44 protein-coding genes are annotated in these 51,983 nt (G+C 41.7%); 24 read left to right on the top strand and 20 right to left on the bottom strand.

Features of this window, described 5'->3' with window-relative positions; translation table 11 throughout:
• Positions 1–30 precede the first annotated feature (30 nt).
• Together ACKLNX_RS01585 and ACKLNX_RS01580 are read right to left on the bottom strand one after the other, a co-directional pair.
• Positions 31–963: an IS3 family transposase gene (locus tag ACKLNX_RS01585; protein ID WP_412970980.1), complete on the bottom strand. Its 933-nt coding sequence runs from the start codon at positions 961–963 to the stop codon at positions 31–33.
• Positions 873–1,373 (bottom strand): transposase, encoded by a 501-nt coding sequence (locus tag ACKLNX_RS01580; RefSeq protein WP_412970979.1) that lies wholly within the window; start codon positions 1,371–1,373, stop codon positions 873–875. Before ACKLNX_RS01580 ends, ACKLNX_RS01585 begins: the two co-directional genes overlap by 91 nt.
• Positions 1,374–1,610: 237 nt before the next feature.
• Here ACKLNX_RS01580 and ybaK point away from each other — a divergent pair, with 237 nt between their 5' ends.
• Positions 1,611–2,078, top strand: coding sequence for a Cys-tRNA(Pro) deacylase (ybaK, locus tag ACKLNX_RS01575; protein ID WP_412970978.1), 468 nt, complete (start codon positions 1,611–1,613; stop codon positions 2,076–2,078).
• A 29-nt stretch (positions 2,079–2,107) separates the two neighbouring features.
• Positions 2,108–2,590: a GNAT family N-acetyltransferase gene (locus ACKLNX_RS01570; RefSeq protein ID WP_412970977.1), complete on the top strand. Its 483-nt coding sequence runs from the start codon at positions 2,108–2,110 to the stop codon at positions 2,588–2,590.
• A 38-nt stretch (positions 2,591–2,628) separates the two neighbouring features.
• On the opposite strand, the gene ACKLNX_RS01565 is transcribed toward ACKLNX_RS01570, so the two are convergent.
• Entirely contained in the window at positions 2,629–3,105 is a 477-nt protein-coding gene (locus ACKLNX_RS01565; protein WP_412970976.1) for an Lrp/AsnC family transcriptional regulator, read from the bottom strand.
• A 154-nt stretch (positions 3,106–3,259) separates the two neighbouring features.
• Between ACKLNX_RS01565 and ACKLNX_RS01560 the strand changes: the two genes are divergently transcribed.
• Complete coding sequence (locus ACKLNX_RS01560) at positions 3,260–4,489, top strand: methionine gamma-lyase (RefSeq protein ID WP_412970975.1); 1,230 nt, start codon at positions 3,260–3,262, stop codon at positions 4,487–4,489.
• 122 nt (positions 4,490–4,611) lie between these two features.
• On the opposite strand, the gene ACKLNX_RS01555 is transcribed toward ACKLNX_RS01560, so the two are convergent.
• From ACKLNX_RS01555 to ACKLNX_RS01545, 3 genes are all read right to left on the bottom strand, one after another.
• Entirely contained in the window at positions 4,612–5,535 is a 924-nt protein-coding gene (locus tag ACKLNX_RS01555; RefSeq protein ID WP_412970974.1) for a DMT family transporter, read from the bottom strand.
• Between the two features lie 3 nt (positions 5,536–5,538).
• Positions 5,539–7,299 (bottom strand): acyl-CoA dehydrogenase family protein, encoded by a 1,761-nt coding sequence (locus tag ACKLNX_RS01550; RefSeq protein ID WP_412970973.1) that lies wholly within the window; start codon positions 7,297–7,299, stop codon positions 5,539–5,541.
• A gap of 88 nt (positions 7,300–7,387) precedes the next feature.
• A complete protein-coding gene (locus ACKLNX_RS01545) occupies positions 7,388–7,891 on the bottom strand; it encodes a DNA mismatch repair protein MutT (RefSeq protein WP_412970972.1) in 504 nt (167 codons plus the stop codon).
• A 264-nt stretch (positions 7,892–8,155) separates the two neighbouring features.
• Between ACKLNX_RS01545 and ACKLNX_RS01540 the strand changes: the two genes are divergently transcribed.
• Positions 8,156–9,232 (top strand): efflux RND transporter periplasmic adaptor subunit, encoded by a 1,077-nt coding sequence (locus ACKLNX_RS01540; RefSeq protein WP_412970971.1) that lies wholly within the window; start codon positions 8,156–8,158, stop codon positions 9,230–9,232.
• An 8-nt stretch (positions 9,233–9,240) separates the two neighbouring features.
• Complete coding sequence (locus tag ACKLNX_RS01535; RefSeq protein WP_412970970.1) at positions 9,241–12,384, top strand: efflux RND transporter permease subunit; 3,144 nt, start codon at positions 9,241–9,243, stop codon at positions 12,382–12,384.
• A gap of 152 nt (positions 12,385–12,536) precedes the next feature.
• On the opposite strand, the gene rpoD is transcribed toward ACKLNX_RS01535, so the two are convergent.
• The 4 genes from rpoD to rpsU form a co-directional block, all read right to left on the bottom strand.
• Complete coding sequence (rpoD, locus tag ACKLNX_RS01530) at positions 12,537–14,363, bottom strand: RNA polymerase sigma factor RpoD (RefSeq protein ID WP_411693415.1); 1,827 nt, start codon at positions 14,361–14,363, stop codon at positions 12,537–12,539.
• Positions 14,364–14,596: 233 nt separating this feature from the next.
• Positions 14,597–16,372: a DNA primase gene (gene dnaG / locus ACKLNX_RS01525; RefSeq protein WP_412970969.1), complete on the bottom strand. Its 1,776-nt coding sequence runs from the start codon at positions 16,370–16,372 to the stop codon at positions 14,597–14,599.
• A gap of 4 nt (positions 16,373–16,376) precedes the next feature.
• Entirely contained in the window at positions 16,377–16,820 is a 444-nt protein-coding gene (locus ACKLNX_RS01520; protein ID WP_411693263.1) for a GatB/YqeY domain-containing protein, read from the bottom strand.
• A 112-nt stretch (positions 16,821–16,932) separates the two neighbouring features.
• Positions 16,933–17,148 carry a 30S ribosomal protein S21 gene (gene rpsU, locus ACKLNX_RS01515; RefSeq protein WP_014109792.1) on the bottom strand — a complete coding sequence of 72 codons (216 nt, stop codon included), beginning with the start codon at positions 17,146–17,148 and terminating at the stop codon, positions 16,933–16,935.
• Between the two features lie 283 nt (positions 17,149–17,431).
• Here rpsU and tsaD point away from each other — a divergent pair, with 283 nt between their 5' ends.
• Positions 17,432–18,445 carry a tRNA (adenosine(37)-N6)-threonylcarbamoyltransferase complex transferase subunit TsaD gene (gene tsaD / locus ACKLNX_RS01510; RefSeq protein ID WP_412970968.1) on the top strand — a complete coding sequence of 338 codons (1,014 nt, stop codon included), beginning with the start codon at positions 17,432–17,434 and terminating at the stop codon, positions 18,443–18,445.
• 172 nt (positions 18,446–18,617) lie between these two features.
• Here tsaD and plsY read toward each other — a convergent pair whose 3' ends face one another.
• On the bottom strand, positions 18,618–19,220 hold the full coding sequence (gene plsY / locus ACKLNX_RS01505; RefSeq protein WP_412970967.1) for a glycerol-3-phosphate 1-O-acyltransferase PlsY: 603 nt from the start codon (positions 19,218–19,220) through the stop codon (positions 18,618–18,620).
• Positions 19,221–19,303: 83 nt separating this feature from the next.
• Between plsY and folB the strand changes: the two genes are divergently transcribed.
• The 5 genes from folB to ACKLNX_RS01480 all read left to right on the top strand — a co-directional run bounded on the left by folB (position 19,304) and on the right by ACKLNX_RS01480 (position 22,339).
• Positions 19,304–19,657, top strand: coding sequence for a dihydroneopterin aldolase (folB, locus tag ACKLNX_RS01500; protein WP_412970966.1), 354 nt, complete (start codon positions 19,304–19,306; stop codon positions 19,655–19,657).
• Complete coding sequence (gene folK, locus ACKLNX_RS01495) at positions 19,657–20,160, top strand: 2-amino-4-hydroxy-6-hydroxymethyldihydropteridine diphosphokinase (RefSeq protein WP_412970965.1); 504 nt, start codon at positions 19,657–19,659, stop codon at positions 20,158–20,160. Before folB ends, folK begins: the two co-directional genes overlap by 1 nt.
• Positions 20,157–20,957, top strand: a complete 801-nt coding sequence (locus tag ACKLNX_RS01490; RefSeq protein ID WP_412970964.1) for an undecaprenyl-diphosphate phosphatase — start codon at positions 20,157–20,159, stop codon at positions 20,955–20,957. Before folK ends, ACKLNX_RS01490 begins: the two co-directional genes overlap by 4 nt.
• 46 nt (positions 20,958–21,003) lie before the next feature.
• Positions 21,004–21,381 (top strand): histidine triad nucleotide-binding protein, encoded by a 378-nt coding sequence (locus ACKLNX_RS01485; RefSeq protein ID WP_412970963.1) that lies wholly within the window; start codon positions 21,004–21,006, stop codon positions 21,379–21,381.
• A 124-nt stretch (positions 21,382–21,505) separates the two neighbouring features.
• Entirely contained in the window at positions 21,506–22,339 is an 834-nt protein-coding gene (locus ACKLNX_RS01480) for an HDOD domain-containing protein (RefSeq protein ID WP_412970962.1), read from the top strand.
• Between the two features lie 290 nt (positions 22,340–22,629).
• Here the strand turns inward: ACKLNX_RS01480 and rdgC are convergent, their stop codons facing one another.
• Complete coding sequence (rdgC, locus tag ACKLNX_RS01475) at positions 22,630–23,526, bottom strand: recombination-associated protein RdgC (RefSeq protein WP_411693255.1); 897 nt, start codon at positions 23,524–23,526, stop codon at positions 22,630–22,632.
• Between the two features lie 255 nt (positions 23,527–23,781).
• On the opposite strand from rdgC, the gene phoB reads away from it, so the two are divergent.
• From phoB to ACKLNX_RS01460, 3 genes are all read left to right on the top strand, one after another.
• Positions 23,782–24,471 (top strand): phosphate regulon transcriptional regulator PhoB, encoded by a 690-nt coding sequence (gene phoB, locus ACKLNX_RS01470; protein WP_412970961.1) that lies wholly within the window; start codon positions 23,782–23,784, stop codon positions 24,469–24,471.
• Positions 24,472–25,785, top strand: a complete 1,314-nt coding sequence (phoR, locus tag ACKLNX_RS01465) for a phosphate regulon sensor histidine kinase PhoR (protein ID WP_412970960.1) — start codon at positions 24,472–24,474, stop codon at positions 25,783–25,785. It begins immediately after the preceding gene.
• Between the two features lie 349 nt (positions 25,786–26,134).
• Positions 26,135–29,863, top strand: coding sequence for an EAL domain-containing protein (locus ACKLNX_RS01460; RefSeq protein WP_412970959.1), 3,729 nt, complete (start codon positions 26,135–26,137; stop codon positions 29,861–29,863).
• Positions 29,864–29,983: 120 nt separating this feature from the next.
• On the opposite strand, the gene ACKLNX_RS01455 is transcribed toward ACKLNX_RS01460, so the two are convergent.
• The 4 genes from ACKLNX_RS01455 to ACKLNX_RS01440 all read right to left on the bottom strand — a co-directional run bounded on the left by ACKLNX_RS01455 (position 29,984) and on the right by ACKLNX_RS01440 (position 33,619).
• Positions 29,984–30,535 (bottom strand): VOC family protein, encoded by a 552-nt coding sequence (locus ACKLNX_RS01455; RefSeq protein WP_412970958.1) that lies wholly within the window; start codon positions 30,533–30,535, stop codon positions 29,984–29,986.
• On the bottom strand, positions 30,532–31,632 hold the full coding sequence (gene hppD, locus ACKLNX_RS01450) for a 4-hydroxyphenylpyruvate dioxygenase (protein WP_412970957.1): 1,101 nt from the start codon (positions 31,630–31,632) through the stop codon (positions 30,532–30,534). The genes ACKLNX_RS01455 and hppD overlap by 4 nt, the downstream gene beginning before the upstream one ends.
• Positions 31,633–31,931: 299 nt before the next feature.
• Complete coding sequence (locus ACKLNX_RS01445) at positions 31,932–32,309, bottom strand: DUF3224 domain-containing protein (RefSeq protein WP_412970956.1); 378 nt, start codon at positions 32,307–32,309, stop codon at positions 31,932–31,934.
• A gap of 59 nt (positions 32,310–32,368) precedes the next feature.
• On the bottom strand, positions 32,369–33,619 hold the full coding sequence (locus ACKLNX_RS01440; RefSeq protein WP_412970955.1) for a diguanylate cyclase: 1,251 nt from the start codon (positions 33,617–33,619) through the stop codon (positions 32,369–32,371).
• Positions 33,620–33,816: 197 nt separating this feature from the next.
• Here ACKLNX_RS01440 and ACKLNX_RS01435 point away from each other — a divergent pair, with 197 nt between their 5' ends.
• From ACKLNX_RS01435 to ACKLNX_RS01420, 4 genes are all read left to right on the top strand, one after another.
• Complete coding sequence (locus ACKLNX_RS01435) at positions 33,817–34,302, top strand: GNAT family N-acetyltransferase (protein ID WP_412970954.1); 486 nt, start codon at positions 33,817–33,819, stop codon at positions 34,300–34,302.
• 146 nt (positions 34,303–34,448) lie between these two features.
• Positions 34,449–36,293 (top strand): GNAT family N-acetyltransferase, encoded by a 1,845-nt coding sequence (locus ACKLNX_RS01430; protein ID WP_412970953.1) that lies wholly within the window; start codon positions 34,449–34,451, stop codon positions 36,291–36,293.
• A complete protein-coding gene (locus tag ACKLNX_RS01425) occupies positions 36,294–37,211 on the top strand; it encodes a histone deacetylase family protein (protein ID WP_412970952.1) in 918 nt (305 codons plus the stop codon). It abuts the gene before it with no gap.
• Positions 37,212–37,418: 207 nt separating this feature from the next.
• Positions 37,419–38,471: an aldo/keto reductase gene (locus ACKLNX_RS01420; protein ID WP_412970951.1), complete on the top strand. Its 1,053-nt coding sequence runs from the start codon at positions 37,419–37,421 to the stop codon at positions 38,469–38,471.
• A gap of 33 nt (positions 38,472–38,504) precedes the next feature.
• Here the strand turns inward: ACKLNX_RS01420 and ACKLNX_RS01415 are convergent, their stop codons facing one another.
• Both ACKLNX_RS01415 and ACKLNX_RS01410 read right to left on the bottom strand, forming a co-directional pair.
• The gene (locus ACKLNX_RS01415) at positions 38,505–39,650 is read right to left on the bottom strand and encodes an HDOD domain-containing protein (protein ID WP_412970950.1); all 1,146 of its coding nucleotides are present in this window, start codon (positions 39,648–39,650) and stop codon (positions 38,505–38,507) included.
• Between the two features lie 237 nt (positions 39,651–39,887).
• Positions 39,888–41,057, bottom strand: coding sequence for a DcaP family trimeric outer membrane transporter (locus ACKLNX_RS01410; protein ID WP_412970949.1), 1,170 nt, complete (start codon positions 41,055–41,057; stop codon positions 39,888–39,890).
• Between the two features lie 242 nt (positions 41,058–41,299).
• Here ACKLNX_RS01410 and acs point away from each other — a divergent pair, with 242 nt between their 5' ends.
• The 5 genes from acs to ACKLNX_RS01385 all read left to right on the top strand — a co-directional run bounded on the left by acs (position 41,300) and on the right by ACKLNX_RS01385 (position 48,524).
• On the top strand, positions 41,300–43,243 hold the full coding sequence (acs, locus tag ACKLNX_RS01405) for an acetate--CoA ligase (RefSeq protein WP_412970948.1): 1,944 nt from the start codon (positions 41,300–41,302) through the stop codon (positions 43,241–43,243).
• Positions 43,244–43,254: 11 nt separating this feature from the next.
• The gene (locus ACKLNX_RS01400) at positions 43,255–43,899 is read left to right on the top strand and encodes a response regulator transcription factor (protein ID WP_411693240.1); all 645 of its coding nucleotides are present in this window, start codon (positions 43,255–43,257) and stop codon (positions 43,897–43,899) included.
• 114 nt (positions 43,900–44,013) lie between these two features.
• On the top strand, positions 44,014–45,918 hold the full coding sequence (locus tag ACKLNX_RS01395; RefSeq protein WP_412970947.1) for a YfbK domain-containing protein: 1,905 nt from the start codon (positions 44,014–44,016) through the stop codon (positions 45,916–45,918).
• Complete coding sequence (locus tag ACKLNX_RS01390) at positions 45,911–47,842, top strand: sensor histidine kinase (protein ID WP_412970946.1); 1,932 nt, start codon at positions 45,911–45,913, stop codon at positions 47,840–47,842. Before ACKLNX_RS01395 ends, ACKLNX_RS01390 begins: the two co-directional genes overlap by 8 nt.
• Positions 47,832–48,524, top strand: coding sequence for a response regulator transcription factor (locus ACKLNX_RS01385; RefSeq protein ID WP_411693237.1), 693 nt, complete (start codon positions 47,832–47,834; stop codon positions 48,522–48,524). The genes ACKLNX_RS01390 and ACKLNX_RS01385 overlap by 11 nt, the downstream gene beginning before the upstream one ends.
• Before the next feature lie 140 nt (positions 48,525–48,664).
• Here the strand turns inward: ACKLNX_RS01385 and ACKLNX_RS01380 are convergent, their stop codons facing one another.
• Together ACKLNX_RS01380 and ACKLNX_RS01375 are read right to left on the bottom strand one after the other, a co-directional pair.
• Positions 48,665–49,822 carry an iron-containing alcohol dehydrogenase gene (locus ACKLNX_RS01380; RefSeq protein WP_412970945.1) on the bottom strand — a complete coding sequence of 386 codons (1,158 nt, stop codon included), beginning with the start codon at positions 49,820–49,822 and terminating at the stop codon, positions 48,665–48,667.
• A gap of 69 nt (positions 49,823–49,891) precedes the next feature.
• On the bottom strand, positions 49,892–50,590 hold the full coding sequence (locus tag ACKLNX_RS01375) for a type 1 glutamine amidotransferase domain-containing protein (RefSeq protein ID WP_412970944.1): 699 nt from the start codon (positions 50,588–50,590) through the stop codon (positions 49,892–49,894).
• A 120-nt stretch (positions 50,591–50,710) separates the two neighbouring features.
• On the opposite strand from ACKLNX_RS01375, the gene ACKLNX_RS01370 reads away from it, so the two are divergent.
• Complete coding sequence (locus tag ACKLNX_RS01370) at positions 50,711–51,643, top strand: LysR family transcriptional regulator (RefSeq protein WP_412970943.1); 933 nt, start codon at positions 50,711–50,713, stop codon at positions 51,641–51,643.
• Positions 51,644–51,983 lie beyond the last annotated feature (340 nt).

Here is a 51,983-nt window from a genome sequence, read left to right as displayed (position 1 = left end):
TGAAGTGACCCCATTAAGTTGGACTCATTTCTAAGCGGCGACCAAGGCCTGATTTCGATATTGTGTCGGACTCAGGCCTTTTAGTTTTAGCTTAATGCGTTCGTTGTTGTAATAATCAATGTATTGTTTGATGTTTTCAATAAGTTCATTTGCGTCTTTGAACGTTTCATTGTGATACATCTCAGTTTTTAATATGCCGAAGAAGTTCTCTGCAACGGCGTTGTCTAAGCAATTTCCTTTCCTAGACATACTCTGAAGTAATCCATGCTCTTTCAGATGTTGTTGGTATTGTTTATTTTGATATTGCCAACCTTGGTCTGAGTGTATGAGTGGCTTCTCATGCTTCAGCAGCTTTGCTGTTGCGGTCTTGAGCATATCAGTAACCAAGGGTAACGTAACAGAGGTTCGTACCTCGTAGCTGACTACCTCTTGGTTAAACAGGTCTATTATCGGTGACAAATATACTTTTTGGTCATTAACCTTAAATTCTGTTACATCGGTCACCCATTTTTGATTTGGCTTGTTCGCCGTAAATTCACGTTTAAGGACATTTTCAGCAATTCTGCCGACTTCACCTTTGTAAGATTTATAGCGCTTGGGTCTAACTTTGGACTTTAAACCAAGCTCGTTCATTAGGCGTTGTACCCGCTTATGGTTAACCACCAACCCCATAGCTCTTAGCGCATAAGTAATTCTACGATAGCCATATCGTCCTTTATGTTTGTGATAGATATCACGTATTTTTACGCGTAAGTCAGTATTGGGACAGGACCTATTTAGTGCATTACGATGGTAGTAATACACGCTTTTAGGAAGCCCTGTAGCCTTTAATAAATGTTGTAATCTGTATATTGCCTTGAGCTCTTCGACAACTATCGTCTTGTCTTTGCTTTCTTCTTTTTGGCTTGAGCCAAGGCTTCTAACTTTTTTAAGATAGCGTTCTCTGCGCGTAGATAATCCAATTCTTCCCTGAGCTCTTTTTCAGACATTTCTGCTGATGGTTTAGGAGTTGAAGAGTCATAAGTCACGCGGGGCCTACCTTTTTTCTTTGGTTTCAGACGGGTTATACCATCATGAGCATAAAGCTTTTGCCATTGAAATAAAATACCAGGGGATGATAAGTCGAAATAGGCACTAGTGAAACCGAGAGACCACTCATTACGTCTCATTGTTTTAAGCACATTAAGTTTAAATTTGCATGTATAGGGAAGTTGCTTGTGAGTAAAGCTATCAAGGCCGTTGATGCGATATACTAACGCCCAGTAACGAATGAGGTTAGCGCGTACCCCAAACTTCCGCTCTAAGACTACTGAACTCTCTTCTTGGGCTAATTTCGCTAGCTTTAACTTAAATACTTTGTGATGTTTGGACATAAAAAGACCCCCAGTAATTGGATTGTCCAACTATTGGGGGTCACTTCAAAAGCTGGCTTTTTGTTTAAAGGACACACCTATATCCCTAAACAAGGACACACCTATTTTGCGATTATCGCAAAATAGGTGTGTCCTTGTTTAGCGGTTTCGATGGTTTACGAGTTTAGGGGTTGGACTTCAGATCGTTCTGCATTTACATTAGCTATTATCAATTAATTAATGTGTACTGATACAAATATGACGCCTGCCATCCTATTCTTGGAAAAACAGAAAGTAGAGTTTGAATTACTTGAATATGAGCATGATGCCTCGAATCAAAATTTTGCAAACGAAGCTGCTGAGAAATTGGGTCTAAAAGCAGAAAGCGTATTTAAAACGCTCGTTGTTGAGGTTGATAGTGATAAATTCGTTGTTGCAATAGTGCCTTCGAATAAACAATTAAGTATGAAAAAACTCGCAAAAGCGGTTTCTGGAAAAAAAGCCATACTAGCTCAGGCAAAGAAAGTGCAGAACATGACAGGTTATGTACTAGGTGGTGTCAGCCCTTTTGGACAAAAGAAGCGTTTAGTTACAATTCTGGATGTTAGCGCCAATAACTTTGAGAGTATTTTCGTGAGCGGTGGGCGTCGTGGTTTAGAATTGTCAATTAACCCCGCGGTTTTTCCAGAATATTTGAACGCGAGAATAAGCGATATAGCCACATAAAAAACTTCTTACACAATTACGGGAAAACAATGAACATCACAACAGAAATAGTAGATTATGGTGATAAACGTCAAGCTGATGAATTGCTTTCGCTTTTGAATGCTTACGCTAAAGATCCTATGGGTGGTGGCAGTGAGCTTGCGAGTTTCTCAAAGCAGAACCTCATTGGCGAACTAAAGAAGCGACCGTTTATCTTCTCTATCATTTGTTATGTCGACGGTAAACCGGCCGGATTTTCGAATTGCATTGAAGGTTTTTCTACCTTTAAATGCAAACCACTCATTAACATTCATGATTTCGCCGTTAATCCTGAGTTTAGAGGTTTGCAACTGAGTCAAAAAATGATGAGCAAGATTGAAGAGATAGCAATCGCCAAAGGTTGCTGCAAAATAACCTTAGAAGTACTTGAAGGCAACCTTGTTGCTAAAAACGCTTATATCAAATCTGGCTTCAAAGGCTATGAATTAGATCCAGAAATGGGCAAGGCGGTATTTTGGGAAAAGCCATTATGAAATGTAACTGCACTTACATGAATAAGACACTAATCTCACTAAATCCTCGGAAATACACCTGTCTTCTTAACGGTACTATAAGCAAAACTCGTATCAATTGACGCAATACTACCTATGGGATGCAAAACCTTGCGCACGAAAACTTCGTAGGCGTGTAAGTCGGCAACAACCACTTTTAACAGGTAATCAGAAACCCCCGTCATGACATAGCACTCTAAGACTTGCTCGGCAAACTCGATGTGTTGCTCAAAGTTAGAAACCACGTCTGCAGTATGTTTTTCTAATTGGACACGGGCGAACACGGTAATGGGCAAACCATATGCCTCATTGTCCACTTCAACACCATAGCCTTTAATGATACCGGAGTTTTCCAAATTTCTTAATCTGCGAAGACAGGGGGAAGGACTTAGGTTCACTTTAGCTGCGAGCTCTTGATTACTCATTCTGCCGTCAACCTGCAATTCACGAATGATTTCGCGATCTTTATTATCCATATTTAATTTTGAGTGACTCATTTTGGCATAATCTGCTAATTAATATCGAATTTAGGGCTAAACTAGCACGAATTCACCTTCCGATGAAGCATATAATTTGCGAAATATAAAATGCCAAATCCTTATATTGTTGGCTGTAATCATTGCTTGATATTCAGGTTTTTCGGGAGGTACTATGCAAGATACTAGTAAGAATTTTTCAACTTTAGCCATTCACCACGGTTATGACGCTCAGCAAAACCAAGGTGCTTTGACGCCTCCCATTCATCTTACCTCTACCTTCGCGTTTGAAACCGCTGAGGCTGGTGGTGAAATGTTTGCAGGTGAACGCGATGGACATTTTTATTCTCGTATCTCAAACCCAACCTTAGATATTCTGGAACAACGCATTGCCGCTTTAGAAGGCACGGAAGCTGGTTTAGCTCTAGCTTCAGGTATTGGTGCTATCTCTTCAGTCATGTGGACATTACTCTCACCTGGTGATGAAATTATTGCGGATAAAACGCTTTATGGTTGTACCTTTTCGTTTTTGAATCATGGCTTAGCTAAGTTTGGTATTAAAGTGACTCAGGTTGATCTTTCAAACCATGAGCTGCTTGCAGAAGCAATTTCAAGCAAAACGAAAGTTGTTTATTTTGAAACGCCTGCTAACCCAAATATGCGTTTAGTTGATATTGAAGCCGTTTCTAAAATTGCACATAAGCATGATGTAAAGGTCGTCGTCGACAACACCTATGCAACGCCTTATTTGACTCAGCCCATTAAATTAGGTGCAGATTTGGTGGTGCACTCTGCTACTAAATACCTAGGCGGTCACGGCGATTTAGTGGCTGGATTAATTGCTGGACCAAAGGAAATCATTAGCGAAATTCGTTTGTACGGTATGAAAGATATGACCGGCGCTTGCATGGCGCCATTTAACGCAATGTTAGTTATGCGTGGAATGAAAACACTCGAATTAAGAATGGATAGACATTGTCAAAGCGCAATGCGCGTAGCAAAAATGTTGGAAGCTAATCCAATTGTAGAGTCGGTTTGTTATCCTGGGCTTGAAAGCTTTGAGCAGTTTGAACTCGCCAAAAAACAAATGTCGGATTTTGGTGGAATGATCACTTTCGAAGTGAAAGGTGGTATCCAAACCGGTATTAAAATGATGAATAAGTTGAAAATGATTCAGCGTGCTGTTTCACTGGGCGACGCAGAAACATTGATTCAACACCCTGCCAGTATGACACACTCAACCTATACGCCAGAGGAACGATTAGAGCATGGTATTAGTGATGGCTTAATAAGGCTGTCCGTTGGGCTAGAAGGTATTGAAGATATTCTGGATGACTTACAGCAAGCGCTCAACACTTTAAGTGCTGAATCTCTCCTATCAAGCGTAGTGGAAAGTGCATCTTAAATAATAGCAATTAACTTAGCTTATCTTAACTTAGCTAGAAATTGATTAGCAAGTAAGGGAAAACAAATGTGAACCTTACTTGCTAATGGCGATGCGCCCTACAGTAGTTAGTAAAAGACTATTCAAGCTTTCTTAGAGAGTAATATAACCATCGCCACACCGCCTAATATAGCTATCGATGCCAAAAATAATCTCAGGCTGATGTCTTCTTCTAAAAAGACGATACCACCAAGGGTAGCAATAACAGGCACGGTTAACTGCACCGAAGCAGAAGTCGCTGACTTTAAATAAGGCAACACCGCATACCATATTGCATAACCTATCCCAGACGTGATCACGCCCGAAGCTACTGCCAGCAACAAGCCATCCATTGATATCGACATGTCATTTATAAAAAAGAGACTTAGCAGCAGCGTTATCAAAGATGCTCGAATAAAGTTTTCAGTCGTAGATTGACTCGGATTCAGCACTTTTTTACCCATAATTGAATACACTCCCCAAGCAATGCCTGCTAATACCATGAGCAAGGCTCCGAAAATCGGAGGAGCACTAATACCGGGAAGGAATAAATACACGAGACCAACTAGGGCTATTGCAAAGCCAAACCATTGCGCCAAACTAAATCGAGAGCCTTGAAATAAGGCAATTGTGATCATTGTTATTTGAACCGTCGCAAAAAGGATTAAAGCACCAGTGCCAGTAGATAGGGAAATATAAGAGAAAGAAAAACCTGCCGCATAAGCGAATAACGCAAGTCCACCCAGCCAACTACTTTGTTTGAGTGAACATAAGTGACAAAGCCTTGTGTTGAAATTTGCACGAGGATTTGAAGAATCAAAAGGCTTTAAATCGCCAGCTTTGTTTTCGCTTAACTTAGAAATTGAAAGTACTAAAATTGATAAGATGATAGCGCCACTTATCAACCTAACTGATGTGAAAGTGGCGGGATCAATTGTGCCTGATTCTAAGGCCATTCGACACAAAACAGAATTTCCAGCAAAAGCCAGCATGGCCACAAAGGTACCGACAATTAGCTGGAAGTTCATATACTAAACGTAGTCAAATTGTTGATCTGTTAATGCCAATAGATCATCCGCTGCGCTTAAAACGACCGATTTGTGCATTTCTTTTCTAGGCAAAATTCGTTTCATATAAAAAGCACAAGTATTTGCTTTGCCTTTTGCTATATGTTCATTCGAAGAATGCGAAGCGGCACTAGCCATATCAAGCCAGAGTATACCCAATAAGGAATACGCGCTGTAGTGCAAGTAATCGGTAGCGGCTCCCGCAACATCCTCTGCCTTGGCACCAAGTAAGGCTTGAGAAACCTCATTCCACTCTTGCAGCAAAGTCTGTGCTTGTGTTTGTTTCTCGTTATCGCTCATTGCAGCAATACGAGTTGAAAGTAAGCTAAATGTTGCTTGCTGCATGTCTCCGCCATCTCTGGTGAGTTTACGACCGATAAGGTCAGCAGCTTGAATGCCGTTGGTTCCTTCATACAATTGAGCAATACGAGTATCACGGACTAATTGCTCCATGCCCCATTCGCGTACGTAGCCATGACCACCATAAATTTGAATACCAAGGTTTGTCACTTCGGTTCCCATATCGGTCATAAAGCCCTTGCAGATAGGAGTTAGAAAGGCGATTACTTTCGCAGCTTGCTCATGGCGCTCGTCGCTTGTGTATTTTTCAACATCCATTTGTTGAGCGTAAAGTAGAGCAAGCGCTCGGCAGCCTTCGGTTAAGGCTTTCTGAGTCAACAGCATTTTCTTAACATCAGGATGATGAATAATAGCATCGGCCTTTTGTTCTGGTTGTTGAACGCCCTGAGGAGCTCTTGATTGCAAGCGCTCTCGTGCATATGCCAACGCACCTTGATAAGAGGCTTCAGCCGCGCCTAGGCCTTGTAAGCCCACTTGAAAGCGAGCATCGTTCATCATGGTGAACATGCAAGCAAGTCCTTTGTTTTCTTCTCCGACTAACCAACCTTTCGCACCGTCATAATTCATCACGCAAGTTGGGCTGGCTTTTATGCCCATTTTCTTTTCTATGCTACCAACACTGACTGCATTCTTCTCAGCGGGCTCACCATTTTCATCAAGTAAAAATTTGGGAACAAGGAAGAGGCTGATACCACGAACGCCTGCAGGTGCATCAGGTAATCTTGCTAGCACTAAATGAACAATATTGTCGGTCCAATCTTGATCACCACCGGTTATGAATATTTTATTGCCGGTGACAGAGTAAGAACCATCCTCTTGCGGTATTGCTTTCGTATTAAGCAAAGCCAAGTCTGTTCCAGCATGAGGTTCGGTCAAGTTCATGGTGCCCGTCCATTCGCCGCTGATCAGCTTTGGTAAATATAAGGCTTTCAACTCATCTGTAGCATGTTTATCGACAGCGAGCATGGCACTTTCTGTAAGCATCGTCGTTAAACGCCAACTCAGGTTTGCCGCATTCAACATCTCATGCACGGGGATTGCAGCAGAGTAGGGTAAGTCTTGGCCATCAAATTCAGGATTGCCTAACATTGCATTCCAACCATTTGCAATATACTCATGATATGCCTCTGCAAAACCTGTTGGCGTTTTTACTGAGCCATCAATTAACTTGCAACCTTCTTCATCGCCCTCGCGATTTAGAGGCGCAACCGCATCCTCTGCAAACCTCGCACCTTGGGCGATGATTTCATTGACCAATTCTGCATCCATGCCCTCGGCGCCAACATCTTGATAGTGCTTATCGATTGCTAGCCAGTCATTAAGTAAAAATTGTAAATCTGTAATAGGGGCTTTAAATTGCGGCATAGGAACTCCGGAGATTGCTAATAAAAAACTAATAAGCTAAAAGTACGTGAAAAACGATAAAAAGATGACTTTTAGGTTGAATATGTTGCTATTGTGCAGGAACTTGCATTTTTTTGCTATTGTTTGTCACAACAAATCCGTCTCTATACATAATTAAATTGTCAGGATTCTGCCAAAGATCATGTCTTGTATCGAAAGGGTCAATGAAGTCAACCTGTTGAATCTGACTATCTACCCAACTGGGGGGAGTTATCGGACCATCTTCGCTTGTAAAGCCTCCACTGAGGCTACAAGAAAATAACATGATGCCAGATTGAGTGACGCCAAGAAGCTGATCAACCTCGACATTGAACCCAGTTTTTTCCCAAGTATTTCGATGAGCGGTACATTGTGCGGATTCTTCTGAAATAGGATCTCCGATAGGCAGGTCATATAAGCCACTTGTGCTATGTTTAAGCACTAATAAAGTATCCTGTACTCGAATAAGACAGCCAGCTGGGCCAGCATAGTCAGCGTTAAATGCTTGCGCAATGCGACAAGTCGGTGGGGAAGGCGCTTTCGAACAAGCAGTTAGTACAAGTACAAAAAGCAAAGAAATTAATTTAAATCCAGAATTCAAAATAAGCAGTAAGAGTAAGCATAAAATTGCACACTAAAGGGCAATCAATTAAGAATCAAGTCATTCGGTAAAGAAAGTGTAAAGAAAACGCTGAAGTGCTATAAGAATTGATAGATTCACCTTACAATACCAGCGAATCAATATATGCGAGCTAGTTACTGTGAGCTAATAACTGCGAGCTAAAAACTGCGAGCTAAAAACTGCGAAAAGCTTGCTAAAAATCCAATAGGAACCCTGATGTCTAAGTTTGTTAAGTTTTCTCCTCTATTAATCGGCGTCGTGGCCCTTGTTGGTTTCGTCGTCTATCTTAACCTTCCCGCGGCGGAGCAAGGCGGTGCGCAGCGTGGTGGTGGCGCAACTCCTGTGCTTACCACAAAGGCGCAAACTCAAGCCTTCCCAATCGTTGTTGAGGCATTAGGGACGGCTGTTGCTAACGAATCTGTAAACTTAACGGCACAACAAGCTGAAATAGTAAAAGCGGTTCTATTTGAAGACGGCGATCTCGTCAAGAAAGGTCAGTTGCTTATTGAGTTAAGTAACCGTGAAGAAAAGGCCCGTGTTAATGAACTTTCTATAAATATCGCAGAAGCAAAACGTCAGCTTAATCGTATCAAAGGCCTAGCAAAACAGAGCGCAGCGTCTGAACAGTTACTCGATGAACAAAGGGCACGTGTGGATGCACTAGAAGCCCAGAAAGATGTGGCGGACGCACAATTAGCGGAATTAGAAGTACGCGCACCGTTTGCTGGTCGCTTAGGTCTTCGTCAGGTAAGTATCGGTAGCTTAGTGCGCCCCGGTGATGTTATTTCTACTCTCGATGATTTAAGCGTCGTTAAAGTTGACTTCAGTATTTCTGAACTGCACCTTGCGAGTGTAGCTTTAGGTCAGAGCGTGGAAGCTACATCTATTGCTTACCCAGGGGAACGTTTCAAGGGTCAAATTACCAGTATTGATTCTAGAATTGATCCTGTCACACGTGCCATTCAAATCAGGGCTCAAATACCTAATGAGAACCTAAAGCTTAGGCCAGGCATGTTGTTGCAGATTAACGTGGAGAAGCGTGTCATTGATGCGCTTGTTATTCCTGAAGGAGCTTTGATCCCAGAGGGTGAATCACAATTTGTATTTGTGGTTGACGGCGACAACAAAGCACGTAAAACCAAGGTGCAGATTGGCCAAAGAAAGCCAGGCTGGATACAAATACTAGATGGTCTTGAAGCCGGACAAGAAGTAATTGTTGAGGGCACATTAAAAGTTCGAGATGGTGCGACAGTTACCGCAACAGCTCTTAACGCTGCTGCTGATAAAGCTTAGGAGGCTGTATGTTATTATCTGATGTCTCAGTCAAACGTCCGGTTTTTGCTTCTGTCGTAAACCTCATTTTGTTAGTTTTCGGTATAGTGGCAATTACATTCTTGTCACTGCGAGAGTACCCGGATATCGATCCTCCTATCGTATCAGTTAACACAAGCTACCCAGGCGCTTCTGCTGAAATTATTGAAACGCGGATTACTCAGCTCTTAGAAGATCGAATAAGTGGTATAGAGGGAATGAAGAACATCACTTCATCTAGCCGTAACGGCCGTTCTAGTATCACCATAGAGTTTAACCTTAGCCGAGATATTGATGCAGCTTCAAATGATGTGCGTGAAAGAGTATCCCGTGCCTTAAATAATTTACCTGATCAAGCATTGCCGCCAGAAGTATCTAAATCGAATAGTGATGAAGATGTGATCGTTTGGTACAACCTGCGCAGCACAAACCTCAATACAATGGAACTTACCGACTATGCTGATAGGTTCATTGTAGATCGATTGTCTACAACGGACGGTGTTGCACGAGTGCAAATTGGCGGCGGACGAACCTACGCCATGAAAGTGTGGCTCGACCGCAACGCGATGGCTGCGCGAGGCATCACAGTCAATGATATAGAACGAGTTATTCGTTCTGAAAACGTCGAACTGCCAGCAGGGCGGGTTGAATCTAACGAACGTGATTTCGACGTTCGTGTTGCTCGTTCATTCTTAACACCTGCAGACTTTGCAAACTTAACCGTTAAAGCAGGGGCCGATGGCTTTTTAATTCGTCTATCAGAAGTAGCGAAGGTGGAATTGGCCGCTGAAGACGATGAAACCGAATTCCGTGGCGACGGCGTTAACATGATTGGTTTAGGGATCGTAAAGCAATCTAAAGCCAACACGCTCGATGTAGCGAAAGCAGCGAAAGAGGCCGTTAAGAGAATTGAAGCGACCTTGCCAGACAATATTTATTTCGTTGAAAGCTATGACTCATCGGTGTTTATCGAAGAGTCTATCAGCGAGGTCTACAACACACTCGGTATCGCGATGTTCATGGTGATCGTGGTTATTTATTTATTCTTAGGTAATATTCGAGCAACCTTAATTCCAGCGGTGACAGTTCCTGTATCCTTAGTTGCAGCCTTCATTGTCATGTACATGCTGGGCTACTCGATCAACTTGCTCACGCTATTAGCCTTGGTGCTAGCCATCGGCCTGGTCGTTGATGACGCGATTGTAGTTTTAGAAAATATATATCGACGTATTGAAATGGGTGAACCTCCTATATTAGCTGCATATCGTGGCGCTCGGGAGGTCGGCTTTGCCGTTATAGCCACAACCTTAGTGTTGATATCTGTATTTTTACCATTGGTATTTTTAGAGGGGAATATCGGTCGTCTCTTCACCGAGTTTGCTATCGCAATTGCAGCTGCTGTGGCATTTTCAAGTTTCACCGCACTCACCTTATCACCGATGCTTGCTTCGAAATTGTTGAAGAAAAGAGAGCGAAGCTCAGGCTTTGGTAAATGGGTTGATGTGAGTTTTAAAAAATTAGAACTAAAATATTACAACAGCCTAGGCACCACAATTAAGCAACCTGTCTTGATGTTGCTAACTGTTGTTGTCAGCATAGTATTGTTATTCCAACTGCAAAGCAGAATTCCTGAAGAGTTTGTTCCTCGCGAAGATAGAGGCAATTTCTTTGTACTCATGCAAGCGCAAGAGGGTGCCAGTTTCGAGAGTAACGCACGTAACTTGAAATTGATTGAAGATATCTTACTTCCTTACAGAGAATCTGGTGAAGCGAGACGTATATTGGTTAGAACCCCAGGCTTCGGTGGTACTGCCGGTATTGCTATCGTTGGTGCTGCTGATTGGGAAGACCGTGAGCGATCTACTTTCGACTTAATGAATGAAATTAGCGGTAAAATGGCAGCCATTCCGGATGTGAGAGCATTCGCTATCATGCGCTCTGCGCTTGGTGGAAGAGGTGTTGGTCGACCTGTTCAATTTGTACTGCAAGGGAATACCTACGAAGAACTCACTAGTTGGCGCGATATCGTGATGGAGAAAGCGGCTGAGAACCCGAAACTACTGCGTGTTGACTCTGATTATAAGGAAACGTCTCCTCAGCTGTTAGTGAACATAGACAGAGATAGAGCGGCAGATTTAGGTGTGTCAATTTCAGAAGTCGGTAGAACCTTAGAAACCATGCTTGGACAAAGACGTGTTTCAACCTACTTAGACCGTGGCCAAGAATACGATGTGATTTTGGAAGGTAATGAGGCTGACTATCGAAGCCCTAGTAGCATCGATAATATCTATGTGCGTTCAGAACGCACGGGTCAATTGATCCCAATGGACAATCTATTGAAGATATCTGAACGAGCTACTTCAAATACCTTGAACCGCTACAATCGAATGCGAGCCATCACAATCAGTGCGAACTTAGCCGATGATTACACAGTAGGTGAAGCCTTAGCGTTTTTGGAAAACGTTGTGGCGACTGAACTACCTGATGGAGTATCAATTGACTACAAGGGTGAGTCGCAGTTATACCAAGAGTCAGGTTCTTCCTTTATTTTTATCTTTGCATTAGCTCTTGCAATCACTTATTTGGTGTTAGCGGCTCAATTTGAAAGCTGGATCCATCCTCTAGTGATCATGTTCACAGTACCTTTGGCATTAGTTGGCGCCTATGTTGGTTTATACTTATCTGGTATGTCGATCAATATTTATAGCCAAATTGGACTGGTGATGCTGATTGGTCTGGCAGCAAAAAATGGGATACTGATTGTTGAATTTGCTAACCAACTTAGAGATGCTGGCGTTGAGTTTGAAGAAGCGCTGAAGCGCGCCTCCATGCTTAGACTACGCCCAATCGTGATGACGGGTTTCACTACCGTCTTTAGCGCCTTGCCTTTAGTTTTAGCATCAGGACCCGGCGCTGAGTCCAGGGCCGTTATCGGAATGGTAATCTTTGCCGGTGTCATATTCTCAGCGTTTATGACTTTGTTTATTGTCCCTACGGCATATGCTTATTTAGCAAGAGGAACAGGTTCACCTGAGCAGCTATCTAGCGAACTTGAGCAGCTGGAGTCAGAAGTGCCCTATAAGAAAGGTGATGACGAACTGCAAGCACAAGCAAAGGCCGATATTGCGGAGTAAACAATAATGAATGCACAATGTAGGCGACTAGTCTGCATTGGGCCTTCTTAATAAAGTTGAGAGTGCGTTTTAACACGCACTTTTTTTGGGCAAAAAAAAGCCCTAATATCAATTAGGGCTTTGGCATTCTAACTTAACAGGTGAGCTACAGTTTACTCATCTAAGAAGCTTTTCAATTGCTCCGAGCGGCTAGGGTGGCGTAGTTTACGCAATGCCTTCGCTTCGATCTGTCTGATACGCTCACGTGTTACGTCGAACTGTTTACCAACTTCTTCCAAAGTATGGTCAGTGTTCATATCAATACCAAATCGCATTCTAAGTACTTTCGCTTCACGTGCTGTTAGGCCCGCTAACACTTCTTGTGTTGCATCTTTCAGACTTCCGCCAGTAGCAGAGTCAAGAGGCTGAATGATAGTACTATCTTCAATGAAGTCACCTAAGTGCGAATCTTCGTCATCACCAATAGGTGTTTCCATTGAGATTGGCTCTTTAGCAATTTTCAGCACCTTACGGATTTTGTCTTCCGGCATAAGCATGCGTTCTGACAACTCTTCTGGCGTTGGCTCTCTACCCATTTCTTGTAGCATTTGACGCGAGATACGATTCAATTTATTGATCGTTTCAATCATATGTACAGGAATACGGATTGTTCTTGCTTGGTCAGCAATAGAGCGAGTGATTGCTTGACGTATCCACCATGTAGCATAAGTTGAGAATTTATAACCACGACGGTATTCAAATTTATCAACTGCTTTCATGAGGCCGATGTTTCCTTCTTGAATCAAATCCAAGAATTGGAGACCACGGTTTGTGTATTTTTTCGCGATAGAGATAACCAAACGTAAGTTTGCTTCAACCATCTCTTTCTTCGCTCGACGCGCTTTCGCTTCACCGATCGACATTCTTCGATTGATATCTTTGATGTCTGGAATGATTAAGCCAGTTTCAGCTTCAACGGCATTCATCTTGCTAACACTACGTTCAATTTCTTCTTTAAATTCAAGAAGTTTTTCAACGTAAGCTGCTTTGCCTTCTAAGGCTTTGTAAAGCCAATCTGTGCTTGTTTCGTTCCCTGCAAATGCTTTAATGAAGTCTTTCTTCGGCATTTTGGCGTTCATGACACAGTACTTCATGACCAAACGCTCTTGGATGCGCACTCGGTCCATCATACCGCGCATGTTTTTAACCATGCGGTCGAACTGTTTAGGGATTAAACGGAATTCTTTAAATACTTCACTTAGCTCATGAATTTCTTTACGGGCTGCCTTATGTGAACGTCCTTTTGCTTCGATCACGCTCATTACTTTATTGTATTGATTACGTAAAGCAGTGAATTTCTCGCGTGCTAGTTCAGGATCGACACCCGTATCTTCCTCTTCCTCATCTTCATCATCGTCGTCATCTTCATCGTCAAGTTCGTCTTGAGATAGTTCTGAACCGATGTGAGTAGCGGTAGGAGCTACGTCTTGTTCGTTTGGATCAACAAAACCGATGATGATATCGCTAATGCGAATTTCTTCAGCTTCGAATAAGTCCCATTGATCTAGGAGGTAAGTAATGGCTTCAGGATATTCCGCTACCGAGCATTGAACTTGGTTAATACCATCTTCAATACGCTTAGCGATTTCAATTTCGCCCTCACGTGTTAAGAGTTCAACTGTACCCATTTCTCGCATGTACATGCGGACAGGGTCAGTGGTTCTACCGATTTCGCTCTCAACTGTGGCAAGTGCTTGCGCAGCAGCCTCAGCAACGTCTTCGTCGGCTGTTGTTTCTTGCATAAGTAATTCGTCGGAGTCTGGAGCAGACTCGGAAACCTTAATTCCCATGTCGTTGATCATGCGAATGATATCTTCGATCTGATCTGAATCGACTATGTCTTGAGGGAGGTGGTCGTTTACTTCGGCAAAGGTTAAGTAACCTTGTTCTTTACCTTTTGCAATCAGGAGTTTTATCTGGGACTGCTTGCTTTGCACAATATACCTTACACTTAATTGGGAGTTGTTAAACGCGAATAAGCTAACTATTTGATAAGTAACTTATTTTCAACCCGTTAAACGATACCAAGGAAAATTACCCTCAGCTTGCTTTATCGTAGCGTTTGCGAATTAGCTAGTATAACACCAAACGACTACTTTTGACTAGATTTTGTTGTTTACGTTCATAGTTCTATATGGGTTTAGTTTGTCCCATTTTCAAGCTTTATTTCGGCCTAAGTATTTTTAAGTTTAGCCATTAAGAGAATTAACTCTTGCTGCTCATTGTCTGTAAGCTCTGCAAAGCCTACTTTGGCCTCTAATTCATCAATGCGTGCTTTAAAATGCCACTTAATAAGGTTTTTAAAACAATCGATATACTCTGCCTTAACGTTCATTTCACTTGATAAAAGATCGCTTTCAAGTAATTGAGCTAAGTGTTTGATGTTCGGATGGTCACGAAAAGCTTCAAGTACCATGCCTGTGTTAGCCTTTGGATTTGCATAACAGTATGAATGCAAGTCAATAAGCAATGGCACGCCGGATATCGATGTATTTCTTAGCGGCGCTAATTTCACATTAGGACATTCGGAAGCTAGCCTCGGTGAATCCATAAGAAGGCGTAACATCATACGCAAAGGTGATTGCTTTATTTTTTGAGGTGGCTGGTAATCTACTTTTCGCGGTGCTTTTCGGCTGTTTGCATTTTTAATATCTCGTGCGAGGGTCTCTTTTGCTTCTTCGCCAAATAATTTACTTAAGTCCAGCATTAACAAATCGCGTTGATTTTCGCCTTGAATCTTTTCGATCAGGGGCATGGCTTCTGCTTTAAGTGAAGCTTTCCCTTCATTTGACGAGACTGAGTGTCGCTGTAATAAGTTGTCGAAAAAGAATTTTGATAAGGGCACAGCTTTGGCTAGCAATTCTTCAAAGGCTTCTTTACCTATCTTCCGAACCATTGTATCTGGATCTTCACCATCCGGCAGAAACAGAAATTTCATTGCTAGGCCGTCTTTCAGAAATGGTAACGCATTTTCAAGTGCTCGCCATGCCGCTTCACGACCGGCTCTATCACCGTCATAACAACAGACAATTTCTGTTGTCGATTTAAACATCGCTTGAATATGTTCAGGAGTCGTTGCCGTGCCTAGTGCGGCAACTGCATATTGAATATCGAATTGGCTAAGAGCCACAACATCCATATAGCCTTCAACTACCAATAGACGTTCGAGTTTTCGATTGTTTTGACGTGCTTGGTACAAACCAAAGAGTTCGTAACCTTTATGAAATATGGGCGTTTCAGGGCTGTTTAAATACTTGGGACCGTCGTCTTTCATCACGCGGCCACCAAAACCTACAACACGGCCTCGCTTGTCTCGGATTGGAAACATGACGCGATTGCGGAAAAAATCAAAGCGACGTTTATTGTCATTTTCCGAAATAAGTTTGAGCTCTAGTAGTCGAGATTGCTTATGGTCGTCGGTCCCAAATGTCTTTAACACCGAATCCCACTCAGGAGGAGCAAAGCCCATATCCCAAGCTTTGACGATATCCCCGCTAAGACCTCGACCCTTGAGGTATTCAATTACTTCCGGCGCTTGCGCGTGATGCTTGAGTTGATGCTGAAAATAACGGGTGACCGATTCCATCAACTGATAATCTTGCTCTCTCTGACTTTTTTGTTGCGGAGTGGGGGCCGGTGCGCCGCCTTTTTCTCTGGGAACATCGACACCATAAGTCTTCGCTAGCTCTTCAACAGCCTCTGGAAATTCTAAGCGATCAAATTCCATCAAGAAACTGATGACATTGCCTTTTGCGCCGCAACCAAAGCAATAGTAGAACTGCTTTTCCTGACTGACGGAGAATGAGGGACTTTTTTCATTATGAAATGGGCAGCAGGCTTGATGATTCTTGCCTGCTTTTTTGAGTTTTACCCGGGCATCGATAATATCTACAATATCGCTGCGGGCGATAAGATCATCGATGAAGTCGCGTGGAATACGGCCGGCCATAAAATTAAGCTAATTTTGCTTTGATACTACCGCTAAGTGCGCCCATGTCGGCACGACCCGTTACTTTAGGTTTCAACCATGCCATCACTTTACCCATGTCCTGCATATTTGCAGCACCGGTTTCAGCCATCGCCTGCTCAATTAAGGCATTGATCTCTTCGCTTGTTAAGGCTTGTGGCAAGAAGCGAGTTAGTACTGCAATTTCCGCTTCTTCTATGTCGATAAGATCTTGGCGGTCTGCCGACTTAAATGAAGTAATAGACTCTTTACGTTGTTTGACCATTTTCGTTAAAATCGCTAACACGTCAGTGTCATTCAACTCAATTCGCTCATCCACTTCACGTTGCTTAACGGCAGCTAAAGCCATTCTGAGTGTTTTCAATGTGAGCTTGTCTTTAGCGCGCATCGCATCTTTTTGCGCTTCTTTCAAAGAATCAAGTAAAGTCATTAGTCTATTCCCTCAAGTTAATTTATTCGGATATTTCTGAACGGCAGAAACAAAAACGGACGTCATAAAGACGCCCGTTTTGAATTTAATTGGCTCGACACCAAACTGTTGTTTAGTACAGTTTGATACGACGTGCGTTTTCGCGAGCTAACTTTTTCATGTGACGCTTTTTAGCAGCAGCTTTTTTGCGCTTGCGTTCCCAAGTTGGTTTTTCAAAAAATTCGCGACGGCGAACTTCAGATAGTACACCAGCTTTCTCACATGAACGTTTGAAGCGTCTTAGCGCGATATCAAACGGTTCGTTATCTCTTACTTTCACGATTGGCATTAATTCATCACCTTAAGATGTGTTTTCTTCCAGGTAAATTTTATAACCCGGGCTTAAAAAATGGTGCGGAATACTAAAACTTTTGCAAGTACTTGTAAAGCAATTTAGTACAAAAATATTTACTTTTGTTGGTTTTCCGTCAGCGGTGCGCAGTATATACTAGCGAATCGCTGATTGCACTGTGATCATTGGCTATTTTAATGCTTTTTTGATTCTTATGACGTAAGTCACTGAAACGCTTATAAACTAGATCGAAAAGCTTATTTTTTTACTGAGTATTTTAATGAAAGTTCTAGGCATCGAGACCTCTTGTGACGAAACTGGCATCGCTATTTACGACACCGACGAGGGTTTATTGGCTCACGAGTTATACAGCCAGGTAAAATTACACGCGGATTATGGTGGCGTAGTGCCAGAATTAGCATCTCGTGATCATGTTCGTAAAATAGTGCCTTTAATTAAACGCACAATGAGCAGTGCTGGTTTAAGTTCAAATGATATTGATGGTGTTGCATTTACTCGCGGTCCTGGTCTAGTAGGTGCCTTACTTGTCGGTTCTTCAGTTGGACGCAGTTTAGCTTACGCTTGGGGCGTGCCGGCAGTTGGTGTGCATCATATGGAAGGGCATTTATTAGCCCCAATGCTAGATGACAATCCACCACCCTTCCCATTTATCGCTTTGTTAGTATCAGGCGGTCACAGTATGATTGTTGATGTGCAAGGTATAGGTCGATATGAAGTGTTAGGGGAATCGTTGGATGACGCTGCGGGAGAAGCCTTTGACAAAACAGCTAAATTACTCGGTCTTGATTACCCAGGAGGCCCTCTACTAGCTAAGCTAGCTGACAAAGGAGAGGCAGGTCATTACAAATTTCCAAGACCTATGACTGATCGTCCCGGATTAGATATGAGCTTTAGCGGTCTAAAGACATTTGCAGCAAATACTATCCGTGATTGTGATGGCAGTGAACAAACTAAAGCAAATATTGCATACGCCTTCCAAGATGCAGTGGTGTCAACGTTGATGATTAAATGCCAACGGGCGCTCAAGCAAACTAATCAAAAACGATTGGTGATTGCGGGTGGAGTTAGTGCAAACCAGCAATTAAGAACGACTTTGCAAGACTTGAAACGACGTAAAGGCATTGAAGTCTACTATCCAGCTTTACAGTATTGTACCGACAACGGTGCGATGATTGCTTTTGCAGGTGCTCAACGATTACTGGCGGGTGAGTCGGTAGGCTTAGATACCAAAGCGATGCCTCGCTGGCCTTTGGATTCTTTAAAAGCAGTTTAGTTTAACATTTAGGATGACGTCACTTTTGCTTCCACAGAATGCGCTGAGGCCCTAACTTATTTGCTGATGTTTTGATTAGCTGAAACGACTCTTATTATAAAAATAGCCGTTTCCATTTTAAACTAAAGCCTTAGCGCGCAGCAGGTGTGAATATTAAACGTGAATCGAGTTTTCACTCATTCACATTTCCTTTCTTCCAAATCTTACTCTCTTCACCACGAGATAGCCTTCTTATATTGTCCCGATGTTGCCAAACAATAAGTGCGGATAACATTAACACTGAAAAGATGTATTCAGGTTTGAAGAACACTGTATAAACCGGCGCCAAGCTGACAGTGATGATTGCCGCAAGTGATGAATAGCCTGTAATCAATACAACCAAAAGCCATGTACCTAGCAACAGACCAGCCAAGCTAAAGCCCATCGCGATTAAACAACCTAGCGCCGTGGCAACACCTTTGCCGCCTTTAAACCTGAAAAAGATTGGGTACATATGTCCAAGACATGCGGCTATCGCCACAATACCAATGGATATTGGGTCTACACCTACAAGAAAGGCTAAGTAAACGCTGACGGTTCCTTTTAGAATATCAAACACTAAAACTAAAGCGGCGGCAAACGGTCCTGCAATGCGCAGCACGTTAGTTGCACCAGGGTTTCCAGAGCCTTGCTCTCTAGGATCGCCCTTGCCAAAAAGGAAGCAAACTACAATTGCACTTGAAATAGAGCCCAAAATATACGCGCCAAAAATAATCATCAGCGTGAATGAAATCATATACTTGGTCCCTGTGTTGCGGTTACACTTAGCAGTAGATTACTTGAAGGTGAAAAAAATCGCTAGGCGATTACGATATTCTCATGGATTTAGTTAAAATACAGGGCTTGACAGTCCACGCACTTATTGGTGTTTTTGATTTCGAACGACACGCTAAGCAGAGGCTTATTCTTGATGTCGACATGGTCACCGACTTAAGCTTGGCAGCCACTACCGACGATGTTAACAATACTATTGATTACGGTAAGGTAGCGCAAAGGCTCGCTGACATTGCCGAAAATTCCTCTTACTTTTTACTCGAAGCTTTAGCAAAAGAAATGTTAGATATGATATTTTCTGAATTTAAGCCTCAGAAAGTCACGTTGACAGTGAACAAGCCAGACATCCTTAAAGAAGCAGTTAATGTTGCTATTAGCATGACAAGAGAACGCAGTTAGTGTCCCATTTCATACTTATAAGTGTTGGTTCCAACATTGATAAATCGAAAAACACGGATGCGGGTTTGAATGCCTTAGCGAAAGCTTTCAGCGACGTAGAGATTTCGCCTGTTTATGAAAGTGAATCGGTTGGATTCGATGGTGATACCTTTTTCAACCTTGTTGTGTCGGCACAGACCGAATTAGATGTGGACGGTGTGTGTAGCATCCTAAAATGTATTGAAGATGAAAATGGCCGAATCCGTGGTTCACAAAAATTTGCTTCCAGAACCCTTGATCTTGATTTACTGACCTATGATGAATTGGTAATCCAACAGCCTGTTATTTTACCACGCGAAGAAATTCTCTATAATGCTTTTGTGTTAAGACCGTTGGCCGATTTAGTGCCAACACACATTCATCCTGTTGTGAAAAAAACATACCAATCTTTATGGCAAGACTATGACAAGCAAAAGCAAAACTTGTGGTTGGCCGATTATTTATGGAGTAACACCGAAACATGACGTTTTATGAAATTTTCATACTTGCAATTATACAAGGCTTAACGGAGTTTTTACCTATTTCTAGCTCTGCGCATCTAATATTGCCGGCTGAAGTGCTTGGTTGGCGCGAGCAAGGTTTGGCCTTCGATGTTGCAGTTCATGTCGGCAGCTTAATGGCGGTCATGATTTATTTTCGGAATGACATCGTTAAACTTAGCGAAGGGTTTCTTTTACATGGTTTTAGTAAACAACAAACAACTGAGAGCAAGTTAGCCTGGTGGATCATCATTGCAACGATTCCAGGGGTTATCTTTGGTTATTTGATGAAAGACTGGATCGCGTTTAACGCTCGTACCGCAATAGTTATTGCTACTACTACAATCCTATTTGGTTTGTTGCTTTGGTACGCAGACGCAAAAGCAAAGCAAATTAAAACCATCGATAAAATTGGATTGAAAGAAGCTCTTATCATTGGTTTAGCGCAAGCTATAGCAATTATTCCTGGCACTTCACGTTCAGGTATTACAATGACAGCCGGTTTAATGATGGGACTTGATCGCGAGAGCACGGCTCGCTTCTCATTCTTGCTATCAATTCCTATTATCTTAGGCGCTGGCCTGTTGTCTACTTTAGACTTGTTAAGTAGTGTCGCAGCAGTCAATTGGAATGAGCTGTTTTACGGAGCTGCCTTTTCCTTTGTCGCTGCTTATTTATGTATATTCTTGTTTTTGAATTGGATTTCTAAAATTGGGATGTTGCCATTCGTAATTTATCGATTGGTATTAGGTTTCGTATTGTTATACATAGTTTTAGGTTGATTTATATACGCAAATTAGTCGATTGTTTACCAAAAGGGCTGTTAATATGAGTACAACGAGTAAAAGTGAAACAATTTTTACAAAAATTATTAATAAAGAAATACCGGCCGATATATTATTTGAAGACGAAAGAGTATTAGCATTCAAGGACATAAGTCCACAAGCGCCAGTGCACTTTTTAGTTATACCAAAGAAAGCGATTGCAACCATTAATGATATTGACTCAGAAGATGAAGCTCTCGTAGGATATATGCACCGTGTCGCGGCAATTGTCGCAAATGACCTTGGTGTCGCCCAACAGGGCTTTCGAACGGTAATGAATTGTAATCAAGACGGCGGGCAAACGGTTTATCATATTCATTTGCACGTACTAGCAGGGAAGGCACTTGGTTGGCCACCATATCAAGAACGATTAAAAGGTTAGATTAATACACAAGTTTGTAGCGAAAAGTAGCGAATGACGTTGTATCGTAACGCCGGCAAACAATAAGTAAATTTTCTCAGAGTCTGGTAACTCTGGTCTATAAAAAATATAAGGCTTTATTTCCATGTCTACTCAAAATGCACTGTTAACGATCTTAGTCGAAAAAATTAACAACGATACTTTAGTTTTACCAACACTTCCTGCGATTGCATTAAAAGTGAGAAAGTCGGCTGACGATCCAAACATAAACTTGAACGGAATGGCTGACGTTGTTGGCCAAGACCCATCGTTAAGTGCTCGCATGATTAAAATTTCCAACAGTGCATATTTAGGTCGTACTATTAAAGTGACCTCGACTACACAAGCAGTAACTCGCATTGGTTTGAACCAAGTTAAAAATATTGCAACGGCTTTAGCAATGGAGCAACTGTTCGTTTCTAAGAACGAAGTAGTTAAAAAGTATATGGCGAAAATGTGGACCGATACAATTGATATCGTTGCAAACGCTATGGCAGCAATGCTGACTTACCAAGCAGCGTCAGGTAAGAAGAACTTAAGTTTAGACACAATCACACTTTCTGCTTTGGTTGCCAATATTGGTGCATTACCAGTGCTCACTGAAGCCGAGCGTCACGACAGTGTTTTTGCTAACCCGACTTTCCTTGATGTAGCAATTGAAAAGTTATCTGGTCGAATCGGTGGAAGCATCATGCGCGAATGGCAGTTTAACGATGTATTCATTCAATGTGCTGAGCATTGGAGAAACACCGAATTCGTTGAACCAGAGATCACTTATATCGACTTCGTGCGTATAGGTGCAGCTTTGGCAAACCAGGTAGATAATGGTGATGAGCTCCTAACCATTGCGCTTGAAAAAGGTATTTTCGATGACGTTGAAGTTTATCAAACGCCAGAATTTGCTAAAATTAGAGACAACGCGAAGTCTATCTTTGCATAAGTTTGAATTTTGGTTGGCGCTGATCGTTACATAAATATCATTGCATGTTTCACACAGCAATCGTTATGGACGATTTACTTAGCTAGAATGAGATAATAGAAAAGCCCTGCAATTGCAGGGCTTTTTATTGTGGGGCTGTCCCGTCCGGAAAAAAGTTGTCATAAAGAAGAGTTCTTTATTTGTCCCGAACTAACATAAGTTAAGGTTTTTTTCGGATGGGATAAGACGATTTAGCTCAGTACTCTATATTAGTGCTCTAAATTAGTACTCTAAATCAGTGCTTTGAATGCCTACTCACTATCTACTTCGAATATCTCGCGAAGTGCTTCAGCAAACTCAACAACCTCAGAGGACATAAGAGTAAAGTCAGCATCGAGTTTCACGTTTATTTCATCTTTAGGAATGTCTTCATTTTGCTCTTTGACCACATCAGTGAACTTTAAGCGCTTAATCGACAAGTCTTCGCCAATGATGCAAGTGAGTCGATCTTGCCAAGCAACGCTTAGCTTTTGCACAAGCATGCCAGCTTGCAGATGAGCAAGAATCTCATCGGCATCTAAGTCTTGTGACTTACAGCGTATAGTTGCGCCATCTTCAGAAGGCGACTTAAACTCAGCCTCATCAAGTATTTCTATTTGCGCTGGCGCATCTTGAAGTACCCACGAAGTCAGTGTTTCTTGTTTGCTACTTTTTGCAAAAGGAATGACAGGAAGTGAGCCAATACATTTGCGAACACAAGCCAAGAAAGCTTCGGCAGCGCCATCAGAACTGGCATCAACTACAACAAGATTATGCTCAGGTGAAATAAATCCATGAGTCACACTGTTCTTTGTAAATGCTTGTGGCAGAAGACGGTGAACAATTTCTTGTTTTAGATCTTGCTGTGCTTTTTTCGGCACAGGTGAGCCTGTTTCAGCTTCAATTTGTGCTACTTTGTCCGCAAGTTCATTGTTAACCACAGAGGCTGGTAAGATGCGTTCTTGCTTTTTCAGCACTAACCAATAACGGTTTGCTGTTTTCTGGAATAGCATATCGCTATTTCTGAAAGGGGAAGTCCAACCCATTGTTGCGATATCTTGCGAACCACATGGGCGAAAAGACATGCTTTCCAATTGTGTTTGAAGTTGTTCTTCGGTGAGTTCTAACTTGTTTGTTAGCTGATATAATTTAAGGTTTTTGAACCACATATTTTATTTATTTACTATCGAAAAAAAAGTGACCGCACTCTACCAATCTGAAGGCTGTTGGTCAAAAGCAATTTTCATCGCCGATAACATTGGTTTTAGCTTAGCAAAAGGCTAGTATGCACACTACATACTTTGATATTTCAGTGCTTTTTACCATTTTATTTCATTTTAATTTACTATTTTAGAGTGTTTAATAAAACTGTCATATATTGCACTAATAATGACACTTTCTTAAATGTGTTTCGAGTTAGAACAATGCCTCATACAATATTGTTAGTTGAAGACGAAGCTCCCATTAGGGAAATGCTTTCCTTTGTTTTAGAGCAAGCCGGATTTAATGTTGTTGAAGCTGAAGACTACGACATCGCGTTAAAAAAAGTGGTTGAACCTTATCCAGATTTGATACTTTTAGACTGGATGCTTCCTGGCGGCAGCGGTGTGCAATTATCTAAGAAACTAAAAGAACATGAGTTTACCAGAGAGATACCCGTTATCATGCTAACCGCGCGCGGTGAGGAAGATGATAAGATACGTGGCTTAGAGGCAGGTGCTGATGACTACGTGACAAAGCCCTTTTCGCCAAAAGAGTTAGTGGCGCGTATAAAGGCCGTCATGCGCAGAGTTACACCGACTTCAAATGAGGAGCCAATTGAGTTTAAAGGGCTTATTTTGGAACCCATTTCTCATCGTGTTAGCGCTAATGGCGATGTCCTAGAAATGGGACCTACTGAATTTAAATTATTACACTTCTTTATGACGCATACAGAACGTGTTTATAGCCGAGAATTATTATTAGACAATGTGTGGGGAACTAACGTATATGTTGAAGACCGAACCGTTGATGTGCATATCAGACGCCTGCGCAAAACTTTGTCCAAACATGGGCATGACGCCATGATTCAAACTGTCCGTGGCGCCGGATATCGTTTTTCTAATAAGCTTTAAATGTACACTCCGCCTCCTTGGAAGAAACACTTTTTCGTTATACTGGTTTATCTAGTAGGTGCGGCCTTGCTAGGTAATTATTTCGATCAGGTCTCTTTAGCGCTTTTTTTAGCAGTGTGCGGGCTCCTCTTTTTTACTTACTTCAATATATACCGTCTAAATAAATGGTTATGGCAAAGTCGTAAAATGTCGCCGCCAACAGCGTCCGGTATATGGGAACGCGTTTATGAGGGCATTAATTACCTGCAACGCAGAAATAGAAAGAAGAGACGAAAATTACGAACATTAGTAAAGCAATTTCGAGAGGGTTTTGAAGCCCTTCCAGACGCTGTCATTGTCGTAGATAAAAAGGCGAAGATTGTCTGGTGTAATCGACATGCAAGAATTGAACTGAGCTTGAAATGGCCTGAGGACTTAGGTCGTAGAATAGATAATCTAATTCGCCATCCCAAATTCATCGAGTTTTTTAACTCCGGTGATTATCAGCAACCTGTAAAGATACCAGCGCCAAGCAATGCTACTAAAACGTTTGAATTTCGCATCATGCCTTATGCAGATCAACAACTATTGATCGTCGTTCGAGATGTTTCGCGTATTGCTCAGTTGGAGGCTATGCGCAAGGATTTCGTGGCTAATGTGTCCCATGAGTTACGCACACCTTTAACGGTCATTAATGGTTACTTGGAAGTGCTTGCTGATAACAACACGGACAAAACGCCAATAGAAAATAAAGCGATAGCGGAAATGGGCGCGCAAACGCAACGGATGCAGTGCCTAATAGAAGACCTCTTGTTATTATCCAAAATAGAAGCTTCAGCACAGCGAATATTCGAAAACACAATTGATATGAAAGCAATGTTGAATATTGTCGAATGTGAAGCAAAAGCACTTAATAAAGAAAAAAATCATAAACTAACTTTTAAAGTGGATGATGAGCTACAAATATTTGGTGTAGAAAGTGAAATCAGAAGTGCATGCTCAAATTTGATTTTCAATGCCATTAATTACACACCTGCAGGTGGTGAGATTAATATCCTCTGGGAAAGGCGCGAAGAGGGCGCTTATTTCTGTGTGACTGATAATGGTGAAGGCATTGAGCAGAAACACTTACGCAGGCTTACCGAACGATTTTACCGCCTAGATAAAGCCCGCTCTCGAAAAAAAGGGGGCTCAGGCTTGGGCTTGTCAATTGTAAAGCACGCTCTCAATCATCATAATTCAAATTTACTTATTAGTAGCGAAGTAGGTGAGGGGAGTTCATTTGCATTCTTACTGCCATTAGAGCTCATATATGACGGTAGTGTGGATTCTTAAGTAATATGCACTCAAGCTAAAGAGCGATTTTAAAAGCCTTTATATTCGAATGAGCCTGTTATTTCTTCACTTTCTTCTTGCAAAAAATTGAAACTATCTCGTACCTTAATCAATTAATACTAACCTAGGAACAACAGTAGTTGTGCACCTTCGATATATTGTTTATTCTCAATGCTTCGTAGATTTTTTAACCACGTGGCAATTCTGCTATTTACTGGTCAAACAATATTTCCATACTTGTAAAAGTACAAAATACTAGCGAGGAGTGTAGTCAATTTTTCACAATTCCAACAGCTACATAACGAACATAAGAATAAGCCTTTCATTAAAAGTTTGGCTGAAGTTTCTAATGTGTTTTTTGTTATTGTTTTCAATGAAAGCAGCCACACTGGTGCAAGCTTATGATATTCGTTTCGAGTCATTGACTATTGCCGATGGCCTGCCATCACAAAGTGTCTATGAAACTTATCAACAAAGAAATGGCTTTATTTGGTTCGCAACGGATAGAGGGGCTATTCGATACGACGGTAAATCTTTTCGTAGTTTCATGTATTCCCCTGGTGCACTCAGTCACATAACTAATAACTTCGCTCTTCAAATTTTGGAAGATCATGTTGGTAATATCTGGATTGTTACTGAGTATGGTCTCAATAAATTAAGTCCTGATGGCAGTATTGAGCGCTATTTACACGACCCGCAAAAGCCTGATTCGATCAATTCAAATTGGGGACATTTTATTTATCAGGATTCAAGTCACAGAATTTGGGTGGGCACCAATGAAGGGCTTAATTTATATCAAGCTGAAACGAATAATTTCCTAAGAATTGAAGGACAACTAAAAGATTCTTTGCATAATATCGCAGCTTATCAAATGTTGGAGATTGATAAAGACACTTTTATGTTGGGAACCCTATACGGAATCGCCTTTTTCAAACCTTCTGAACAAATGTTTGTTCTGGAAAGTGATAAGCATCCCGACCTTCCTAGCTGGTATAAGAGTACCATTTATAAATTGACTATGTCTAAAGCAGGCAGGATTTTGATTGGCACTGACAATGAGGGCTTAATAGATTTTGACCCTCAAACCAACGAGTACAATCAATATAAAAAAGCGCCTGATGGTAATGGTTTATCCAGTAATAACATTAACGCTATTGTTGAAGACAGCAATGGAAAGCTTGTCCTTAGTCATTATGGTGCAGGCTTGACCTTAATATCGCCGGATAGGCAAACTTTTACGCAACTGAAAGCACGCGATTTTGACGATACTTCATTAATTTCGGATGAAGTAAATCATGTGTTTATCGACCAATCTGGTCTACTTTGGGTGTCCACTATGTATGGCATTTCAAAGTATTCTTATTTGCAAAATGGAAGCACTATCATTAGAAAACAAGCGGATGGTAAAGGCTTGTCTGGAATGGTCGCTTCTAATACTGCCGTGGTGGATGATGACAATTTGTTGGTTGCAACGTCTGGCGGCTTAAACAAACTGCGCATATCAGATGGAAGAGTCGAAAAAATAGAACTACTCCCGCCCGAGCAAGGTAAACAAGCCAATTTACGCATAAATGATATTCATAAAGATAATAAAGGTAACTTTTGGATTGTCTCTCCTCAAGGTCTGCACAAGTACAACCCTTTAACTAACGAGCGAGCGAATTACTATAACAATGAGGGGAATGAATGGAGCTTTACCGGTAATGAATTGTTTACCGTTTTAGTGGCTGAAAATGATGAGATCTGGGTGACTGGCTTTGTAGGCGTTGCCCTAGCCAAATTTACGCCTGGCAAAGGAATAACAGAGAGGTTATTAGCTGACCCGCTGCATATCTACACCAGAGGAGGTAATTATACTACTGATGCACTGCTTTCAAAAAAAGGTGATATATGGCTATCGACCACTGATGGTGTGTATCGGATTAATTCTCAACTTGGATTAGAACAACATATTCGTCTAGGCCCAAATAATCGTGAAAATATCCGTATTTCCTCCCTAATTGAAGATGAAAATGGTGCGATTTGGGCAGCAACTGAGGGAGTAGGTTTAGCTAAAATGACAGTGGGTGAAGATAATACAGTGATGAGCACTGTGTATTCAACAGATGATGGCTTACTGAGCAACGAGCTACTTACAGTAAGTGTATATCAAGGCAAGCTTTGGTTAACTACGAAAGATCAGCTCTTTACTTTTGATACAATCAGAAAGGAATCGAAGGCTTACCCTAGTTTGTTCAATTTACCAGGTCTGATATTTGAAAGCGCGGCACAAACATTAGTAGGTGATAATTTATTTCTTGGTTCGAACAAAGGCTTAGTTATTGTCAACCTGACTCAAATTCAATCTAATCAATACAATTCACCTGTTCAAATAACTCAGGCTAAAGCAGATGAGGTGGCTCTTTTACGGGGGATTGCTACCTCTCAAAAAAGCAAGCGCTACATCGATTACCAAAATAATGATTTATCCTTTTCCTTTGCTGCTCTAGATTTCACAAACCCAAGCGTCATTCGTTACCGTTATTATCTTGAAGGATATGAAGATACTTGGGTCGATGCTGGGAATAAGACCAATGTCACGTACAACAGTCTGCAACCGGGCGTATACTCTTTTAAAGTGACTGCAAGCAACAGTGATGGTAAATGGAGTAATGAAGTTGCAGAGTTTACTTTCCAGATAGAACAACCTTGGTGGTTCTATGCATTATGGTCACTCGCTGCTTTACTTGCTTTCGCACTCGCTTTATTCATATTGAATCGGCGTATTCACGTTAAGTTGCTTTATAAAAAGGCCAATTACGATAGTCTCACTGGTATCGCAAACCGCTACCATTTCAATAATAGCATTGAGGAGCTGGTATCTGAGCCTGACAACTTATTTAGTCTGTTGATTGTTGACTTGGATGGCTTTAAAGAGGTGAACGATGTATACGGTCATGCTGTTGGTGATGAATTGCTAATTCAAGCTGCAGCAAGGATGAAGAAAGTCTTGCGAGATGGTGACTTGTTGGCCCGCTTGGGCGGTGACGAATTTGCGATTATTATCAATAAACATAATCAATTGAATAGGCTTCTCAATATTACAGAACGTTTGAGACAAGCTTTGCAAAGCCCATATAAACTCACAAGTCACATGGTGACAGTTTCTGCGAGTATAGGTGCGGCCAGCTTTCCTGCGGACTCAAAAAGTAAAGATTCCTTGTTAGTCTATGCCGATACCGCCATGTTCGCTGCAAAGCAAAGTGGCAAGAATACGGTTAAGTTCTTTAATGAAGAGTTAAGCGCGGAACTAGAAAAAAGAACAGAGCTCAAGCAAAAGCTAAAAGCGGCTATCATTAATGAAGAATTTGTAATGCACTACCAACCTCAAATCGACCAATTTTCTGAGAAAGTAGTTGGTTTTGAGGCTTTAATTAGATGGTTTCAGGTGGATGGAACCGCTATACCTCCAAATGTTTTTATTCCTGAAGCTGAACGTAATGGTTCAATCGTAGAGATTGGACAATGGGCTCTAATATCAGCGTGTAAGCAAGCCGCTGATTGGGAGAAAAAAGGACTCGAATTCGGTAAAGTGTCAGTTAATGTATCTGCCGTGCAAATCACGAAATCTAGCCTGGTAAGTGATGTAGAGCGAGCCTTAAACCAAAGCAATTTATCACCCAAATATTTAGAGCTGGAAATTACAGAATCGGTGTTGGTGGATAATATTGATATGGCCCTTGATACTTTAAGGCAACTCAGAGAGCTCGGCGTTGCGATAGCTTTGGATGATTTCGGTACAGGGTATTCTTCGCTTAATTACTTAACCAAGTTTCCGATAGATACCTTGAAAATAGATAGAAGCTTTATCAAAAGCGTTGAGGTCGACTCCGCTACTAAAATGGTACTTAAAAATATTTACACACTAGCGGCTGATCTTTCGATGAAAGTTGTTGCTGAAGGTATTGAAACTGAAGAGCAATTAAAAATATTAGCAAGTCTTCAAGGACGAATTATTCAAGGTTACTATTACAGTCCAGCATTGGCTGCTTCAGATGCTGTTAAAATGCTTCAGACAAGATCTTTCAGCAGAAACTAAAGTCTTCTATTACAAGCCCCATCGGATGGTTCTTTTTTGCACTAACATTACTCACTTCTTGAAACATAAAAAAAGGCGTAACTTAAACCTAAGTTACGCCTTTCAAATTTATAAAACTAACTACTTATCTTCAGCAATCTTTTCATGAAGCCATGCTGCATGACGAGGGGCTTTCTTAGTCTTGCTCCACTCCTCAAGCATGTCGGGGGCGACACGATGCAATTCTTGCATTTGTTCTTCGGTATGCGTATTTGCAGCAAGTTCAAGACGATGACCATTTGGATCAAAAAAGTAAATGGATTTGAATATGCCGTGGTTTGTTGGACCAATGACATCAATACCATGACTTTCAATAGATGCTTTAGCGGCAATTAATTCCTCTAAGCTGTCTAGCTTCATCGCAATATGCTGAACCCATTTTGGCGTATTATGGTCGCGGTCCATATCAGGTTGCTCTGGCAATTCAAAGAAGGCCAGTACGTTACCGTTGCCCGCATCCATGAAAATATGCATGTATGGGTCATAAGCGCCAGTAGAAGGCACGTGGTCTTCAGCAATCGCTAGCTGAAAATCCATGCCTAATACGTTTTGATAGAACTCAACTGTCTCTTTTGCATCTTTGCAGCGATAGGCTACATGATGAAAACCATTTAACTGGACTGGGTGGCTCATACGCCCTCCTTTTCCTCAGCTTTTGCGTCAGTTTTTAATACACCACGATTTATTTGGTCGCGTTCAATCGATTCAAATAAGGCTTTAAAGTTTCCTTCACCAAAGCCATCGTCGCCTTTGCGTTGAATAAATTCGAAGAATACTGGACCAAGTTGTGTTTCAGAAAATATCTGAAGTAATAAACGAGGACCGCCTTCGGTTGTGCCATCTAATAAGATGCCGCGTGTTTGAAGCTCTTCTACAGGTTCACCGTGATTTGGTAAACGGCCTTCTAACAACTCGTAGTATGTTGCTGGTGGTGCAGTCATGAATGGCATGCCCATGTCTTTCAAACGATCCCAACAAGCAACTAGGTCATCACAACTGAATGCAATGTGCTGAATTCCTTCGCCGTTGAACGCTCGCAAGAACTCTTCAATTTGTCCTTTACCGCCTTCACCTTCTTCATTTAGTGGAATACGGATTTTGCCATCTGGTGCAGTTAAGGCTTTTGAAGTTAGCCCTGTGTACTCGCCTTTGATATCGAAGAAGCGAATTTCTTGGAAGTTGAATAACTTCTCATAGAAATCAGCCCAATACTTCATACGACCGCCATAAACGTTATGTGTTAGGTGGTCGATTACTTGGAAACCTGCGCCCACTGGGTTGCGATCAACGCCGTCAAGATATTCGAAGTCGATGTCATAAATAGACAACTCATCACCATAACGGTCAATTAAATAAATGATTGCGTTGCCAATACCTCTAATCGCAGGCAAACGAAGCTCCATTGGGCCAGTTTCAACTAAAACAGGTTCAGCACCTTGAGCCAATAAGTGTTTGTACGCTTTTACCGCATTCTTAACGCGAAAGCCCATACCACAGGCTGATGGACCATGTTCACGTGCAAAGTACCATGCCGCTGATTTTGGCTCGTAGTTCGCAATTAAGTTTATGCCGCCTTGACGCCATAGTTGTGCATCTTTAGTGCGGTGATTCGCAATGTGGGTAAAACCCATAGCCGTAAATACCGTTTCTAGTTGGCCTTTTTCTGGAGAAGAAAATTCGATAAATTCAAAGCCATCTAAACCAACTGGGTTTTCAAACAAGTCTGCCATTGTTTACTCTCTTTAGTCATTTTTGAAACCACATGAATAAGCGTTTTTAGGAATAGTTCTTAAGCAATTCATGTTTAATTGGCACAAACAAACCTTTTAAGTCATTTGTTCAATTAGATGATTTCAAATAGTTATACTCTACAGGTGCTTTGCACCGTTTTTTGATGGGCGCATTTTAGGTTATTTCGTCTAAAATTACCCGACATGGGCTCATTTGTGGCTTCGCATGATTTATGGGCTTCTACACTTTTGTAAAGATTTTAATACGGTTCTTATGCTTTAGGCTACGTAAATTCGTTTTATAATTTGTACTCGAAGCTGTATTCGACACTTTGAGCTTCGCTACTGGCAAATTCACCATGACCAGATATTCCCGTTAATTCGCCAGTACCTGAGTTAGGAGCAACTTCAAATTTGCTTTGAACTCGACCTTGAGCATATGTACCCCTTTGCAGGAATACCAAAGAACCTGATTTACCGTTGATACTGCCTTCAAATAGCTCTGTTCCTACATAGCTTGCAGTACTCTCTGACGTATACGCCATTTGATAATTGACTTCAGAGCTACCTTGCAGCAAACCATCATATGTTTGTTGGACTTTTGCGTGACTTAGCTTTTTATCTTCATACTCTTTGAGGGTCACTTCATCCCAGTTATTGATGCTGATGCTATTCATATTGTTCTCCATTAGTTGAGGTTTTTTATTGGCTGAGGCTCTTTACTGGCTGAGGCTCTCTAATCACTGACGATACAATTTCTGCCATTGTCTTTCGCTTTGTATAGGTTCTCGTCTGCAAACATTAACATCGATTCTATTTTACGTTTGAATTTGCTGGTTACGCCAATACTCACAGTACACTGAACGCTAACACCTTTGCGTGTGAAGCGCTTTTTGCTAATGGCAGTGCGGAAATTGTCGAGAAGGGGTAATGCCTTCGTTAAGCTTACATTAGGCAGAAAAACACAAAACTCTTCACCACCAAAGCGCGAAATAACGTATTCATTGAAGTGTTTGGCCAATAATTTAGAGAACTCTTTTAAGACAACATCTCCGTGGTCGTGGCCAAAAGTATCATTAATGGTTTTGAAGAAATCTAAGTCCATTAAGGCTAATGTCTTGTGCTTTAAGTCCCTGTTAAGGTGCTCATTCACTTGTAGAAAGAAATGTCTTCGATTCGGCAGGCCGGTAAGGTAATCCGCATTAGCAGTCTTCCTAATTAATTCTATTTGTTCGAGGTATTCGATGTTCTGCATTACGCGAACGAAAAACTCTTCATGGCAATATGGTTTAGCTAAGTAATCGTCCGCGCCGCTTTTCAGAAAGTTAGCGAGCACACGAGAGTTTTCCCCCGCCGTACTGGCAAGTGAAGAACCAATAATGCTTAAATTGTCTTTGTTAAAGTTGCGACGAACTTCGGATACTGCATCAATTCCCAAACCGTTCTTGAGGTCATTATCTATGATCATTAGTTTGATATTCGCATTTTCACTTAAGTAGTCAGTGAGGGATTCTGCGCTTGAACGCTCATGAATGATAAAGTTGTGTCTTTTAAGGAGGGAGGTCATTGCACTGCGGCGCTTTCGTTGCGAATCAACCACCAATACCCCAATGTTTTTATTCTTCTCTAAGCGAATGAGCAGGCGGCTTAAATACTCATAGATTTGTGCGTTCTTCTTTGGAATATAATCAACTACGGCTTTGCTAAGAATATTATCTCTTATATCGCCATCGGTGCTTGATGTAATCACTATCACGGGAACGAATGAGTCGATAGCGAAGTCAATTGCCTCACCATGTTGAGCATCGGGCAAATTATAATCGACTACGGCGCATAAAAAACTCTCAGGGGAACTATTATTAAAGATAGTTTTAGCTTGCACAAGTGTCGTTGCACTGATTACGTCAAGATTTGCTTTGCCAATGACACGCTTCAAGACTCGCAAGCTCGAGAGGTCGTGTTCTATTAGCAGTACCTTATATTTCATGCTGTAAAGCTCATAAAATCATGCCTTAATGAATGATACTAATGCATTCTTAAGCTGTGTGCGATGCAAAATTTCGTATATCATTGAAATAGCCGTAAGTTTTGGCTTTTAGAACTCGCACTAACTGAAGCCAAAGCGAATTAGGATTTTATATTTAGACCAATGATATATGAGAGCCACACACAAGAGCATTCGCAATGAACAATATTGACATTCTGGCGTTTAGCGATGAACTCGCGCCTCACTTTGAAAGCATAAATGCGCAATGGATTAATGCTATGTTTATTTTAGAGGATATAGATAAACAGGTGCTTCAGCAGCCTCGCGAACATATTATTGATAAAGGGGGAAAGATTTGGTTTGCAAAGCATCCGGAGTTGGGAGTGATTGGAGCATGCGCCCTGCTCAATAAGGGCGAGGGGAATTTTGAGCTAACCAAAATGGGCGTGCTTGATTCTGCTCGGGGGCTAAAGGTGGGAGAGTTGTTGCTGCAATTCGTCATTAAAGAAGCCGTAAAAATGCCAGTAAATTGTTTGTTTTTACTAACTAATGCGAAGTGCGAAGCCGCCATTCATCTATATGAAAAAAACGGCTTTGTGCATGACCGAGATATTATGCAAACTTATGGGCAAAGTTACGAGAGGTGCAATGTGGCAATGCGTTACGCTCCGCAACAAGCTTAGTAACATTCAAGATCCAAGATTTAGACTCCAATATTCAAAAAAGCTTATAAAACTCACCAACAACTTGGCTCAGATCAATGCACGCAGATCATGAGGTGCTATTATGAAACTATGACATCGGTCTTTTTCTATTCTGGTATTCTTTCATGCAATCTGTCGTTTCACAGTTTCAAAACAAAATAAATTGGTCAGAGATCATCAAATCAGGTGATCGCATCTTCCTAGGCTCGAATGCTGCTATCCCTAACGCCCTCGTCGATAGTTTGATTGCTACGGGTAAAGATATTAAAGACATTGAAGTCACTCATATAGGCACATTATCCGACGAACGCTGGGCTTTAAAGGAACATCAGAAACAGTTCAAAGTGAACACTTTTTTCATTCATGGCAAAGTGATTCGTCAAGCCGTTGATGAAGGAAGAGCTGATTATACTCCGTGTTTTTTATCTGAAATTTCTAGTTTATTTTCAAACGATATACTGCCGTTAGATGCGGCGTTAATCATGGTGAGTCCGCCAGATGAACTCGGCTATTGCTCACTCGGTGTATCAGTTGATGTAGTGATGTCTGCGGCGCGTTCGGCTAAAAAAATCGTTGCACAAATCAACCCACTTATGCCGAGAACAGCAGGTCACTCCTTTCTCCATATCTCTGAGTTTGCGGCATGTATTCAGCATGAGCAAAGCCTGCCAGAAATTAAGCCTGCCGAGAAAAGTGACATTTATGAGCGCATAGGTCAGTACGTTTCAATGCTGGTTGAAGATGGAGCTACTCTGCAATTAGGGATTGGTAAAATTCCAGATGCGACATTGCGATATTTGGGCAAACATAAAAACTTAGGAATTCACAGTGAAATGATCAGTGATGGGGTAATTGAACTGATTCAAAAAGGGGTGATCAATAATCGTGCTAAAACCTTTCACCCGGGTAAGTCGGTAGTCAGTTTTTGCATGGGTACAAAGCGTCTATACGATTTCGTGCATGACAACCCTCATGTCGAGTTTTACCCTTCGAGTTACGTTAACAAGCCGACAAATATAGCTAGAAATGACAAGTTGGTTTCAATCAATAGCGCTTTAGAAGTTGACCTAACGGGACAGGTAGTTGCTGATTCAATAGGGCATGATTTTTATAGCGGTATTGGTGGGCAAATGGATTTTGTTACTGGTGCAACTTTGAGTAAAGGTGGTAAGCCTATAATCGCATTACCTTCGACGGCGAAAGGTGGTACGGTTTCACGCATTGTGGCGAACATACAGGAAGGAGCCGGTGTGGTGACGTCTCGCGGAAACGTCCACTATATCGTGACAGAGTTTGGTGTCGCGAGCTTAAAAGGTAAGAGCATTCGAGAGAGAGCATTGGAATTGATTCGTGTAGCACACCCCAAGTTTAGGGAAGGCTTGCTTGAGTCTGTCAGACAGCATTATTGGGTGCCAGATTACCAAACCAAGTATCCAACAGATATTCCCGAACTGGGTGAGTTACAACTTCAAGAAGTAGATGTTCACGGCGAAGTTTTTTATCTAAGGCCGCTTAATCCTGCAGATGAACGACGGCTGCAAGAATTTTTCTACTCGCACACGAAGGAAACCTTGCGCTTGCGCTACAACTATGTCCCACAGGGGATGAGCAGACAAAACTCCTGCGACTTAGTAAGCGTTGATCAAACAAAGGATATTGCCTTGACCATTGTTAACCAGCAAGGCTCAAGTGTAAAAATTGAAGCTGTTGGGCGCTATTACTTAAATGCGGATAATTCCTGTGAGGTTGCTTTTGTTACTCGCGAAAATCAACAAGGCAAAGGTATGGCTTCCCGACTGATGAAAGAGATGATTAACATAGCGACAAAAAGGCACTTAGCTAAGATGGTCGCTTATGTGCGTAGTGAAAATAAACCGATGATTGCCGTATTTGAACAATTTGGGTTTAAACGCGTTTTCAATCCCGATCCAGCAGAAGTCGAATTAGTCTTGTTTTTGGAGGAACATTAAATGCCAGTTACCGTAATTAGCAGTCCAAAATGTTTGCTGCACGATATGGATCCAGAGCATCCAGAGCAGCCCGCGAGGTTGCATAGTATTAATGACCAAATTATATCCTCGGGGCTGGAGTTTGCGGTTCATTTCTCAGATACAAAGGCTGCAGAATTGAGTCAACTGTACCGTGCTCACGACCCAAAGTTTGTTGATAAAGTCATAGCAGAAGCGCCAAAAGAAGGGCACCGTTGGTTAGATGACGATACGTTAATGATGCCTGATTCATTGGGCGCAGCTATGCACGCTGCAGGAGCCGGAGTGCACGCGGTCGATTTACTCATGAAAGGGGATTCGAGCAAAGCATTTTGTTCGGTACGTCCGCCTGGTCATCACGCGGAGCACGCTAAGTCGGGCGGCTTTTGTATATTCAACAATATTGCAGTAGCGGCTTTACATGCGCTAGAGCATTACAATTTGAAAAAAGTCGCGATAATTGATTTTGATGTGCATCATGGAAACGGCACAGAGGATATTTTTAAAGACGACGAACGCGTTCTTTTCTGCTCTTCGTTTCAACATCCTTTTTATCCATTTACTGGCGATAAACCCGCTAAAGATCATATCGTTAATGTGCCTGTACCTGCGGGAACTAAAGGCGCAGAATATCGAGAACTGGTCATGCCTTGGTTTGATAAATTAGATGCATTTGCGCCAGAGTTGATTTTTATCTCTGCGGGTTTTGATGCACATGCAGAAGACTCATTGGGGCATCTTAGGTTGGTTGAAGCTGATTACGAGTGGCTGACTTTGCAAATAAAGGCAGTTGCAGACAAACATTGTGGCGGTAAAATAGTGTCCATGCTTGAAGGTGGGTATGCCTTAAGCGCTTTATCTCGCAGCGTTGTTACGCATATAAAGGCTTTAATGACATAAAACGACTATTAAACTCGATCCTACCTTTTTAAAATTGAGTATTCCCTTATACTATTGAAAAATATAAGTATCCAACAGCATATTCAAGCGCATTCTCTAAGTTTGGTTTAGCTTAGTTGAGTTCAGCTTAGCTTGCACGAATTGCGAATTTAGGCTGTGTTTAGATTAGGCTTTGTCTATTTAAGATATAGAAGGTAAAAGACGATAATGAAATATTCTCCACTTGGAAGTTCAGGTTTATCAGTGTCTCGCGTTTGTTTGGGAAGCATGACTTGGGGCGTGCAAAACACTCAAGCAGATGCCGACGAGCAAATTGAATATGCAATCGAGCGTGGTGTTAACTTTATCGATACGGCCGAAATGTATCCTGTTCCACCTTCTGAAGAAACTTACGGTGATACAGAGCGGTGTATTGGCGATTGGTTATCTCGCCATCCTGAAAAGCGTGAAGATCTTATCATCGCCTCAAAAATAGCGGGCCCAGGATTTACTTATATTCGTGACAATGACTTGATTAGCAGTGCGACGATTGAAAAAGCATTAGAAGACTCACTGGCGCGTTTGCAAACAAATTACATCGATGTTTATCAACTTCACTGGCCAAACAGGAATTCACCACACTTTGCTAAACACTGGCCCAATAATGTGAAGCCAAGCCAACAAGATGTGAAAGCTGAGAAAGTAAGAATGCGGGATATCGTTGAAGGTATTGGTAAAGCACTTGATAGCGGCAAGATCAGACACTGGGGGCTGTCTGATGACACCACGTGGGGTATTCATACATACTTAAACTTGTGTGAAGAACTCGGTGTAGCGAAACCGGTTTCTATTCAAAATGAATTTAGTCTACTGCACATCAAAGATTGGCCGTATCTGATTGAATCTTGTGTGTTTGAAGACATCGCTTATTTGCCTTGGTCACCATTAGCGAGCGGCGTTTTGTCAGGTAAATATATTGGTGGGGCAAGGCCTGTAGGTAGTCGTTGGACAATGACTCAACGACAAGGTTTATTCCGCGATACTACGCATTCAAATCAGGCAGTTGTAGCATATTGTGAAGTAGGCAAAAAACACGGTATGACGCCTAGCCAACTGGCACTGGCATGGTGCGATCAAGTTGATGGCGTAACATCTACGATTATCGGTGCGACTAAAATGTCCCAATTGAAAGAAAATATTGACGCATTTGACATGACATTATCTGAAGCTTGTTTAGCGGATGTTGAAGCAGTATTGCAACAATACTCTGCACCATTTTAATTAGTACAATAATTGGTAGTAGGGCCGATTTAACTAAGCATCGAGCCCTAGCTTCTCTACAATAGCAGTGACATCTTGTCTGAAGCGCGTTTTTCTGAGCGTTCCGTTAATCTGTCCTAAGCCATAATGCTCAATCTGAGATTGAGCATAGAAGAAGCTTTCACACTTAATTTCAGCAAAGCTTAGCTCGTCGAAATCCAGGGTATCCATCGATCTCTCAAACACGATCAGATCAGTTAGACGGCTCACGTAATAACTAAAGGCAACAATTTTTTGTTGTTCCTCTGACAACGCAGACTCTTCAAGTTTATTTACCATTGGCAAAATGCTTGCACCAATGCTTTCGACAATCTCTTCGGGGAGTTCTGCATTTTTTGCAAAGGCTTTACCCATTATCGCCGGATTGGTGCCGAATTCTTTTTGTATGCTTTTTATTCTTTTGAAATAGTTAGAATGGTTCAAATAGTATTTAGCCACTTTAGGCTTGGCAGTGAGTATTGAGATGTCACCAAGGTAATCAAGTAAGCAACGAGTCGATAGCTCTGCAGAATTATCTAGTTTTAAATCCTTGGCAATCAGCAAGCCAATTGAACTAGCAAGGAAGCTCGCTTTCCAGATTTTGTGATAAGCCAACTTTTGCTCATTAGTTGCAAAGTCAGCACTGCGCTCTAAGGCAAATTGCATGGCAATATTCTTTGCTTGCAGAACACCTAAATAAACGATGGCATGATTAATTGTGGTAATTGACTTACGCAATGCAAATAACGATGAATTTGATACTTTAATTACTTTTACAACCAGCTCTGGGTCATTTTTAATGATATCTAAAAGCTGCTTAGGATCGTTGATATCACGTGTTAATGACATCAACAAAGGATGCGGTTTTTTTAAGCTGGTTGCTGAATCGATTAGTTTTTGCTGTTTTTTGTCAGCAACGTCTTCGAGTAACTCAAAAGTAGTAAACTCTTCTGAGACTTGAGGAACATCTTTCGGATTACGAAGCTTAATACTAGGTTCGGCGACGGTTTCCTCAATGCCGACGAACGTATTTTTGGGTTCTGTCCTTTTCGCATTCGGGTTCTTCGTCGCAATAGTCGACTTTTTACTCATACGATATAGGAACAGAACTAAGATGAGTCCTACAATCGCAATTGAGTTGATAATAATATCTAAGGGCACTGAAAGCCTCTATTAAGCTTTATCCATATTTGCATCTTACTATATCCCTAAGTATAGCTTATGCATAGAATTTGATCTAAAGGTATGTTTTTAGACATTTATGCATTCGTGATGTTCGCATCATTATTATATTCAACAAAAAAATCTACGCTATGGAGCGTAGATTTTTAGTTTTTATTAAACTTAAAGGGGCTACTTTATTACTTGCACAGCCTTAAGATATAAGTCTACAAATAGTTAAAACGCATACTTCAATGAAAATTGAACTCGCGTCATGTCGCCATCAGCACCCGATTCAATCTCTCTAGTTGCTTGTTTAATTTCGCCGCCAACCGTGATTGCTTTTGTCGGTGAATACAGCAAGTTAGCGCTGATGCTGCTAGTGCTTTCTGTCGCGGATACTCCCGTAAGTGCAACGTCGTTATCTACTGACAATGAAGCGAACATGAAGTTTGAACGTGTTTTGCTGTTCCAAACATGGCGGTATGCAATTGAATATGCTGTTGAGTCTATCGTCTCTAAATTACCATTTGCATCGATTACAGCGCCATTGACCGTATTTAAAGCTAAATAGCGACCTAAACCAGAACCCGTGCTAAGAGACAAGCGAATATCGTCTTTCTCACCTACTTTTATTTTTGAGTTAATACTGATACCAGCAGAGGAAACGCTATCATCTATTGTACCTAAGTCGTCGTAGCTTAACTGGCGAACGATACCAGCAACAGACAGGTGCCCCCAATCAGCAGAGTGCGTATAACGAACAACAGCATCTGGCATCGCGCCGTCATCAGCAACAATTCGTCCGCCGCCACCAAAAGGTGTAATTGTGGTTTCTGAATTTTCCAATGAGAATTCCCAAGCGCCTGTTTTATATTTCACGAGAGCTTGACGGTTAAACGCTACGCCATCTGTATTCCCAACGAAATCAAGAGACTCAGGTAAGGTTCTAACGTCTTGGAAAGTACTCCAAGTTTGACCAACGGTCCAGCCCTTATAGCTAATGAATGCGTGACGAATTCGGGGGACATATGAGTTACTTACACGCTCATTACCGCCTGGAGTTACTAAGAAATCAAATTCCAACACACCAGTAATGCTGTCGCCTTCATCGGTTTTGGTGTTCGTTGTAAAGCGAAAACGGCTTTGTTTGATGTGTGCATCAAACTGCGTATCTTCATCTGCACCACCAACAGGTGTTAGACCTGGTAAGTAGAAATCACGACCAATGCTTTGTGTACCTAGCGTGCCATCTGAGTACGAACTAAACATTGCGTCAGCTTTAATATATCCGCTGAACTTAACATCAGTGCCTGCCAACATGTCGGCCTGTGCATTCATCGAAACTGAAGAAATGCCAAGTGCTAATGAAACCGCTAGTGCAGACTTTAATATTGAAATTTTCATGTGCGTATCCATCTTCTTAAACGTTAAAAGTGTGTAAAGTTATCGTTATTTGTTGTTAATATTACGTAAAACCTCGAGGATTCAAATTAGCGCATGGTCTATCATACTAAGGTCGTAGACGGCGTAAAAATCTCTAATACTTCGAATGATACCAAAGTCTCATTTTTGTTTATCTATTTAAGTTTATTGTAGAGGTATTAAAATTAATTATTTTTTAGCATGTAATAAACGGAGACAACATTATGTCGGCCAATAAACTTTATCCAGTGCCAGAATCATATAAGCAAGATACCTTGCTCACGCCAGAAAAGTACAATGCGATGTACGAGCAGTCAGTGACTGACCCAGAGGCTTTCTGGGCTGAGCAGATGACGCAAATTGACTGGTATAAAAAACCTAGCATTATTAAAAATACGACGTTTGATGCTTCAGAACTTTCTATTAAGTGGTTTGAAGATGGCGAATTAAACGTCAGCTATAATTGTATTGACCGTCATTTGGCTACACGCGCTAAAAAAACCGCACTATTTTGGGAAGGAGATTCACCCAACGATAGTCAAAAAGTGTCATATCAAGAATTGCACTATGAAGTTTGCAAGCTTGCGAATGGTTTGAAAAAGCTTGGTGTGAAAAAAGGCGATCGTGTAGCTCTTTATATGCCGATGGTGCCCCACGCTGCATATGCCATGCTAGCTTGTGCTCGCATTGGTGCTATTCATTCCGTTATTTTTGGCGGGTTCTCTCCCAATGCTATTGCCGACCGTATTAATGACAGCCAGGCTAAAGTGGTTATTACATGTGATGAAGGCCGCAGAGCGGGTCGTTCAGTGCCGCTTAAAGCGAATGTTGATCAAGCACTTGCGAATGGTGCCTGCCCATCAATCACGGCAGTGGTAGTGCATAAATTAACAGGCGGTGACGTTAAGACAAACGAGCTCGATGTTTGGTGGCACGATCTTATTGATGATTGTTCAGCGCAGTGCGAACCAGAAGTGATGAATGCAGAAGATCCACTCTTTATACTTTATACTTCCGGCTCGACGGGTCAACCAAAAGGCGTCGTTCATACGACTGGCGGATATCTCGTATACACATCAATGACATTCAAATATGCCTTCGATTATCGCGAAGATGATGTTTTCTGGTGTTCGGCGGATGTGGGTTGGATTACAGGCCACAGTTATATCGTTTACGGACCTTTAGCAAATGGTGCGTCACAAGTATTCTTCGAAGGTGTGCCGACTTATCCTGACATTCGTCGCTTTGCTCAAATTGTAGAGAAATATAAAGCGACCACTCTCTACACTGCACCAACAGCTATTCGTGCATTAATGGCGCATGGCGACAAACCCATCGAAGGTTGTGATTTATCCTCATTGCGAATATTAGGTTCGGTGGGCGAGCCAATCAACCCAGAGGCTTGGGAGTGGTATTACCGTACATTTGGTCGAAGTCAGTGTCCTATTGTTGATACCTGGTGGCAAACTGAAACTGGTGGCGTGATGATTACTCCAATGCCGACTGTGCATGATTTAAAACCTGGTTCTGCCACACGCCCGATGTTCGGCATTCAGCCTGCTTTGTTTGATGCTGAAGGCAATGAACTAGAAGGTGCGGCTGAAGGTAACCTAGTCATTAAAGATAGTTGGCCGAGCCAAGCAAGAACGGTTTACAACGATCATAAACGCTTTATTGAAACCTATTTTAGCGCTTATCCAAACGTTTATTTCACCGGAGATGGTTGTCGTCGCGATGAAGATGATTATTTTTGGATTACCGGCCGTGTTGATGACGTATTAAACGTATCGGGTCACCGCTTAGGAACTGCTGAAATAGAAAGTGCCTTGGTTGCGCATCCTGATGTGGCTGAAGCTGCTGTTGTTGGGTACCCGCACGACATAAAAGGTCAAGGGATCTATGTTTACATTACTGCGAACGAAGGTGTTGAGGTCAATGATGAGCTGACAGCACAAATTCGCAAGTGGGTGCGCACTGAATTAAGTCCAATTGCAACACCGGATATGATTCAGTGGACTAATGGCTTACCGAAGACGCGCTCTGGCAAGATCATGCGCCGTATCCTGCGTAAAATAGCAGCCAATGAACACGCAAACTTAGGTGATACATCAACATTGGCAGATCCGTCTGTTGTTGATAGACTCATCGAGGAGCGATTGAACAAATAAAAGGAATTGGTATGGTAAACCTGCTGATAGCAGACGACCATCCTCTGTACCGTGATGCCCTGAAAGGGGCATTAGGTATGGCGTTTAGTGAACTGAATATACTTGAGTCTGGCGATTTGAATGAAACAGTAAATATGCTTGAACAGCATGATGTTGATTTACTGCTACTCGATTTACATATGCCAGGCAGTAGTGATCTTTTCGGATTATTACATATCCAAAAATCCTTCCCGGATTTGCCAATAGCAGTTGTTTCTGGCACGGAAGACGCGTCACTTATCTCAAAAGTTGTTGGTGTCGGCGCAATGGGTTTCATACCCAAAACAGCCAGTGCAAAAAATATCAGCGATGCTGTTAATGCTATGCTTGATGGCGATGTATGGGTGCCAGAAAGCGTTCGTCAACAAATTGAACAGGTTGATGAAAACTTCTCGGTATTAGCAGAAAACGTCGCTAGTTTAACACCTGCACAATACAAAGTGCTGTGCTACATGCGCGACGGTCTACTTAATAAGCAAATTGGCTACAACTTAGAAATTGCAGAGGCAACAGTCAAAGCTCATGTCACAGCTATTTTCAGGAAGCTTGGCATAAATAATCGTACTCAAGCAGTATTGATCGCTAGTGAATTGCAGCTAGAGCCTCCCACTAAATAAGGCAATTTTTTATCATCGATTTGAAATGATGACAATTCCATGACAAAAGTGAAGTTAAAAATAGATAAGCTGGTTTCATCAACGTAATATCACCTTAAGTGAGGATGAAACCAAATGAAATTAATCGCAAACTCTATCAAAGCGGCAGTAGTTGCCGCGCTTGTTATTGCTCTAGCAAACTGTGCTACAGCCCCTTCAGAAAATGAGGCAAGGCGTGACTCAAGCGCAAAGGCCGCAAATGAAGTTAAGGCAGAAGCTCAAGCTCAAGCACAGCGACGTGCGAAGCAAAAATCTGAAGCCAGTGAAGCCGAAAGAATTAGCGTCATCGCAAGTAGACTAAAAGCTGATGACGATACGGTGCTTGCGGATCAAAATCAGCCCTTGCCTCCAAGGGCACCTGAAGCCTTAATTTCCGACACTTTAAAACAGCTACTTACTCAAGTAAAAACGAACAATGAGTTATTAGCACACAGCCAAAGAGACGCAGAAACAGGTTTTAATAATCAGCCTTTTACTCATAACTTGACGCAAGCACAGAAAGAAGAATTATACCGTCTGGTGTCTCGCCATCCAGAGTCTGTTGGACAAATATTCAAGCGTTATCGCGTAAATCCCACAATCGAAACAGAATATAATGCAATATCTACTTTTGCGATGGATGTCGACAATGGCTCATTCAAACTTGCGTCAGCGATGTTACACAGCAACAGAATGCCAGACCCTGCAGGTATTAGAGTTGAGGAATTTGTGAATGCACTCGATTATCAGTATCAACACAGTGATGACTTATTTGCCTTAAGCGCCGAGGCAATGCGGTCGCCTTTTCGTGAGGGGTTTTATTTATTACATGTCGGCGCTCAAACACGGGAACTTAAGGCAGGTGAGAGAAACCCAAGTAATATTGTACTCGTTGCAGATGTGTCGGGCTCTATGGGCTCTGACGATAAAATCGAATTGCTTCAAGTTGCGATGAAAACCTTGGTGTCACAATTAGATAAAAACGATAGAGTTGCGCTTGTGGCATATAGTGACAATGCAAAAGTACTTTTAGACCCAACTCGCGCTTCAAGCAAACGAAAAATCTACAAGGCCATTGAACGCCTGCGAGCTAACGGTAGCACCAATGTTGAGGCTGGGTTAAAAACGGCCTATCGTTTGGCAAATGAAATGCAAGAGCCTGGGTTTAATAATCGCGTCATCCTGACATCTGATGGAATGGCAAATACGGGCTCTCGCTCACCTGAAGCCATATTGTCAACTATTAACGATGCAAAACAAAATGGTATTTTTTTAACGACCCTCGGTGTTGGTAAAGAAGTCTACAATGATTATTTATTAGAACAATTAGCGAACCAAGGCAACGGTACTTATTTGTATATTGCTGATTTAGATGATGTGCAGGAAGTCTTTGTTGATAATATTAACAGCCAACTTCAGACGGTAGCTAAAGATGCCAAGATTCAAGTGGCATTCGACCCAGCGATCGTTAGTCATTATCGACTTTTAGGTTATGAGAATCGCCACTTAGAAACACAAGATTTTATGGATGCGGAAAAAGATGGTGCAGAAATTGGCGCAGGTCAAAAAGTCACAGCAATTTATGAGATAAAGCTAGCTGAATCGATAAGAGAGAATTTACCAAGAGCGAAAGCGATTGCAAGCTTAGCTGTCTCGTATAAGAAACCGGAAGGAAAGAAGGTCTTTCAAATTCAGAAGAACATTCCAGTCAGCATTATCCAGCAGAACGTTGAGCATACTTCTGCCGATAGTTTGCTGTCTTTCTCAATGGCTGCGTTTGCTGAAAAGTTACGCCAGTCGTATTGGGCAAGATTTTATACTTATCATGAAATTGAAGGCTTGTTGTTGACACTGCCACGAAACTATCAAGCGCATCAACAAGTGAAGGAGCTAAAACAATTAATTTCAATAGCAGAACGATTGGATAATGGCTATGACGAGTTCGAAGCAAATTACCCTATATCCAAGGTAAGTTTTGAAAGAGTACCTTTACTTGACTAACTCAAGCGAAAAACCAAGAACAAGCGTTGCCCATGTTGCTACTTACGCAACGCTTGTGATGGTGGGCTTACTCATTGTCGTAATGCTGGTAGTGGAGCACAATCAGGCGAAAAGTTTGGTGCAAGATAACCAAGTATTGATGCGTGACATTGTGCTTAAAACAATGCAATCAAATATATCCAACTTAGTCGCCGAATACCCTTTAGATAAAACTGATATTGAAAACAATTGGCTAACATTAGAGCCAAATTTTGAAGCGTATAAAGATAGCGAAGCAATCTATCCTTACCGATTCAATGGGACAATAAGTAGTGAGCCTTCAGAATTGTGGCATGACTATCGGGACGCAATTGATGATAGCAAGCAAAGCGATTTATATGAGAAAAGCGACTTAGCTGGCCAAAACAATCTATCCCTCCAAGGTGAGTTATCAGGCCAAGGAGGTCTCTCAAGTAATGAAGGTCTCTCAAGCCATAGCCTTGAGAGAATAAAAGCGCTTATTGCACTTAAAAACGCGTTGGCCTCGTCCGAGCCGGAAATGATTAGGCAGTCGATAGATAAATACTTCACTCATGTCCAAAACTATCAGTTGTCGGTATTGGAAGAAATCGTTAGCGCTTTGAGCTTTTTGCGAATCGACAAAACTTCACGCTGGAATGATGTATTGATTGAGCAAATATTGAAGCAGCAGAGCCCGCAACCGAAGCCTTTGTTTGACTATCTATTTAAACAAAATAAGCGACTTAACTCCGCCGATTTACGCAAGGCTTTGGAAAACTTAAAAGAGGTATTGGCACCAACAGCTATTGATCAAACCTGGTTTGAAAAAAATGCGCGAGCACTTTGGCAAGAGAATCGTCAATTGCCGGTAAGTGGTTTTCAACACTTTACTATCATCGACCATGTCTATTTAGTACTTAAACCCAATGACAATATTACTTTAGTCTTGCCATTCAACATTCAAGTTGAGCTTCAGCAGGTACAAACGCAGTTGATTGAACAAGGGGTTCTTGACGTAAGCGATCAAATCGAAATCAGCCATTTGTCAGATACGCCTAGTCAAATACATTTGTCAGAACTGGCATTCGATATAAACCGCAAGCAGTGGCAGGAGCAAATTCAACGTCAGCGCATCTATTTTGTAGCAAAGCTAATAGCCACCTCAGTGCTAATTATGGCGCTATTGATTTTAGCCAGGTGGATTGCAAGTCGCCAACAAAAAAAGCTTGAGTATATTCAAATGCGGGAAGGCTTTGTCAATTTGGTCAGTCATGAGTTGAAAACGCCCTTAGCATCAATTCGCATCATGATTGAAACCTTGCAAAAGAGAAATGAGCGCGCATTGAGTATTAAAGACTACCCTGAAAAAATCATTGCTGAAGTCGATCAACTATGGATGATGGTAGACAATTTACTCTCGATGAATCACATAAAATCGAAGGAGCTGATACTTAATCTAGAACCTTGTAATTTATATGAAATCGTTGAGCGAGTAAGACTTAAACTCAAAGAAAATGACAGTATTGTTGTTAGCATAGATAACAAAATACCCACTCATATTCACCTTGAACTCGACGTTTTGTTATTCGAGCTGGTGCTAGTTAATCTGATATCTAATGCTGTGAAATACTGCGATAAGGATGTTTCAGTTATTGAGCTAGACTATGATCTTAATACACATTGCCTATTCTTTCAGGATAATGCCTGCGGCATTGCGCAAGAAAATTGGAAACGCGTATTTGATGACTTTTTTCGTGAGGATAAGCAATTATCGAGACAAGGAACAGGGATAGGATTATCCTTATGTCAGCAGATTTTAAAACTGCACAATGCTAGTATTTCGATTCAAGAGTCGAGCAACAAAGGCACGCTTTGGTGTATGGATTTGAGCCAACTGGAAAGGAACAGGGAAAGTGACACATAGCTTGCTCATTGTTGAAGATGATAAAAACCTGCGCGAAACACTAGCCGATAATTTGGAACTCGAAGGTTTCAAGGTATTTACCGCTGGCACTCTTGAAGCAGGCGAGCGTGTATTGGAAAGCACACCAATTGATTTAATTGTGTTGGATGTGATGTTGCCAGATGGTGAGGGCTTCTCTTTATGCCGCTGGGCGCAACAACATATGTCTGTGTCTATTCTCATCTTAAGTGCTCGAACACTTGAGAAGGACATCGTTGAGGGCTTCATTGCTGGTTGTGACGACTATGTGAGTAAACCTTATCGTGCCACTGAATTGATATTGCGAATTAAAGCCCTGTTAAGGCGTCACACAAGTGCCAAGCTTATCGATCAGAATGTGACGACTACCTCTAATATAAATGGCTTCACGGTTGATTGGGGTCTGCGTGTAGTTAAAAATCAAGGGCAGGATTTACATCTTACGAAAACAGCATTCAACATCCTAGAGTACCTATATCAGCACCGAAATCAATGCTGCAGTCGAGACGATATCCTAGACAATGTATGGGGTAAGAATATGTACGTTGATAATCGCACGATAGACAACTTTGTGTCGCAACTTAAGAAACAGCTGAGTTTGTCAGGCGAAAAGCCATTTAAAATTAAGACCATTCGAGGGGTTGGCTACAGCCTTGTAGCTTAGAGAAATGCGAGAGATTCCTTCAAATCAATGACTTAGCATATGCCAAAAAAAGGCGCGCTATTAATAGCGCGCCCCGTGAACAAAACTAGCATCCCGAATCAAATCGCAAGTACTAAATCGCAAGTACTAAATCGCAAGCATTAAAGCGCCGTTTCCAATATTTTACGACTAACATCCGGTGTAATGTCACCATGTTCACCTAACTTCAGCATGCCATGTTGCTTGAGTTTTTCGATCAGCAAATCAATATCACCTTTACCAAGTTCAACATGTGAAAGTCTTGTTGGAACTTGCATCGTTTCGAAAAACTGCTCGGTCAATTCAATCGCACGATTGATACGTGAATCTTCATCACCTTCAGTTAAATTCCAAATGCGCTCGGCGAATTGAAGTAGTTTCTCTCGTTTTGCTTTGGCGCATACTTTCATCACCGCAGGCAATACAATCGACAATGTGCGAGCGTGATCGATACCGTGAGTACCTGTTAATTCGTGACCAATCATATGGGTAGCCCAATCTTGCGGCACTCCCGAACCGATCAGTCCGTTCAATGCCATCGTTGCTGCCCACATGATATTGCCGCGGATCTCTATGTCTTTCGAAGTTTCTGGCGCTAGTGCTTTCGGACCTTCTTCAATCAATGTCAGCAACAAACCTTCAGCAAAACGGTCTTGAACTTTCGCATTGACGCTATAAGTCAGGTATTGCTCCATTGTGTGAACGAATGCATCGACAACACCATTACTAATTTGACGTTCAGATAACGACAAGGTGACCGCGGGGTCAAGCACTGCAAAAATTGGGCGAACTAAGGGGCTTTGGAATGGTAACTTGTTTCCATCACGCGTGACTACTGCGCCTGTATTAGACTCGGAGCCTGTGGCAGGCAAAGTTAATACGCAAGCGAGAGGTAAAGCCTTGCGAATGCGTGCTTGTTTACTGACGATATCCCAGGGCTCATCGCCTTCAAATAAAGCAGCTGCAGCAATAAATTTAGAACCATCAACAACGGATCCACCACCCACTGCCAGGATGAAGTTGATATTGTGTTCTTTAATAGTATCTTGGGCTTCCATCAATGTGTCGTAGCTTGGGTTTGGCTCTATGCCGGAAAACTCAAACCAAGTGTGGTTCGATAGAGCATCACTAACTTGATCAAAAACTCCATTATTTTTGATCGAACCACCGCCGTAGGTTACTAATACCTTAGCATCACTCGGTATGTTTTTTCTGATTGAAGCGATTTGTCCTTCGCCAAACAGAATTTTTGTTGTGTTCTCGAAACTAAAATTTAACATGAAAAATATCCCTAATTGCTTATAAAAGATGACTGCTAAAAAGCAGTCATTACATCAAATTCCTGTGGCCTAAACTAAGCTTGCTAACAATTTTTGCGCAGCTAACTCCGAGCTAGCAGGGTTTTGGCCGGTAATCATTAAACCATCCTGAACTGCAAATGCACTCCAATCAGCTACTTTGTTGTACTTACCGCCGCGTTTGATCAGCTCATCTTCTAACAAAAATGGTACGACTTCACTCAACTGAACCGCTTCCTCTTCGCTATTTGTGAAACCGGTGACGGCTTTATCTTTAACGTAGAACTCACCAGTCGGATCCTTAATGTTTAAGAATGCAGCACTTGCGTGACAAACAGCTGCGATTGGTTTGTCCGAAGCTAAGAAGTTTTCAATTAATCGAATTGAATCCGCGTTGTCTGCAAGGTCCCACAATGGGCCGTGCCCGCCAGGATAAAAAACAGCATCGAAATCATTAGAGTCCAGATCTTCCAGTTTTACTGTATTGGCAATCAAGGCCTGTACTTCTTTGTCGGCATCATAACGATGAGTGGATGGCGTTTGAAAGTCGTCTAACTCACTTTTTGGGTCAATAGGGGGCTGACCACCTTGTGGTGACGCCAAAGTTACTTTCAAGCCGGCATCTACAAAGGCGTAATAAGGAGCAGCAAACTCTTCCACCCAAAATCCCGTTTTCTCGCCCGTATTGCCCAACTCGGCGTGAGAGGTTAAGACCATTAGTATGCGTTTCGCTGGATTCTGTGTATTCATAGTTTTCTCTCCTTCTAATAATAAGAACGACAAGTATAAAACTTGAAATTAAATTAAACAATGAGGATAAAATGAATAACATTGTTTTAAAAATTAATACAGAGTCTGCTACAATGCCTTATGAATCTACATTTTGAACAATTAAAAAGTATGGTGGTGTTTGCTCAAGTCGTCGAGCAGGGCAACCTCACCGCTGCGGCTAAGCATATTGGCCTTTCGCGAGCGGTGGTTAGTTATCACATCAAAAAGCTAGAATCTCAGCTGGGTGTCAAGCTACTCAATCGCTCCACGCGTTCAATTTCGCTTACGGAGGCGGGCTCAGAATACTATCAATCATGTCGAATAATCTCTGAACGTGCGATTACAGCCAATCAGCAAATGGAGAACATGAAGAGTGAGCCTGAAGGTTTGCTGAAGATTACCTGTCCTGTGAATGTTGGTTTGCAAATGGTCGTGCCTGCATTAAATCATTTTCGTAGTCTGTATCCAAAAATTGAACTAGATGTCATGCTTACGGATGAAGTAGTGAATATACTGCAAGAAGGAATCGACCTAGCGATAAGAGGAGCACCTTTGCCAGATTCAGGCTTGCAAGCGAGTAAGCTTTCTACGCTTACAACCTGCTTATGCGGATCGCCAGATTATTTCAAGAAAAGAGGTAAACCCAAGGAACCGTCGGACCTACAAGAGCATGATTGGGTCGTTTACAAATTAACATCTGGCGCAATAAAGCTAAGTAAGGGGAGTCAGTCATATAGTATTGCAGTCAAAGGTGGTATCAGCACTAACAATGCAGCAGCCAGAACGGCATTTATCGAAGGTGGACATGGATTAGGTCGTATCCCTGTTTACGATGCTTGGCCAAAAATTAAGAATGGCACCCTAGAATCTGTCTTGGATGAATATCAACTAGAAGACATTGATATTTATGGTGTGTTCCCGCCAGGCACTGATAGCTCGAAGAAATTGAGGCTTCTTCTAGACTATTTGAAAGACTATTTCATCAAAATTGATAGGCAAAAACAGAGTGTGTTGCCTAGTGCTAAAAAATGATATTTCTATTCGATGAATAGTTTTTCTTAACATTATCGGTAAGATAACGGCAATTTTTTTGGGCTATCTGCATTCTGGGGTTGGAAAATCTGTTTTCGACCCTACGGTGCAAAAACATCAGCTGGTTGGAAGTTGATTTCTCGGGTACGCTGAGTGAAATAAAGCGACGTTGACAAAGTCACTCTTGACTGGCAGTTGCCATCCAATCGCGGTCATAGCCGATACATCCAACACGTTATTTGAAACTTCCCACCGTCATCACCGCGAAGGCGGTGACCTCCAACTATTTAGAGAAATGTTTCGATAACAACAGATTTTATGTTATTGAAATAACTTCTTT

The sequence above is a fragment of the Glaciecola sp. MF2-115 genome (assembly GCF_047250385.1).
Classification (GTDB): Bacteria; Pseudomonadota; Gammaproteobacteria; order Enterobacterales; family Alteromonadaceae; genus Glaciecola.
The sequence above is the reverse complement of the archived record's forward strand: the minus strand, read 5'-3'. Positions and strand labels throughout refer to the sequence as shown.

Excerpts from the sequence above, each read along its gene's own strand:
- ACKLNX_RS01580 (WP_412970979.1), bottom strand. The coding sequence starts at position 1,373 with ATGTCCAAACATCACAAAGTATTTAAGTTAAAGCTAGCGAAATTAGCC.
- ybaK (WP_412970978.1), top strand. The coding sequence starts at position 1,611 with ATGACGCCTGCCATCCTATTCTTGGAAAAACAGAAAGTAGAGTTTGAA.
- ACKLNX_RS01570 (WP_412970977.1), top strand. The coding sequence starts at position 2,108 with ATGAACATCACAACAGAAATAGTAGATTATGGTGATAAACGTCAAGCT.
- ACKLNX_RS01565 (WP_412970976.1), bottom strand. The coding sequence starts at position 3,105 with ATGAGTCACTCAAAATTAAATATGGATAATAAAGATCGCGAAATCATT.
- ACKLNX_RS01560 (WP_412970975.1), top strand. The coding sequence starts at position 3,260 with ATGCAAGATACTAGTAAGAATTTTTCAACTTTAGCCATTCACCACGGT.
- ACKLNX_RS01555 (WP_412970974.1), bottom strand. The coding sequence starts at position 5,535 with ATGAACTTCCAGCTAATTGTCGGTACCTTTGTGGCCATGCTGGCTTTT.
- ACKLNX_RS01550 (WP_412970973.1), bottom strand. The coding sequence starts at position 7,299 with ATGCCGCAATTTAAAGCCCCTATTACAGATTTACAATTTTTACTTAAT.
- ACKLNX_RS01540 (WP_412970971.1), top strand. The coding sequence starts at position 8,156 with ATGTCTAAGTTTGTTAAGTTTTCTCCTCTATTAATCGGCGTCGTGGCC.
- ACKLNX_RS01535 (WP_412970970.1), top strand. The coding sequence starts at position 9,241 with ATGTTATTATCTGATGTCTCAGTCAAACGTCCGGTTTTTGCTTCTGTC.
- dnaG (WP_412970969.1), bottom strand. The coding sequence starts at position 16,372 with ATGGCCGGCCGTATTCCACGCGACTTCATCGATGATCTTATCGCCCGC.
- ACKLNX_RS01520 (WP_411693263.1), bottom strand. The coding sequence starts at position 16,820 with ATGACTTTACTTGATTCTTTGAAAGAAGCGCAAAAAGATGCGATGCGC.
- rpsU (WP_014109792.1), bottom strand. The coding sequence starts at position 17,148 with ATGCCAATCGTGAAAGTAAGAGATAACGAACCGTTTGATATCGCGCTA.
- tsaD (WP_412970968.1), top strand. The coding sequence starts at position 17,432 with ATGAAAGTTCTAGGCATCGAGACCTCTTGTGACGAAACTGGCATCGCT.
- plsY (WP_412970967.1), bottom strand. The coding sequence starts at position 19,220 with ATGATTTCATTCACGCTGATGATTATTTTTGGCGCGTATATTTTGGGC.
- folB (WP_412970966.1), top strand. The coding sequence starts at position 19,304 with ATGGATTTAGTTAAAATACAGGGCTTGACAGTCCACGCACTTATTGGT.
- ACKLNX_RS01490 (WP_412970964.1), top strand. The coding sequence starts at position 20,157 with ATGACGTTTTATGAAATTTTCATACTTGCAATTATACAAGGCTTAACG.
- ACKLNX_RS01485 (WP_412970963.1), top strand. The coding sequence starts at position 21,004 with ATGAGTACAACGAGTAAAAGTGAAACAATTTTTACAAAAATTATTAAT.
- ACKLNX_RS01480 (WP_412970962.1), top strand. The coding sequence starts at position 21,506 with ATGTCTACTCAAAATGCACTGTTAACGATCTTAGTCGAAAAAATTAAC.
- rdgC (WP_411693255.1), bottom strand. The coding sequence starts at position 23,526 with ATGTGGTTCAAAAACCTTAAATTATATCAGCTAACAAACAAGTTAGAA.
- phoB (WP_412970961.1), top strand. The coding sequence starts at position 23,782 with ATGCCTCATACAATATTGTTAGTTGAAGACGAAGCTCCCATTAGGGAA.
- phoR (WP_412970960.1), top strand. The coding sequence starts at position 24,472 with ATGTACACTCCGCCTCCTTGGAAGAAACACTTTTTCGTTATACTGGTT.
- ACKLNX_RS01460 (WP_412970959.1), top strand. The coding sequence starts at position 26,135 with ATGTGTTTTTTGTTATTGTTTTCAATGAAAGCAGCCACACTGGTGCAA.
- ACKLNX_RS01455 (WP_412970958.1), bottom strand. The coding sequence starts at position 30,535 with ATGAGCCACCCAGTCCAGTTAAATGGTTTTCATCATGTAGCCTATCGC.
- hppD (WP_412970957.1), bottom strand. The coding sequence starts at position 31,632 with ATGGCAGACTTGTTTGAAAACCCAGTTGGTTTAGATGGCTTTGAATTT.
- ACKLNX_RS01445 (WP_412970956.1), bottom strand. The coding sequence starts at position 32,309 with ATGAATAGCATCAGCATCAATAACTGGGATGAAGTGACCCTCAAAGAG.
- ACKLNX_RS01440 (WP_412970955.1), bottom strand. The coding sequence starts at position 33,619 with ATGAAATATAAGGTACTGCTAATAGAACACGACCTCTCGAGCTTGCGA.
- ACKLNX_RS01435 (WP_412970954.1), top strand. The coding sequence starts at position 33,817 with ATGAACAATATTGACATTCTGGCGTTTAGCGATGAACTCGCGCCTCAC.
- ACKLNX_RS01430 (WP_412970953.1), top strand. The coding sequence starts at position 34,449 with ATGCAATCTGTCGTTTCACAGTTTCAAAACAAAATAAATTGGTCAGAG.
- ACKLNX_RS01425 (WP_412970952.1), top strand. The coding sequence starts at position 36,294 with ATGCCAGTTACCGTAATTAGCAGTCCAAAATGTTTGCTGCACGATATG.
- ACKLNX_RS01420 (WP_412970951.1), top strand. The coding sequence starts at position 37,419 with ATGAAATATTCTCCACTTGGAAGTTCAGGTTTATCAGTGTCTCGCGTT.
- ACKLNX_RS01410 (WP_412970949.1), bottom strand. The coding sequence starts at position 41,057 with ATGAAAATTTCAATATTAAAGTCTGCACTAGCGGTTTCATTAGCACTT.
- acs (WP_412970948.1), top strand. The coding sequence starts at position 41,300 with ATGTCGGCCAATAAACTTTATCCAGTGCCAGAATCATATAAGCAAGAT.
- ACKLNX_RS01400 (WP_411693240.1), top strand. The coding sequence starts at position 43,255 with ATGGTAAACCTGCTGATAGCAGACGACCATCCTCTGTACCGTGATGCC.
- ACKLNX_RS01395 (WP_412970947.1), top strand. The coding sequence starts at position 44,014 with ATGAAATTAATCGCAAACTCTATCAAAGCGGCAGTAGTTGCCGCGCTT.
- ACKLNX_RS01380 (WP_412970945.1), bottom strand. The coding sequence starts at position 49,822 with ATGTTAAATTTTAGTTTCGAGAACACAACAAAAATTCTGTTTGGCGAA.
- ACKLNX_RS01375 (WP_412970944.1), bottom strand. The coding sequence starts at position 50,590 with ATGAATACACAGAATCCAGCGAAACGCATACTAATGGTCTTAACCTCT.
- ACKLNX_RS01370 (WP_412970943.1), top strand. The coding sequence starts at position 50,711 with ATGAATCTACATTTTGAACAATTAAAAAGTATGGTGGTGTTTGCTCAA.